The organism is Micromonospora sp. NPDC005174 (assembly GCF_040608495.1).
In the GTDB taxonomy this organism is placed as follows: domain Bacteria; phylum Actinomycetota; class Actinomycetes; order Mycobacteriales; family Micromonosporaceae; genus Micromonospora.
On sequence record NZ_JBEXIJ010000020.1, the window covers coordinates 64,827 to 117,302 of the forward strand.

The 52,476-nt window shown below is 72.5% G+C and carries 53 protein-coding genes and 1 riboswitch (1 of these 54 cut by a window edge); of the genes, 42 read left to right on the top strand and 11 right to left on the bottom strand.

Annotation, left to right across the window (positions count from 1 at the left end):
* Together ABZU91_RS21655 and ABZU91_RS21660 are read left to right on the top strand one after the other, a co-directional pair.
* Positions 1 to 938 carry the final stretch of a primosomal protein N' gene (locus tag ABZU91_RS21655; RefSeq protein ID WP_355243331.1) on the top strand. The gene continues 1,045 nt to the left of window position 1, outside the view, so only the last 938 of its 1,983 coding nucleotides appear in the window; the start codon falls outside the window, past its left edge; the stop codon is at positions 936 to 938.
* 182 nt (positions 939 to 1,120) lie between these two features.
* Entirely contained in the window at positions 1,121 to 2,104 is a 984-nt protein-coding gene (locus ABZU91_RS21660) for an AAA family ATPase (protein WP_355243181.1), read from the top strand.
* A gap of 175 nt (positions 2,105 to 2,279) precedes the next feature.
* On the opposite strand, the gene ABZU91_RS21665 is transcribed toward ABZU91_RS21660, so the two are convergent.
* Entirely contained in the window at positions 2,280 to 3,560 is a 1,281-nt protein-coding gene (locus ABZU91_RS21665; protein ID WP_355243184.1) for a hypothetical protein, read from the bottom strand.
* A 264-nt stretch (positions 3,561 to 3,824) separates the two neighbouring features.
* Here ABZU91_RS21665 and ABZU91_RS21670 point away from each other — a divergent pair, with 264 nt between their 5' ends.
* From ABZU91_RS21670 to ABZU91_RS21685, 4 genes are all read left to right on the top strand, one after another.
* On the top strand, positions 3,825 to 6,314 hold the full coding sequence (locus ABZU91_RS21670) for a tetratricopeptide repeat protein (protein WP_355243187.1): 2,490 nt from the start codon (positions 3,825 to 3,827) through the stop codon (positions 6,312 to 6,314).
* A 110-nt stretch (positions 6,315 to 6,424) separates the two neighbouring features.
* Positions 6,425 to 6,982: a peptide deformylase gene (def, locus tag ABZU91_RS21675; RefSeq protein ID WP_355243190.1), complete on the top strand. Its 558-nt coding sequence runs from the start codon at positions 6,425 to 6,427 to the stop codon at positions 6,980 to 6,982.
* Positions 6,983 to 6,987: 5 nt separating this feature from the next.
* Complete coding sequence (gene fmt / locus ABZU91_RS21680) at positions 6,988 to 7,914, top strand: methionyl-tRNA formyltransferase (protein WP_355243193.1); 927 nt, start codon at positions 6,988 to 6,990, stop codon at positions 7,912 to 7,914.
* Positions 7,911 to 9,347 carry a transcription antitermination factor NusB gene (locus tag ABZU91_RS21685; protein ID WP_355243196.1) on the top strand — a complete coding sequence of 479 codons (1,437 nt, stop codon included), beginning with the start codon at positions 7,911 to 7,913 and terminating at the stop codon, positions 9,345 to 9,347. The genes fmt and ABZU91_RS21685 overlap by 4 nt, the downstream gene beginning before the upstream one ends.
* A gap of 52 nt (positions 9,348 to 9,399) precedes the next feature.
* Here ABZU91_RS21685 and ABZU91_RS21690 read toward each other — a convergent pair whose 3' ends face one another.
* Together ABZU91_RS21690 and ABZU91_RS21695 are read right to left on the bottom strand one after the other, a co-directional pair.
* Positions 9,400 to 10,290 carry a septum formation family protein gene (locus ABZU91_RS21690; protein WP_355243199.1) on the bottom strand — a complete coding sequence of 297 codons (891 nt, stop codon included), beginning with the start codon at positions 10,288 to 10,290 and terminating at the stop codon, positions 9,400 to 9,402.
* An 84-nt stretch (positions 10,291 to 10,374) separates the two neighbouring features.
* Positions 10,375 to 11,265, bottom strand: a complete 891-nt coding sequence (locus ABZU91_RS21695; protein WP_355243202.1) for a septum formation family protein — start codon at positions 11,263 to 11,265, stop codon at positions 10,375 to 10,377.
* A 254-nt stretch (positions 11,266 to 11,519) separates the two neighbouring features.
* On the opposite strand from ABZU91_RS21695, the gene rpe reads away from it, so the two are divergent.
* The 7 genes from rpe to ribH all read left to right on the top strand — a co-directional run bounded on the left by rpe (position 11,520) and on the right by ribH (position 17,702).
* The gene (gene rpe / locus ABZU91_RS21700) at positions 11,520 to 12,200 is read left to right on the top strand and encodes a ribulose-phosphate 3-epimerase (protein WP_355243205.1); all 681 of its coding nucleotides are present in this window, start codon (positions 11,520 to 11,522) and stop codon (positions 12,198 to 12,200) included.
* 1 nt (position 12,201) lies between these two features.
* Positions 12,202 to 13,158: a response regulator gene (locus tag ABZU91_RS21705; protein WP_355243208.1), complete on the top strand. Its 957-nt coding sequence runs from the start codon at positions 12,202 to 12,204 to the stop codon at positions 13,156 to 13,158.
* 78 nt (positions 13,159 to 13,236) lie between these two features.
* Positions 13,237 to 13,408, top strand: a riboswitch (FMN riboswitch).
* A 159-nt stretch (positions 13,409 to 13,567) separates the two neighbouring features.
* On the top strand, positions 13,568 to 14,629 hold the full coding sequence (gene ribD, locus ABZU91_RS21710) for a bifunctional diaminohydroxyphosphoribosylaminopyrimidine deaminase/5-amino-6-(5-phosphoribosylamino)uracil reductase RibD (protein ID WP_355243211.1): 1,062 nt from the start codon (positions 13,568 to 13,570) through the stop codon (positions 14,627 to 14,629).
* Between the two features lies 1 nt (position 14,630).
* Positions 14,631 to 15,248 (top strand): riboflavin synthase, encoded by a 618-nt coding sequence (locus ABZU91_RS21715; RefSeq protein ID WP_355243214.1) that lies wholly within the window; start codon positions 14,631 to 14,633, stop codon positions 15,246 to 15,248.
* The gene (pnuC, locus tag ABZU91_RS21720; RefSeq protein WP_355243217.1) at positions 15,248 to 15,937 is read left to right on the top strand and encodes a nicotinamide riboside transporter PnuC; all 690 of its coding nucleotides are present in this window, start codon (positions 15,248 to 15,250) and stop codon (positions 15,935 to 15,937) included. Before ABZU91_RS21715 ends, pnuC begins: the two co-directional genes overlap by 1 nt.
* Positions 15,934 to 17,199, top strand: coding sequence for a bifunctional 3,4-dihydroxy-2-butanone-4-phosphate synthase/GTP cyclohydrolase II (locus tag ABZU91_RS21725; protein ID WP_355243220.1), 1,266 nt, complete (start codon positions 15,934 to 15,936; stop codon positions 17,197 to 17,199). The genes pnuC and ABZU91_RS21725 overlap by 4 nt, the downstream gene beginning before the upstream one ends.
* 2 nt (positions 17,200 to 17,201) lie before the next feature.
* Positions 17,202 to 17,702, top strand: a complete 501-nt coding sequence (gene ribH / locus ABZU91_RS21730) for a 6,7-dimethyl-8-ribityllumazine synthase (RefSeq protein ID WP_151487814.1) — start codon at positions 17,202 to 17,204, stop codon at positions 17,700 to 17,702.
* Between the two features lie 94 nt (positions 17,703 to 17,796).
* Here the strand turns inward: ribH and ABZU91_RS21735 are convergent, their stop codons facing one another.
* Genes ABZU91_RS21735 through ABZU91_RS21745 form a run of 3 tightly spaced genes read right to left on the bottom strand, consistent with a single transcriptional unit; the run spans position 17,797 to position 20,245 of the window.
* Positions 17,797 to 18,540 carry an amino acid ABC transporter ATP-binding protein gene (locus ABZU91_RS21735; RefSeq protein WP_355243223.1) on the bottom strand — a complete coding sequence of 248 codons (744 nt, stop codon included), beginning with the start codon at positions 18,538 to 18,540 and terminating at the stop codon, positions 17,797 to 17,799.
* A gap of 2 nt (positions 18,541 to 18,542) precedes the next feature.
* The gene (locus ABZU91_RS21740) at positions 18,543 to 19,388 is read right to left on the bottom strand and encodes an amino acid ABC transporter permease (protein ID WP_355243226.1); all 846 of its coding nucleotides are present in this window, start codon (positions 19,386 to 19,388) and stop codon (positions 18,543 to 18,545) included.
* The gene (locus ABZU91_RS21745) at positions 19,385 to 20,245 is read right to left on the bottom strand and encodes an ABC transporter substrate-binding protein (RefSeq protein WP_355243229.1); all 861 of its coding nucleotides are present in this window, start codon (positions 20,243 to 20,245) and stop codon (positions 19,385 to 19,387) included. The genes ABZU91_RS21740 and ABZU91_RS21745 overlap by 4 nt, the downstream gene beginning before the upstream one ends.
* A gap of 133 nt (positions 20,246 to 20,378) precedes the next feature.
* Here ABZU91_RS21745 and ABZU91_RS21750 point away from each other — a divergent pair, with 133 nt between their 5' ends.
* From ABZU91_RS21750 to ABZU91_RS21795, 10 genes are all read left to right on the top strand, one after another.
* Positions 20,379 to 20,642, top strand: coding sequence for a phosphoribosyl-ATP diphosphatase (locus ABZU91_RS21750; RefSeq protein WP_089016570.1), 264 nt, complete (start codon positions 20,379 to 20,381; stop codon positions 20,640 to 20,642).
* Positions 20,643 to 20,687: 45 nt separating this feature from the next.
* Entirely contained in the window at positions 20,688 to 21,533 is an 846-nt protein-coding gene (hisG, locus tag ABZU91_RS21755) for an ATP phosphoribosyltransferase (protein WP_355243233.1), read from the top strand.
* A gap of 65 nt (positions 21,534 to 21,598) precedes the next feature.
* Entirely contained in the window at positions 21,599 to 22,072 is a 474-nt protein-coding gene (locus tag ABZU91_RS21760) for a PH domain-containing protein (protein WP_355243236.1), read from the top strand.
* 514 nt (positions 22,073 to 22,586) lie between these two features.
* Positions 22,587 to 23,273 carry a translation initiation factor IF-3 gene (infC, locus tag ABZU91_RS21765; RefSeq protein WP_355243239.1) on the top strand — a complete coding sequence of 229 codons (687 nt, stop codon included), beginning with the start codon at positions 22,587 to 22,589 and terminating at the stop codon, positions 23,271 to 23,273.
* A 19-nt stretch (positions 23,274 to 23,292) separates the two neighbouring features.
* Positions 23,293 to 23,487: a 50S ribosomal protein L35 gene (gene rpmI, locus ABZU91_RS21770; RefSeq protein WP_110566082.1), complete on the top strand. Its 195-nt coding sequence runs from the start codon at positions 23,293 to 23,295 to the stop codon at positions 23,485 to 23,487.
* A 31-nt stretch (positions 23,488 to 23,518) separates the two neighbouring features.
* Complete coding sequence (gene rplT, locus ABZU91_RS21775) at positions 23,519 to 23,911, top strand: 50S ribosomal protein L20 (protein ID WP_355243243.1); 393 nt, start codon at positions 23,519 to 23,521, stop codon at positions 23,909 to 23,911.
* Positions 23,912 to 23,940: 29 nt separating this feature from the next.
* Positions 23,941 to 24,792, top strand: coding sequence for an RNA methyltransferase (locus ABZU91_RS21780; RefSeq protein ID WP_355243246.1), 852 nt, complete (start codon positions 23,941 to 23,943; stop codon positions 24,790 to 24,792).
* Positions 24,793 to 25,011: 219 nt separating this feature from the next.
* The gene (gene pheS, locus ABZU91_RS21785; protein ID WP_355243249.1) at positions 25,012 to 26,079 is read left to right on the top strand and encodes a phenylalanine--tRNA ligase subunit alpha; all 1,068 of its coding nucleotides are present in this window, start codon (positions 25,012 to 25,014) and stop codon (positions 26,077 to 26,079) included.
* Between the two features lie 40 nt (positions 26,080 to 26,119).
* On the top strand, positions 26,120 to 28,702 hold the full coding sequence (gene pheT, locus ABZU91_RS21790) for a phenylalanine--tRNA ligase subunit beta (protein WP_355243252.1): 2,583 nt from the start codon (positions 26,120 to 26,122) through the stop codon (positions 28,700 to 28,702).
* Between the two features lie 2 nt (positions 28,703 to 28,704).
* A complete protein-coding gene (locus tag ABZU91_RS21795; protein WP_355243254.1) occupies positions 28,705 to 29,178 on the top strand; it encodes a S26 family signal peptidase in 474 nt (157 codons plus the stop codon).
* A gap of 69 nt (positions 29,179 to 29,247) precedes the next feature.
* Here ABZU91_RS21795 and ABZU91_RS21800 read toward each other — a convergent pair whose 3' ends face one another.
* Positions 29,248 to 29,463 (bottom strand): hypothetical protein, encoded by a 216-nt coding sequence (locus tag ABZU91_RS21800; RefSeq protein WP_355243257.1) that lies wholly within the window; start codon positions 29,461 to 29,463, stop codon positions 29,248 to 29,250.
* A 157-nt stretch (positions 29,464 to 29,620) separates the two neighbouring features.
* Between ABZU91_RS21800 and ABZU91_RS21805 the strand changes: the two genes are divergently transcribed.
* The 3 genes from ABZU91_RS21805 to ABZU91_RS21815 are packed head-to-tail and all read left to right on the top strand — an operon-like array spanning position 29,621 to position 32,596.
* Positions 29,621 to 30,175: a MauE/DoxX family redox-associated membrane protein gene (locus ABZU91_RS21805; protein ID WP_355243260.1), complete on the top strand. Its 555-nt coding sequence runs from the start codon at positions 29,621 to 29,623 to the stop codon at positions 30,173 to 30,175.
* A 40-nt stretch (positions 30,176 to 30,215) separates the two neighbouring features.
* A complete protein-coding gene (locus ABZU91_RS21810) occupies positions 30,216 to 30,755 on the top strand; it encodes a hypothetical protein (protein ID WP_355243263.1) in 540 nt (179 codons plus the stop codon).
* The gene (locus ABZU91_RS21815) at positions 30,752 to 32,596 is read left to right on the top strand and encodes an ABC transporter ATP-binding protein (protein ID WP_355243266.1); all 1,845 of its coding nucleotides are present in this window, start codon (positions 30,752 to 30,754) and stop codon (positions 32,594 to 32,596) included. The genes ABZU91_RS21810 and ABZU91_RS21815 overlap by 4 nt, the downstream gene beginning before the upstream one ends.
* On the opposite strand, the gene ABZU91_RS21820 is transcribed toward ABZU91_RS21815, so the two are convergent.
* The gene (locus ABZU91_RS21820; RefSeq protein ID WP_355243269.1) at positions 32,566 to 34,440 is read right to left on the bottom strand and encodes a BTAD domain-containing putative transcriptional regulator; all 1,875 of its coding nucleotides are present in this window, start codon (positions 34,438 to 34,440) and stop codon (positions 32,566 to 32,568) included. The genes ABZU91_RS21815 and ABZU91_RS21820 overlap by 31 nt on opposite strands.
* A gap of 278 nt (positions 34,441 to 34,718) precedes the next feature.
* On the opposite strand from ABZU91_RS21820, the gene argC reads away from it, so the two are divergent.
* From argC to argH, 7 genes are all read left to right on the top strand, one after another.
* Positions 34,719 to 35,720 carry an N-acetyl-gamma-glutamyl-phosphate reductase gene (gene argC, locus ABZU91_RS21825; protein ID WP_355243272.1) on the top strand — a complete coding sequence of 334 codons (1,002 nt, stop codon included), beginning with the start codon at positions 34,719 to 34,721 and terminating at the stop codon, positions 35,718 to 35,720.
* Positions 35,721 to 35,775: 55 nt separating this feature from the next.
* On the top strand, positions 35,776 to 36,948 hold the full coding sequence (argJ, locus tag ABZU91_RS21830) for a bifunctional glutamate N-acetyltransferase/amino-acid acetyltransferase ArgJ (protein ID WP_355243275.1): 1,173 nt from the start codon (positions 35,776 to 35,778) through the stop codon (positions 36,946 to 36,948).
* A gap of 55 nt (positions 36,949 to 37,003) precedes the next feature.
* Positions 37,004 to 37,909: an acetylglutamate kinase gene (gene argB, locus ABZU91_RS21835; protein WP_355243278.1), complete on the top strand. Its 906-nt coding sequence runs from the start codon at positions 37,004 to 37,006 to the stop codon at positions 37,907 to 37,909.
* Positions 37,906 to 39,174, top strand: a complete 1,269-nt coding sequence (locus tag ABZU91_RS21840; RefSeq protein WP_355243281.1) for an acetylornithine transaminase — start codon at positions 37,906 to 37,908, stop codon at positions 39,172 to 39,174. Before argB ends, ABZU91_RS21840 begins: the two co-directional genes overlap by 4 nt.
* Positions 39,171 to 40,106, top strand: a complete 936-nt coding sequence (gene argF / locus ABZU91_RS21845; protein ID WP_355243284.1) for an ornithine carbamoyltransferase — start codon at positions 39,171 to 39,173, stop codon at positions 40,104 to 40,106. The genes ABZU91_RS21840 and argF overlap by 4 nt, the downstream gene beginning before the upstream one ends.
* Complete coding sequence (locus tag ABZU91_RS21850) at positions 40,103 to 40,618, top strand: arginine repressor (protein ID WP_355243287.1); 516 nt, start codon at positions 40,103 to 40,105, stop codon at positions 40,616 to 40,618. Before argF ends, ABZU91_RS21850 begins: the two co-directional genes overlap by 4 nt.
* A gap of 112 nt (positions 40,619 to 40,730) precedes the next feature.
* A complete protein-coding gene (gene argH, locus ABZU91_RS21855; protein WP_355243334.1) occupies positions 40,731 to 42,194 on the top strand; it encodes an argininosuccinate lyase in 1,464 nt (487 codons plus the stop codon).
* A gap of 43 nt (positions 42,195 to 42,237) precedes the next feature.
* Here the strand turns inward: argH and ABZU91_RS21860 are convergent, their stop codons facing one another.
* Positions 42,238 to 42,591, bottom strand: coding sequence for an MmcQ/YjbR family DNA-binding protein (locus ABZU91_RS21860; RefSeq protein WP_355243290.1), 354 nt, complete (start codon positions 42,589 to 42,591; stop codon positions 42,238 to 42,240).
* 174 nt (positions 42,592 to 42,765) lie between these two features.
* Positions 42,766 to 43,191, bottom strand: coding sequence for a DNA-binding protein (locus ABZU91_RS21865; protein WP_355243292.1), 426 nt, complete (start codon positions 43,189 to 43,191; stop codon positions 42,766 to 42,768).
* Between the two features lie 101 nt (positions 43,192 to 43,292).
* Here ABZU91_RS21865 and ABZU91_RS21870 point away from each other — a divergent pair, with 101 nt between their 5' ends.
* The 8 genes from ABZU91_RS21870 to ABZU91_RS21905 all read left to right on the top strand — a co-directional run bounded on the left by ABZU91_RS21870 (position 43,293) and on the right by ABZU91_RS21905 (position 50,087).
* Positions 43,293 to 43,934: a DNA-3-methyladenine glycosylase gene (locus ABZU91_RS21870; protein WP_355243295.1), complete on the top strand. Its 642-nt coding sequence runs from the start codon at positions 43,293 to 43,295 to the stop codon at positions 43,932 to 43,934.
* An 87-nt stretch (positions 43,935 to 44,021) separates the two neighbouring features.
* Positions 44,022 to 45,107: an exo-alpha-sialidase gene (locus ABZU91_RS21875; RefSeq protein WP_355243297.1), complete on the top strand. Its 1,086-nt coding sequence runs from the start codon at positions 44,022 to 44,024 to the stop codon at positions 45,105 to 45,107.
* 2 nt (positions 45,108 to 45,109) lie between these two features.
* Positions 45,110 to 45,385, top strand: a complete 276-nt coding sequence (locus ABZU91_RS21880) for a ubiquitin-like small modifier protein 1 (RefSeq protein WP_355053134.1) — start codon at positions 45,110 to 45,112, stop codon at positions 45,383 to 45,385.
* A 163-nt stretch (positions 45,386 to 45,548) separates the two neighbouring features.
* Positions 45,549 to 46,691 (top strand): LLM class flavin-dependent oxidoreductase, encoded by a 1,143-nt coding sequence (locus ABZU91_RS21885; protein WP_355243300.1) that lies wholly within the window; start codon positions 45,549 to 45,551, stop codon positions 46,689 to 46,691.
* Positions 46,688 to 47,323, top strand: a complete 636-nt coding sequence (locus ABZU91_RS21890; RefSeq protein ID WP_355243303.1) for an FMN reductase — start codon at positions 46,688 to 46,690, stop codon at positions 47,321 to 47,323. The genes ABZU91_RS21885 and ABZU91_RS21890 overlap by 4 nt, the downstream gene beginning before the upstream one ends.
* Positions 47,324 to 47,467: 144 nt before the next feature.
* Positions 47,468 to 47,968 carry a GNAT family N-acetyltransferase gene (locus ABZU91_RS21895; protein ID WP_355243305.1) on the top strand — a complete coding sequence of 167 codons (501 nt, stop codon included), beginning with the start codon at positions 47,468 to 47,470 and terminating at the stop codon, positions 47,966 to 47,968.
* A 9-nt stretch (positions 47,969 to 47,977) separates the two neighbouring features.
* Positions 47,978 to 48,619, top strand: coding sequence for a hypothetical protein (locus tag ABZU91_RS21900; RefSeq protein WP_355243308.1), 642 nt, complete (start codon positions 47,978 to 47,980; stop codon positions 48,617 to 48,619).
* 127 nt (positions 48,620 to 48,746) lie between these two features.
* Positions 48,747 to 50,087: a hemolysin family protein gene (locus ABZU91_RS21905; protein ID WP_355243311.1), complete on the top strand. Its 1,341-nt coding sequence runs from the start codon at positions 48,747 to 48,749 to the stop codon at positions 50,085 to 50,087.
* Positions 50,088 to 50,111: 24 nt separating this feature from the next.
* Here the strand turns inward: ABZU91_RS21905 and ABZU91_RS21910 are convergent, their stop codons facing one another.
* Entirely contained in the window at positions 50,112 to 50,495 is a 384-nt protein-coding gene (locus ABZU91_RS21910; protein WP_355243337.1) for a PaaI family thioesterase, read from the bottom strand.
* A gap of 106 nt (positions 50,496 to 50,601) precedes the next feature.
* Between ABZU91_RS21910 and tyrS the strand changes: the two genes are divergently transcribed.
* Complete coding sequence (gene tyrS / locus ABZU91_RS21915) at positions 50,602 to 51,894, top strand: tyrosine--tRNA ligase (protein ID WP_355243339.1); 1,293 nt, start codon at positions 50,602 to 50,604, stop codon at positions 51,892 to 51,894.
* The last annotated feature ends 582 nt before the right edge of the window (positions 51,895 to 52,476 follow it).

Consider the following 52,476-nt stretch of genomic DNA (forward strand, 5'->3'; position numbering starts at 1 on the left):
AGCTCGCCCGTGACCCCGGTGCGGCCACCGCCCGGCTGCCCAGCCTGGCCTGGACGGCCGCCCGCGACGCGCTCCGGGCGGACCTGCCGGTGCTCGTGCAGGTGCCCCGCCGTGGCTACCTGCCCTCGGTCTCCTGCGCCGACTGCCGTACCCCGGCACGCTGCGCGCACTGCGCCGGCCCGCTCGCGCTGCCGTCGGCGGGCGGTACCCCCGCGTGCCGCTGGTGCGCCCGGGTCGCCGCCGCGTACGCCTGCCCGCAGTGCGGCGGGCGGCGGTTGCGGGCGGCGGTGACCGGCGCCCGGCGTACCGCCGAGGAGCTGGGCCGGGCCTTCCCCGACGTGCCGGTGCGGACCTCGGGACGGGAGGAGGTCCTGACCGACGTGCCTGGCACGGCGGCCCTGGTCGTCGCCACCCCCGGGGCCGAGCCGGTCGCGGCGGGCGGCTACGGCGCGGTGCTGCTGCTCGACTCGTGGGCCCTGCTGACCCGGGCCGACCTGCGCGCCGGCGAGGAGGCGCTGCGCCGCTGGCTGGCCGCGGCGGCCCTGGCCCGCCCGGCGCCGGCCGGCCGCGTGGTGGTCGTCGCCGACGGCGCGCTCGCCCCGGTGCAGGCGCTGCTGCGCTGGGACGCCGCCTGGTTCGCCGGCCGGGAGCTGGCCGAGCGCCGCGAGCTGGGCTTCCCGCCGGCCGTACGCATGGCGAGCGTCACCGGCCCGGCCGAGGCGGTGGCCGACCTGCTCGACGCGGCGCGGCTGCCCGCCGACGCCGAGGTGCTCGGGCCGGTGCCGGCCGACGAGGGGCGCGAGCGGATGCTCCTGCGGGTGCCCCGGGCGCGGGCCGCCGCGCTCGCCGAGGCCCTGCACTCGGCCGCCGGGCTGCGCGCCGCCCGCAAGGCCGCCGACCCGGTTCGTCTCCAGGTCGATCCGCTGAGCCTGTTCTGACCGTTTCGCGGGGGCTGCCGACGGGCACGAACCCTGGTGCGGGGGGCCGGTCCCCGCACACCGCGTCCGGCAAAGCGCTGGCGACGAGGTGGTAGCATCGCCCGTCATGCTCGGGCGTACGACGGCCGGTCGGACGCGATGTCGATGATGTCAGGAAGCCGGTTATCAGGGGTGGACCAGTCGTGACCGTTCGACAATCGATCGTCTTCAACGGCGACCTCGGCAGCGGCAAGAGCACGGTGTCGGTGGAGATCGCCAAGCGGCTCGGTATGCGCCGGGTCAGCGTGGGTGATCTCTATCGGGAGATGGCGCAGCAGCGGCAGATGACCGCCCTGCAACTCAACCTGCACGCCGAGCTGGACCAGGCCGTCGACGGGTACGTCGACCAACTTCAGCGCGACATCGCCGCCTCCGGCGAACACCTGATCATGGATTCGCGGCTGGCCTGGCACTTCTTCACCGACGCGCTCAAGGTGCACATGATCACCGAGCCGGGTGAGGCGGCCCGCCGGGTGCTGGCCCGCCCGTCCGGCCCGGCGGAGAGCTACGCCTCGCACGAGGAGGCCAAGGCCAAGCTCCGCGAGCGCAGCGCGAGCGAGCGGAACCGGTTCATCCTCCGCTACGGGGTGGACAAGGCGCGGTTGCGCAACTACGACCTGATCTGTGACACCACCCGGGCCTCCGCCGCCGAGGTGGTCGAGCACATCGTCGCCGCGTACGAGGGCACGCTCGGCGCCGACGTGCTGCGCGACGGTCGGCCGCTGCTGCTGCTGGACCCGGCTCGGGTCTACCCGACCGAGGACATCGCCACCCTGCGTGGTCTCTGGGACAGCGAGTTCGTCGGCGACGTGGCCGAGGCCGGCGACGAGTCGTTGGAGCCGCTCAAGATCGGCTTCACGGGGGAGTACTTCTTCGTCGTCGACGGTCACCGGCGGCTCAGCGCCGCCCTGCAGAACGGCTTCTCCCTGGTGCCGGCCCAGCTGGTCGCCGAGGTCGACGAGCCGGTGGTCGGCGGGATGAGTGCCGTGGACTACTTCGCCGCCCAGGTGCGGCCGGGCCTGGTCTACGACTGGGAAGCGGCCCACAAGATCCACATGCCGCTGCCGGAGCCGGCGCTGCTCCGCGGCGACGCCGTGCTCGCCGCGGACACGGGCGTCGGCGCCTGAACGCCTGCCGGGGTGGACTTGATGAGGAGCGGTATACCTCAGAGGAATAATTGTTCCCCTGAGGTATACCGCTCCTCGCCACATCAGCAGGGCGGCCAGCCGTGCGTGCCGGGCCGACGCACGGGTTGCGCGCCGGCCCGACTGTCAGCCTGATTGCCCCTGCACTCGGAAGGCGTCAGCCCAGGACGACTCCGGAGGCACCGACGCCGGCCATGCCGGAGAAGATGTCCTCGTAGTAGAACCGCCAGGCGCACACCCGTCCGGCGTTGACGTATCCGGTGCACGCCGTCGTGGTGTTGGTGTCGTCGATGGCGGTGTTGGTGCCGGTCGCCCAGACCTGGAGGGTGTTCGCCGCGTTCACGATCTCCACCGGGCCGCCGCTGTCACCCTGGCCGACGCCGTTGGTGTGGGTGGTGTTCTCGGCCTGGACCTGACCGCAGACCGTGCCGAAGTCCCGCACGTTGATGCACAGGTTGCGGGCCTTGACCTGGATCGAACACCGGGTGCCGGAGTACGCGCCCGAGCTGCACACCCAGTTGCCGACCTGGCTGGCCTGCGCGCCGATCACCTGGTTGCTGAACTCGCTGACCACCGCGCCGGCCGCGTCCGTGCTGTTGTTGAAGACCCGGCCGCCGCCGCTGCCCGAGATGAGCAGGGTGTCGCTGCTGACGTTGCGGCTGATGACGGTGCCGATGGTCTGCCCGGTCGGGTCGGCCGCCACGACGTTCAGGTTGGCGCAGTGCGCGGCGGAGAGCACCCGCGACACCCCGCCCGCAAAGACGCCGAAGCCGGTCGAGCAGCCGCCACCGGTGGAGGTGTTGCGCCACGCGGCGCCACCCCACCAGGGCGGACTGTCGTCCCACCGGGTGGCGGGAGCGGCGGCGACGCCGGTCTGCACGGTCACCGGGACACCGGCGAGAGCCGTCGCCCCGAGCAGCCCGCTCTGCGTACCCACGAGCAGGCCCGCGCCGTCGGCGCGCGGCCCGACCGTGGTGATCTTGTCGCCGGCCGTGGCGCGTAGCTTGTCCGCCGCGGCCATCAGCTCCCGCTGCGAGTACGCGGCGGGCAGCACCGTCGTCGCGACGGTGGCCCGAGCATTGGCCACCAGTCGGGCCGGCGGCTCGCCCTTCCAGTAGACCTGGAGATGACGGGTGGCGGGATCGGCGACGATGCCGGCGAATCCGGAGTTCGCGCTGCGCTGCGCGGCGTTGGTGATCTGGGCGGCGGCGGTGTTCATCCGCTGCTGCAACTGGAGCAGCTCCGACCAGGAGGCGAAGCCGCCGGGCACCGCGGTGCTGTCGACGAACGATCCGGTGGTGGTGGCCTTGCCCTTCGGCGCGGCGGTGGCCGACGTGGCGGTCACGCCCGTGACGAGCAGCGTGAGGCCGCAGGCGGCCACGGCGATGCGACGCAGCATCGACGCGGACCGTCGGGCGTTCGGGTGTGGACGGATCATCTGTACCCCTTCCCCAGGGTTCGTGGCGCGGGCCGAGCCCGCACCAGGGACGGTGGCACGCGACGTCCGATCCGTACGGCGATCCTGGACGGGACTGGACACGGTCGGACACCGGTGGACGCCGATGGACTCGTTCGGCCGGGAAAGGTCTGATGTGGAACTGTCAGACATCGGCGATCTCCTATCTGAGCGCCGGTGGCCGCAACTAGCCTGCCCGTGTCGGCATCCGGGGCGGCCGGGTGACCGGGAGGGGGTGGGGGCCGCATGTCCGACCAATGGGTTGCTCCCGGCGTTCGTCCCAGGCCGCAGGAGTCGCCCGAGGCGTGCGAGGTGGCGCGCCGCGCCGTCGCGGCGCAGACCCTGCCGGATCTGGCCGCACTGCTGCGCCAACTGCGTCGCCGCGAAGCACGGCAGCAGGGCGAGACCCGGCTGACGTACCGGCAGTTGGCGGCCAAGACGGGCTGGTCACGCGGCATCATCGGGGAGTACTTCGCCGGCAACGTCCTGCCCCCGCCGGAGCGGTTCGACGCGCTCATCCGACTGCTCGGTGCGAGTCCCACCGAGCAGGGTGTGCTGGCCACCGCACGGGACCGGATCGAGGAGCACCGTCGACGCCCGACCCGGGACCAGGCGGCCAGCGCGCCGACGGGCGTCGGGGTCGTACGCGCCAGGGGCGGTGACGCACGGGTCGTCTCCACGCCGAACCGTCTCCCCGTACCCCGCCAACTGCCGCCGGCGCTGCCCGGATTCGTCGGACGTACCGCCCAACTCGCCCAGCTCGACGCCGCCTGCGCCGCCGCGGACGCCCCCGGTGACGGCGGCCTGGCGCCCGCCACGGTGGTGACGCTCTCCGGCACGGCCGGGGTCGGCAAGACCACCCTGGCGGTGCACTGGGCGCACCGGGTCGCCGATCGGTTCCCGGACGGGCAGCTCTACGTCGACCTGCGCGGATTCGACTCCACCGGGACGGTCGTGACGGCTGCCGAGGCGGTCCGGGGTTTTCTCGAAGCCCTCGAGGTGCCGCCCGAACGGATTCCCACCCACCTGAGCGCGCAGGTGGGTCTCTACCGCAGCCTGCTCGCCAGCCGCCGGATGCTGGTGCTGCTCGACAACGCCCGCGACGCCGAGCAGGTCCGGCCGCTCCTGGCCGGCAGTCCGACCTGTCTGGTCCTGGTCACCAGCCGCAACCGGCTGGCCGGCCTGGTCGCCGCCGAGGGCGCCCGGCCGGTCGGCGTGGAGCTGCTCAGCGCCGCCGAGGCGTGGCAGTTGCTGGCCCGCCGGCTCGGCGCGGACCGCCTGACCTCCGAGCCGCAGGCCGTGGACGAGATCATCGAGCGGTGCGCACGGTTGCCGCTGGCGCTGGCGGTGCTCGCCGCGCGGGGGGCGGCGAATCCCGGGTTCGCCCTGTCCAGCCTGGCCGCGGAGCTGCGGGGAGCGCTCCGTCCGCTGGACTCGTTCGACGCCGGTGACGCCAGCACCGACGTACAGGCCGTCTTCTCCTGGTCGTACCAGAGCCTCACGCCCGCGGCCGCGCGGCTGTTCCGGTTGTTCGGCTGCCACCCGGGCCCGGACATCGGTGTGGCGGCGGCGGCCAGCCTCGCCGGGCTGCCCCGGGAGCAGGCGCCCCGGCTGCTGGCGGAACTGGCCCACGCACACCTCGTCACCGAGCACGCGCCCGGGCGCTTCGGCGCGCACGACCTGCTCCGGGCGTACGCCGCACAGCAGGCCGAACGATTCGAACCGGCGCCGGCCCGGCGGGCCGCGATCCGGCGCGGACTGGACCACTACCTGCACACCGCCCACGCGGCCGCGCTGCTGTTGCAGCCGGGCCGGGACCCGGTCACCCTGGCCCCGGCCCCACCCGGTGTGGTGCCCGAGAAGATCACCGACCACGGTCGGGCGCTCGCCTGGTTCACCGTCGAGTACCCGGTGCTCCTGGCGGCGGTCGCGCACGCCAACCGCGTCGGGTTCGACGGCCACGCCTGGCAGCTGGCGTGGACGCTGGTGGACTTCCTGCAACGGCGTGGGCGGTGGCCGGACCTCGCCGCCGCCCAGCGGACCGCCCTGGCCGGTGCCCGGCGGGCGGGTGACCGACTCGGGCAGGCGAACGCCCACCGCGACCTCGCCCGGGTGCTGTCCCGGCTGGGCCGGGTGGACGAGGCGGCGAGCAACTACCGGCACGCCCTGGCGATCTTCGGGGCGTTGGGTGACCACACCGGGCAGGCGCGCACCCACCGGGCGTTCGGCGCGATGTTCGACGGTCTCGGCCGGCACGCCGAGGCGTTGGAGCACGGCCAGCGGGCGCTGGCGCTGTACCGCGACGCCGGCCACCTGGCCGGTGAGGCGAGCGCCCGCAACGCGGTCGGTTGGGCGCACGCCCAGCTCGGCCAGTACGCCCCGGCGCTCGCGCACTGCGGACAGGCGCTGGAGTTGCTGCGCCGCACCGGCGACCGGCACGGCGAGGCGAACACCTGGGACAGCCTCGGCTTCGTCCACGCGCGGCTGGGTGACCACCGGGAGGCGATCCGCTGTTACGGCCGGGCGCTGCGGCTGTACCGGCGGATCAGCGACCGCTACGACGAGGCGGACACCCTGTCCCGGCTCGGCGAGAGTCGGCAGGCGGCGGGGGACGCGGTCGGCGCGGCGCGGACCTGGCAGCGTTCCCTGCGCATCCTCGACGACCTCGGCCATCCCGACGGCGAGCGGGTCCGGGCCCTGCTGGCCCGGACCGCGGTTGCGGAGCCGGTTCGGTGACGCTGGGCACACCGCCGGTGGCCGATCGAGGTACGCCGGCCGGCGCGCTGCCGGGCACTCCGTAGACTGGTACGGCACCGCTCGCCCGTCCGACGAAGGAGCCATCCCGCGTGACCGTCCAGCCCATCCGTCTGTTTGGGGATCCGGTGCTGCGCACGCCGGCCGATCCGGTGGTCAACTTCGACGCCGAGCTACGTCGGCTCGTCGCCGACCTCACCGACACGATGCGTGAGCAGAACGGCGCCGGTCTGGCCGCGCCGCAGCTCGGCGTGAGTCTGCGGGTGTTCACCTTCGACGTCGACGACGTGCTCGGGCACCTGATCAACCCCGTGCTGGAGTTTCCCGACGAGGAGGAACAGGACGGCCCGGAGGGCTGCCTGTCGATCCCCGGGCTCTACTTCGACACCAAGCGTCGGCAGAACGTCGTCGCCAAGGGCTTCAGCTCGTTCGGCGACCCGATGCAGATCGTCGGCAGCGGTCTGATGGCGCGCTGTGTGCAGCACGAGACCGACCACCTCGACGGGGTGCTCTTCCTGGACCGACTGGACGCGCAGGGGCGCAAGGAGGCCATGAAGGCGATCCGCCAGGCCGAGTGGTACGACGGTTCGGCTCCGCCCACGGTCAAGCTGAGCCCGCACATCAGCGACCCCTTCGGTCTGGGGCGCTGACCCGGATGCGCGTGATCTTCGCCGGCACCCCGGCGGTGGCCGTACCGGCCCTGGCCGCCGTCGCGGCCTCCCAGCACGACCTGGTCGCCGTCGTCACCCGACCCGACGCGCCCGCCGGACGGGGGAGGGGCCTGTCCCGGTCCCCGGTCGGCACGTGGGCCGACGAACACGGCGTGGAGGTGCTGACGCCGGCCCGGCCCCGCGACCCGGAGTTCCTCGACCGGCTGCGCGAGCTCTCGCCGGACTGCGTGCCGGTGGTGGCCTACGGCGCGCTGGTGCCGCCGTCCGCGCTGGAGATCCCTCGCCACGGCTGGATCAACCTGCACTTCTCGCTGCTGCCGGCCTGGCGGGGCGCGGCGCCCGTGCAGCACGCCGTCCTGCACGGCGACGAGCTGACCGGAGCCAGCGTCTTCCAACTGGAGCAGGGCCTGGACACCGGGCCCGTCTACGGCATCCTGACCGACGAGATCCGCCCCGGCGACACGTCCGGCGACCTGCTGGAACGGCTCGCCGACTCCGGCGCGGGGCTGCTGGTGGCGGTGCTCGACGCCATCGCCGACGGCACCGCCCGCGCCGAGCCGCAGCCCGCCGACGGGGTGACTCTGGCGCCGAAGCTGACGGTGGAGGACGCCCGGGTCCGCTGGAGTGACCCGGCCTTCGCGGTGGACCGGCGGATCCGTGCCTGCACCCCGGCCCCCGGCGCGTGGACGACCTTCCGCGACGAGCGGGTGAAGCTCGGTCCGGTCGTCCCGGTGCCCGACGGCCCCGAGCTGAAGCCGGGGGAGTTGCTGGTGGAGAAGACGCGGGTGCTGGCCGGCACGGCGACCGTGCCGGTGCGACTCGGCGAGGTCCGCGCCGCGGGCAAGCGGGCCATGGGCGCGACCGACTGGGCGCGCGGCGTCCGGGTGGGCACTGGAGAGGAATTCGCGTGACGGCACCGGAGGGGACCCGCCCGACGCGCTCCGGCTCGTGGGCCGATCGGGGCGGGGATCGGCGACCGGTCCGCCCACCGATGGACCGACCGCGCCGCGCCGCGTACGAGGCGGTGGCGGCGGTGCACCGCGACGACGCGTTCGCCAACCTGGTGCTGCCCATCATCCTGCGCGACGAGGGGTTGTACGGCCGCGACGCCGCCTTCGCCACCGAGCTGACCTACGGCACGCTGCGCCACCTGGGCACCCTGGACGCGATCCTCAGCGACGCGTCCGGCCGGGACGTGGCCCGGATCGACCCGCCGGCGCGCGACGCGCTGCGGATCGGCGCGTACCAGTTGCTGCACACGCGGGTGCCCCCGCACGCCGCCGTGTCGTCGACCGTGGACCTGGTCCGCTCGGTCGCTCCGGGTGCCGCCGGGTTCGCCAACGCGGTGCTGCGTGAGGTGTCGACCCGCGACATCGACGCGTGGGTGGCCAAGCTCGCCCCGCCCATGGAGACCGACCCGGTCGGGCACCTCGCGCTGGCGTACAGCCACCCGCAGTGGATCGTGCGGGCGTTCTCCGAGGCGCTCGGCGGTGACCTCGGTGAGACGGCCCGACTCCTGATCGAGGACAACGAGCGCCCCCCGGTGCACCTGTGTGCCCGGCCCGGCCTGATCGACCCGGTCGAGTTGGCCGACGAGGTCGGCGGAGCGCCCGGTGCCTTCTCGCCGTACGCCGTCTATCTGCCCGGCGGGTCGCCGGGCGACATCCCGGCGGTGGTCGACGGCCGTGCCCACGTGCAGGACGAGGGCTCCCAGCTGGTGGCCACCGCGCTCGCCGACGCGCCGCTGGACGGCCCGGACGGACGCTGGCTGGACCTCTGCGCCGGCCCCGGCGGCAAGGCCGGGCTGCTCGGCGCGCTGGCCGCGCAGCGGGGCGCCCGCCTGACCGCCGTGGAGGTGGCCGAGCACCGGGCCCGGCTGGTCTCCCTGGCGACCCGGGACCTGCCGGTGACCGTGCTGACGATGGACGGCCGCGAGGTCGGCGGCGACCCGAAGCTGCCGGAGGGCCACTTCGACCGGGTGCTGGTGGACGCGCCGTGCACCGGGCTGGGCTCGCTGCGTCGCCGGCCCGAGTCGCGCTGGCGTCGCCAGCCGTCGGACCTGCCGCCGTTGACCCGGTTGCAGCGTGAGCTGCTGGGCGCGGCGCTGCGGGCGGTCCGGCCGGGCGGACTGGTCGCGTACGTCACCTGTTCGCCGCACACCGTGGAGACGCACGTGACGGTCACCGAGGCGGCCCGTCGCAGCGGCGCCACGGTGGACTTCGTCGACGCCCGGCCGCTGCTGCCCGCCGGTATGCCCGGACTGGGTGACGGCCCGACGGTGCAGCTGTGGCCGCACCGGCACGGCACCGACGCGATGTTCCTCGCCGTCCTGCGCAAGGGCTGACACGACGACGCCCCCGGCCCGAGACGGGGCCGGGGGCGGTACGACGAACGGGTCAGGTGACCGGGAGGCCCTTGTTGCCGGCGTTGCGCATGGAGCGGGTCAGGTTCCGGTCGCTGATCCACAGGAAGCACTGCACGCCGCGGTTGCCGTTCTTCCACTCCTGCTCGTACGGCTGGTAGTAGATCGTCCCGGCGCGAAAGTCGAGCTTGGAGTCGTCCGGCACCTTGGCGTACTTGGCGGTGACCGACTGGCACGCTTGGTGGGTGCGCTTGGTGGTGCGGTTGAATTCCGCGTAGCTGATGTCGGGGGCCTGCCAGATCCCGACGAACTCGGCGTGGTGCTTCGCGGTGCAGGACACCGCGACCATCTCCTCGATCTTGTCCTTGACCAGCTTCGGGTTGAAGCAGCGGTACGCCAGCGGTGCCGCGCCGCTCAGCGCGCCCCGCAGGCTGCCGGTGCGTAGGTCGACGGCGGTGTCGTCGATGCTGGCGATCTCGGTGACGTCACAGCGGTACCAGCGGGCGCCGCCGGCCCAGGCGGGCGCGGACGGCAGCACGACGGTCAGTCCGAGGCGTCCGGAGCGCCAGTCGCCGCCGACCGCCTTGGTGACCTCCTTGTCGCAGCCGGACTGGGCGGCCCGCATGCCCTCCGAGCCCGGCGGCGGGGTCGTGCCGCGCTCCGCCCCGGGGCCGGTGAGCGTGCCGACGTGGACGGTCTCCACCCGGTGCGCCTCACTGCACTCCATCGGGTTGTAGCCGCTGAGGAAGCCGACCTGCTGGGAGGAGTGGTGGCAGACACCCGCGGCGGGGACGAACTGCTGCGCCGCCACCGGCGCCGGCCAGTCGTCGACCAGGTTCCGGTCGACTCCGGCGGGCGCGCCACAGCCGCTGAGCGCCAGCGCCACCGCCGCGCTCCCGGCAACCGCCGTCAACCACCGTCGCATCGTTCGACCTCCCGCCGCTGGTGACCTCCGGCCGGCCCCAGCCGGCCGGTAGCGCCACGGCGCAGCAGCATACGGCACCATGGCTCAGATGGCGGGCAGTCCCTCGGGGCCGGCGCCGCGCATCGAACGGGTGAGTTTGCGATCGTCGCTCCACAGGAAACAGCGCACCCCGCGGTCGCCCTCCTCCCACTCCCGCTGCGACGGTGGGTAGTAGATGGACCCGGCCCGGTACGGCAGCTCGCTGTTGTTGGGCACTGCCACGTACGTGGCGATCAACGCCATACAGCGCCGGTGTGCCTGCTCGCCCGCGCGGGAGAAGGCCGCCCAGTTCAGGTCCTTCTCCTCGTAGACGCCGACGAACTCGGCGCGGTGCGGCTCGGTGCAGAGGACCGGGGCCATGTAGTTGAGGTTGTCGCCGATGAGCTTGGGATCGAAGCAGCGGTGTGTCAGCGGGCTGTCGCCGATCAACGCGCCGCGCAGGCTGCCGACCCGGTTCACCGGCCGGGTGTTGTCGATGCTGTCGGTCTCGCTGAGGTCGCAACGGAACCACCGTGCGCCTCCGGTCCAGGCCGGTGCCGTGGGCAGCGAGAGGGTCAGGGTGAGCCGCGCCGCGTGCCAGTCGCCGCCGAGCACCTCCCGGGCCCGCTGGTCGCACTCGGAGCGGGCCGCGCGCAACGCGGTCGTGCCGGGGCCCGGCCGAGCCCCGGCACGCGCCGCGGGGCCGGTGAACGTGCCGACGTGGATCGCCTCGGCGAGGTGGCTGTGGGCGCAGTCCACGGTCTCGTACGTGCTGGCCTGCACGACCGAGGTGATCCGGGGCAGGCAGGTGTCGGTGGCCGGGGTGAAGGGTCGTGGAACCCGCAGCTCCGGCCAGTCGTCGGTGAGATCACCGTCCGCGCCCCGCGCCGGCGCGCAGCCGGACAGCAGCATCGTCGTGACGCCGACCAGCGCCAGCGCTGCAAGCCACCGTCGCATCGTCCGCCCTCCCGGGAGCTGGCGACCGGTCACCGCGCCCCGCGGCGCGACCCCGGCGGGCGTGGAGCCTACGGCACCGTCCCGCTTGGAGTGTCGTCGCGTTTGGGTCGATCGGCCAGCCACTGATGTCTGTTCGTCCGGAATCGATGGCCCGGACCGGCTTATTCTGCACTACTGGTCACTGCTGGATCACACCGTGTCGGAGTTGGTGCCGTGCTGCGGGCGGCGGGTGGCCGCGTTCGTACACTGGCCCCGTGACCGTACCGCCGCCGATCGTCGCGCCGAGCATCCTGGCCGCCGATTTCGCTCACCTCGCCGAAGAGGTCCGTGCCGTCGAGGACGCCGCGGACTGGTTGCACGTGGACGTGATGGACAACCATTTCGTGCCCAACCTGACCATCGGACTGCCCGTGGTGCAGAGCCTGCGGGCCGCCACCACGATGCCGTTCGACGTGCACCTGATGATCTCCGATCCGCGCCGCTGGGCGCCCGGGTACGCCGACGCCGGGGCGTACAACGTCACCTTCCACGCGGAGGCGGCCGACGACCCGGTGGCCCTGGCCAAGGACCTGCGCTCGGCCGGCGCGAAGGCCGGACTGGCCATCGACCGGGACACCCCGATCGAGCCGTACCTGGACCTGCTGCCCAGCTTCGACACCCTGCTGATCATGACGATCAAGGCGGGCTTCGGCGGTCAGCGGTTCATCCCGCAACTGCTGGACAAGGTCCGCGCCGCCCGCCGGCACGTGAACGCCGGGCACCTGGAGCTGCGCATCGAGGTGGACGGGGGGATCGCCGCCGACACCATCGAGCAGGCGGCCGCCGCCGGTGCCGACGCGTTCGTGGCGGGGACCGCCGTCTACGGCGCCGCCGACCCGGCGGAGGCGGTCCGGCACCTGCGGGCACTGGCGGAACGCGCGGCGCCCGAGGCCTGAGGTGGAGCCTGAGGTCGATCGCAAGGACGTGATCCTCGTCGTGGACGACGACGAGGACATCGCCCGGTTCGTCGAGTTCAACCTGCGGTTGCACGGCTTCGAGGTGATCCACGCCAGCGACGGTCAGGAGGCCCTGGAGATCATCGAGCGGCAACGGCCGGACCTCGCGGTGGTCGACCTCATGATGCCCCGTGTCGACGGTCTGGAACTGACCCGGCGGCTGCGTGCCGACCCGATGACCTCCGCCCTGCCGGTGATCATGTTGACCGCCAAGGGAATGACCGTGGACAAGGTCCACGGGCTCAGCGCGGGCGCGGACGACTACCTGGTCAAGCCGTTCGACACCGCCGAGTTGGTGGCCCGGGTCTCCTCGACGCTGCGGCGCAACAAGGAGTTCCGGGAGGTCTCCCCGCTCACCGGACTGCCCGGCAACAGCCGCATCCGTCGGGAGATCAGCGACCGGGTCCGCCAGGGGGTCGACTACGCGGTCGGCTACATCGACATCGACCGGTTCAAGAGCGTCAATGACCGGTACGGCTTCGTCCGGGGCGACGACTTCATCTCCGCGCTGGCCCGCAGCCTGCACCGTGCGGTGGTGGCGGTGGGTCTGCCGCCGGCCTTCCTCGGCCACGTCGGCGGCGACGACTTCGTGATCGTCTGCGCGCCCGACCAGGTCCGCCCGCTCACCTCCCGGGCGGTGGTCGACTTCGAGAAGTCCGCCGACACGCTCTACGACCCGACCGACCGCGAGCGCGGCTTCGTCGAGTTGAAGGACCGACGCGGCAACATCCGACGGGCGGCCCTGGTCACGCTCTCGATCGGCGTCTCCCTGTCCGACGCCGGCAAGCGCTTCACCGACCCGCTCGAGGCGATCGCGGTGGCCTCGGAGATGAAGACGGTCGCCAAGAGCCAGCCGGGGTCGTACGTCGCCGTGGACCGGCGGCGCGGTGTCCCCTGAGGCGTGATCCCGCTGTGAAGTAGCTCGCCTCGATAACGACACACCGGGTTCGGCGTGTAAGACTGCGAAGTACCCACCACGCGCTGGCGGGACTCGGTGAAATTCCGAACCGGCGGTGATCCACGGTCAGACCGTGGTCAGCCCGCGACCCGGACGGCTTCGGCCGCACGGTGGACCTGGTGAAAATCCGGGGCCGACGGTTGGGAGCGGTTCGTCCGCGCCCAGACAGTCCGGATGGGAGACAGCGCGCGGGACGGACGGGTCCGAGCCGGCCGCTGGCTTCAGCGTGCCTGCCGCCCTTCCCGGGGCGGCTGTGCCGTACCCGGAATCCGCCGCCGCCTGCCCGCGGTCCATGCCGCCTCCCTGACCCGCCCGCGCGCACCGGCGAGTGAGAGGGCAGGGCAGGGCGATGGCCAGCGTCTCCGTCGACGAGGCGATGCGGCGTGCGATCGAGCTGGCGGCACGCGGGCTGGGTACCACCAGCCCGAACCCGGTTGTCGGGTGCGTGCTGCTCGACGAGGACGGCCAGGTCGTGGGCGAGGGCTTCCACGCCTACGCCGGCGGGCCGCACGCCGAGATCGTCGCCCTGGCGCAGGCCGGGCGGCGCGCGAAGGGCGGCACCGCGGTCGTCACTCTGGAACCCTGCGACCACACCGGCCGCACCGGCCCCTGTAGCACCGCGCTGGTCCAGGCCGGGGTGGCCCGCGTGGTCATCGCCGTGCCGGATCCGAACCCGGTGGCCTCCGGCGGCGCCGCCACGTTGCGCTCCGCCGGGCTCCAGGTGGACCTGGGGGTACGCGGTGACGAGGCCGAGGCCGGAAACGTGGCCTGGTTGACCTCGATGCGCCGGGGCTGGCCGTACGTCATCTGGAAGTACGCCGCCACCCTGGACGGCCGGTCCGCCGCCGCGGACGGCACCAGCATGTGGATCACCTCGGAGGCGGCCCGGATCGACGTGCACGCCCTGCGCGGCACTGTCGACGCGGTCATCGCCGGGGTGGGCACCGTGCTCGCCGACGACCCCCGCCTGACCGCCCGGAATCTGCGCGACGGCAGCCTCGCCATCCGGCAGCCGCTGCGGGTGGTGGTGGACAGCTCGGGACGTACCCCGGTCGACGCCCGGGTCCGCGACGGCGCCGCGCGGACGTGGATCGCGACCGCCGCCGAGGTCGGCGCGGGTCCGGACGGCCGGGTCGACCTGCCGGCGCTGCTCGCGGCGCTGCACCAGCGCGGCGTCCGCGCGGTGCTGCTGGAGGGTGGGCCCCGGCTGGCCGGGGCGTTCCTCGCCGCCGGGCTGGTGGACAAGATTGTCGGGTACGTCGCGCCGCGGCTGCTCGGCGCCGGCCCCACCGCCCTGGTCGACGCGGGAGTGACGACCATCGCTGAGGCCATCGATCTGGAGTTCGTCGACGTTACGCAGGTCGGTCCGGATCTCCGGATCACCGCTTTGCCCCGCAAGAGGGAGGCCTGACATGTTCACTGGCATTGTCGAGGAATTGGGCGAGATCGTGCGCGTCACGGCCACGGCGGGCGATTCGGCGCTTCTCGCCGTGCGCGGGCCGTTGGTCACGTCCGACGCCCGCCACGGTGATTCCATCGCCGTCAACGGTGTCTGCCTGACCGTCGTGGACGCGACGGACGGCGTCTTCACCGCCGACGTCATGGGCGAGACCCTGCGCCGCTCCGCGCTGGGCGCGCTGCGCCCCGGCGACCCGGTCAACCTGGAGCGGGCCGCGGCGCTGGGCAGCCGTCTCGGCGGGCACCTCGTGCAGGGCCACGTTGACGGCGTCGGCGAACTGATCTCCCGGGAGCCGGCCGAGCAGTGGGAGACCGTGCGGTTCCGGCTCCCCGCAGGGCTGTCCCGCTACGTCGTGGAGAAGGGGTCGATCACCATCGACGGCGTCTCGTTGACCGTCGCCGAGGTGGGCACGGACGAGTTCGCCGTCGGGTTGATCCCCACCACCCTGAAGCTGACCACCCTCGGTGCGAAGCACGTCGGCGACCCGGTCAACCTCGAGGTCGACGTGGTGGCCAAGTACGTCGAGCGGCTGCTGGGCAGCCGGCTCGCCGACACCGGTGAGGTGGCCTGATGAGCGCCCTCGGTTGGCTGCTCGACGCCCAGGTGCAGGTGGCCGGCTCGCCGGTGCTGGTCCGGGAGATCGTCGGCAACGCGTTCGGCCTGATCTCCGCGCTGCTCGGGCTGCGTCGGCTGGTCTGGGCGTGGCCGGTCGGCATGATCGGCAACGCGCTGCTGTTCACCGTCTTCCTCGGCGGGGTGTTCGCCACCCCGCAGGCCCACGACCTGTACGGGCAGGCCGGCCGGCAGGTCTTCTTCTTCCTCGTCAGCGTCTACGGCTGGTGGCGGTGGCGACGCAACAGCCGCGCCGACGCCCAGCACGCCGCGGTGCTGCCGCGCTGGGCCACCGGTCGGGAGCGGCTCGCGATGCTGCTGGTCGCCGTCGTCGGCACCGCGGCGGCGTACCCGCTGCTCAAGGCGCTGGGCTCCTGGGGTCCGCTGCCGGACGCCTGGATCCTCACCGGCAGCCTGCTCGCCACCTACGGCATGGCCCGCGGCTGGGTCGAGTTCTGGCTGGTGTGGATCGCGGTGGACGTCGTCGGCGTGCCGCTGCTGCTGCGCGGCGGGTTCTACCCGTCGGCGGCCATGTACCTGGTCTACGGCGCGTTCTGCGCCTGGGGCTTCGCCGCCTGGTGGCGCACGTCGCGCGCCACCCGGCCGGCCACCGCACTCCCGCCCACCTACACGGAGGCCGTCGCATGAGCAGCTTCGCCGACATCGAGCAGGCGGTCGCCCAGATCGCGGCCGGACGGCCCGTCGTCGTGGTCGACGACGCGGACCGGGAGAACGAGGGCGACCTGATCTTCGCGGCCGAGTTGGCCACGCCGGAACTGATGGCGTTCATGGTGCGCTACACCTCGGGGTACGTATGCGTGCCGTTGACCGAGAGCGAGGCCGACCGGCTCGACCTGCCGCCGATGCACCACACCAACCAGGACCGGCGCGGCACCGCGTACACGGTGACCGTGGACGCCCGGGAGGGGATCAGCACCGGCATCTCGGCGGCCGACCGGGCACACACGATCCGGCTGCTCGCCGCCGCCGCCACCGACCCGACCGACCTGGCGCGTCCCGGTCACGTCGTGCCGCTGCGCGCCCGCGAGGGTGGGGTGCTGCGCCGGCCAGGGCACACCGAGGCGGCGATCGACCTGACCCGGCTCGCCGGCCTGCGCCCGGCAGGCGTGCTCTGCGAGCTGGTCAACGACGACGGCACCATGATGCGGTTGCCGGATCTGGAGAAGTTCTCCGCCGAACACGGCCTCGTGCTGATCACCATCGCCGACCTGATCGCCTACCGGCGGCGTACCGAGAAGCAGGTCGAGCTGGTGGCCGAGGCGCGGATGCCGACCCGGCACGGGGTGTTCCGGGCGCTCGGCTACCGCGCCGAGCACGACCCGGCCGAGCACGTCGCCATGGTCATCGGTGACCTCGGCGACGGCCAGGACGTGCTGGTCCGGGTGCACTCCGAGTGCCTGACCGGGGACGTGTTCGGCTCGCTGCGCTGCGACTGCGGACCACAGTTGGACGCCGCGCTGGCCCGGGTCGCCCGCGAGGGCCGGGGCGTGGTCCTGTACGTGCGCGGCCACGAGGGGCGCGGCATCGGGCTGCTGCACAAGCTCCAGGCGTACCAGTTGCAGGACCAGGGCCGCGACACCGTGGACGCCAACCTGGACCTGGGTCTGCCGGCCGACGCGCGCGACTACGGCACCGGTGCGCAGATCCTCTACGACCTGGGCGTGCGCTCGATGCGGCTGCTGACCAACAACCCGGCCAAGCGGGCCGGGCTGGAGGGCTACGGGCTGACCATCACCGGCCGTGAGGGTCTGCCGGCCGGCGCGCACCCGGAGAACCTGCGCTACCTGCGCACCAAGCGGGACCGGATGGGTCACCTGCTGGACGAGTTGGACGAGATGTCCGAGGCGCCGCTGGGGCGTCCGGTCGCCAACGACGAGATCGGAGCATGACGATGGCGGGTTTCGGTGAGCCGGGAGTCGACGCGGTGGACGCCGCGGGGCTGACCGTCGGCGTGGTGGCCGCGCGCTGGCACGGCGACCTGACCGACCACATGCTGGAGCGCGCGGTCGCGGCCGCCGAGGCGTGCGGCGCGCGATCCGTGGTCGCCCGCGTCGCCGGCTCGGTCGAGTTGCCCGTCGTCGCCCAGGCCCTCGCGCGCCGCTGCGACGTGGTGGTCGCGCTCGGCGTGGTCGTGCGCGGCGCGACCGCCCACTTCGACTACGTGTGCCGTTCGGTCACCGACGGGCTGACCCGGGTGGCGTTGGACGAGGGCAAGCCGGTCGCGCACGGTGTGCTCACCGTGGAGACCATCGAGCAGGCCCGGGACCGGGCGGGGCTGCCCGGCTCGGCGGAGGACAAGGGCTGGGCGGCGACCGTCGCGGCGCTCGACGCCGCGCTGGCCGTGCGTACGGTCGCCGCCGGCAACGCCCAGCGGGTCGGCTTCGGCGGCTGACCGCCCCTCGGTCGGCCGTCCGCTCTCCGGCGGTGGCCCGGCCTTGGCGGTGGCCGGGCCTCGGGCGGTGGCCGGGCCTTTGGTGGCCGGCTCGTCAGAGCCGGCCGGCCTCGATGATCCGGCGCAGGAACTGGCGGGTCCGGGGCTGCGTCGGCTCGCCGAGCACCTGCTCCGGCGGGCCGCTCTCGACGACGCGCCCGGCGTCGAGGAAACACACCTCGTCGGCGACCTCGCGGGCGAAGCCCATCTCGTGGGTGGCCAGCACCATGGTCATGCCGTCGGCCTTCAGAGCCCGGATCATCGTCAGCACCTCGCCGACGAGTTCCGGGTCCAACGCCGAGGTGACCTCGTCGAGCAGCATCAGCCGGGGCGAGTTGGCCAGCGCCCGGACGATCGCCACCCGCTGCTGCTGCCCACCGGAGAGCCCGTCCGGATAGGCGTGCGCCTTCGCGCCCAGACCCACCCGGTCGAGCAGGTCGCGGGCCTGGGCCTCGGCCTCGGCACGGGAACGTCGGTGCACGCGCCGGGGCGCGAGGGTGATGTTGTCCAGCACGCTCAGGTGCGGAAACAGGTTGTACGCCTGGAACACCATGCCGATCCGTCGACGTACCCGGTCGGCGTCGACACGCGGGTCGGAGATGTCCTCCCCGTCCAGCTCGATGGTGCCGTCGTCCACCTCGTCGAGGAGGTTCACGCACCGCAGGAGAGTCGACTTGCCCGACCCGGACGCCCCGATCAGGGCCACCACCCGGTGCTCGGCGACCGTCAGGTCGAGCCCGTCCAGCACGACGTGGCCCCCGTACTCCTTGCGCAAGCCACGACAGCGCAGCAGCGTCACGGTCAGCCTCCCGACTGCCGACGGGCCGAGCGCAGCGTCACCCAGTCGGTGACCGCGATCAGCGGGATCGCGAGCAACACGAACAGCACGCCCGCCACGACGTACGGGGTGTAGTTGAACGACTGGGCGGTCGCGATCTGGGCGGCGCGTACCGCGTCGATCGGACCGGCGAGCGAGACCAGCCCGACGTCCTTCTGCAGGGCCACCACGTCGTTGAGCAGCGGTGGCGCCACCCGGCGGACGGCCTGCGGCAGCACCACGTGCCGCATCGTCTGCCGGTAGGTCAGACCCAGCGAACGAGCCGCGGCGAGTTGGCTGGGGTGCACCGACTCGATGCCGGCCCGGAACACCTCGGCCAGGTAGCCGCCGTAGGTGAGCACCAGCGCGATTCCGCCCAGCACCAGCACCGACGGCATGCCCCGCAGCCGCAACCCGGGCACGCCGAGGGTGAGCAGGTAGAGCACGATGATCAACGGCAGGCCGCGGAACGTGTACGTGTAGCCGGCGGCCAGCGCCCGTACCGGAAAGAAGATCGGGCCGCGCAGCGTCCGCAGCACGGCGATCACCAGCCCGAGCAGCAGCGCGCCGGCCGCGCAGCAGACCAGCAGCCGTACGTTGAGCCAGAGCCCGTCCAGTACGGCCGGCAACGCGTCGGCGGCGATCCTCGGGTCCAGGAACGATCGCCGTACCCGGTCCCAGCCCGGCGCGCCGGTCACCGCGACCACCAGCAACGTGCCGAGCGCCGCCGTGGAGGAGGCCGCGATCAGCACGCTGTAGACGGTCTGTCGACGCCGGTACGCCGACCGCCGGACCTGCGCCGCGGAGGGGGTGTGGTCCCGCGGCGTCACTTCAGCTCGGCCGCCCCTGCCACCTGCGCGAGCCACTTCTGTTCCAACTCCCTCAGCGTGCCGGCCTCGCTGAGCTGACCGACCGCGCCGCTCACACAGCGGGTCAGCGGTGAGTTCTTGTCCAGCAGCAGCCCGAACACCTCCGGCACGCCCACCTGCGGCACCTGCCCGACGATCACCGCGTCGGTGATCTCCGCGCCGGTGATGTAGAAGGCCGTCGGCAGGTCCACCACGAGACCGTCGATCTGCCCGTTCTGCAGGGCCTTCTTGGCGTCGTCGTTGCTGTTGTAGACCTGCGGCTTAGCCGTCGGCTTGATCACCTCGGTGATCGCCTGGTAGCTGGTCGTGCCCACCTGGGCGCCGAGCTTGGCGCCGCGCAGGTCGGCCAGGGCGGTCTTGCCGGCGATCTTCGACGACTTGAGCGCGATGACGGTCTGCCGCACCAGGTAGTACGGCGCGGAGAAGTCCACCGCCTGCTTGCGCTCCTCGGTGATGGAGAACTGGTTGATGTCGAAGTCGAAGCTCTTGGGGCCGGGCGCGATCGCCGTGTCGAACTTGACCCGCGTCCACGTGACGTCGCCCCGGGCGTAGCCCAGCTTCTCGGCCACCGCGTACGCGACGGCGGCCTCGAAGCCCTCCCCGTTGTCCGGCTTGTCCTGCCGGAACCACGGCTCGTAGGCCGGCTGGTCGGTGGCGATGGTGAGCTTGCCCGGCGTACGGGTGGGCAGGCTGTCCTTGGCGCAGGACGGAGCGGCGGTGACGGTGGGGGTCGGTTCGTCCTGCGGCGCGCATCCGGCGATGGCGGCGACGACGGTGCCGGCGAGGGTGAGCGCGATGAGACGCGAGCGGCTGGCCATGGCGGACAGCGTAAAGCTCAACGAGCATCGATCGAAGATCTTCCCACCGCGATGGTAGGGAATTGTCCGCCTGCTGGGTTGGGTCGGACCCGGACTCGGGGCCCCGGCCCGGCGGCTGGAAGAATCGTTCCCCGTGAAGACGTTCGAGGAGTTGTTCGCCGAGCTGCAGGCCAAGGCCGCCGCCGGCACCCCGGGCTCGGGCACCGTCGCCGCGCTGGACAAGGGCGTGCACTTCATCGGCAAGAAGGTCGTCGAAGAGGCGGCCGAGTCGTGGATGGCCGCCGAGCACGAGGGGCCCCAGCGCACCGCCGAGGAGATCTCCCAACTGCTCTACCAGGTCCAGGTGCTGATGCTCGCCAGCGGTCTCGAACTGAAGGACGTCTACCGACATCTGTGAGTGCGCCCCGTCGTTGATCAGAATCGATCGAAGGAGCACTCCGTCATGTTGCGTGTCGCCATCCCCAACAAGGGCACCCTCGCCGAGCCGGCCGCCCAGATGCTGCGCGAGGCGGGCTACCGCCAGCGCACCGACCCCAAGGACCTCGTCTGCCGCGACGAGGGCAACGACGTCGAATTCTTCTACCTGCGTCCCAAGGACATCGCCACCTACGTCGGCTCCGGTGACCTCGACCTCGGCATCACCGGCCGCGATCTGCTGATCGACTCGGCCGCACCCGCCGAGGAGGTTGTCGACCTCGCCTTCGGCCGGGCCACCTTCCGCTTCGCCGCCCGCCCCGACGACATCGCCTCCGTGCAGGAGCTCGGCGGGCACCGGATCGCCACCGCCTACCCGGGGCTCGTCGAGCGGCACCTCGACGAGGCGGGCGTCAAGGCCGAGGTCATCCGCCTCGACGGCGCCGTGGAGAACGCCGTACGCCTCGGTGTCGCCGACGTGATCGCGGACGTGGTGGAGACCGGCGCGACGTTGCGTCAGGCGGGCCTCGTGGTGTTCGGCGAGCCGCTGCTGCTCTCGTCGGCGGTGCTGGTCCGCCGTGCCGGCGCGCCCGCCCACGCCCAGGCCGAGCAGCTGATGCGCCGCCTGCACGGCGTGCTGGTGGCCCGCCGCTACGTGATGCTCGCCTACGACGTGCCGGCCGGTCTGCTGGACCGGGCCAGTGGGCTGACCCCCGGCATCGAGTCACCCACCGTCTCGCCGTTGCACCGCGAGGGCTGGGTGGCCGTGCAGGCCATGGTGCTCAGCGACGACGTGCACCGGATCATGGATGAGCTGTACGACCTCGGGGCCCGCGCCATCCTGGTGACCAACATCCACGCCTGCCGCCTCTGACGGGTATCACCGCGGCCTCGGCGGGTGTGCGTCGGTGGAGCGGACGTGAGTGGCAGACTGATGGGGTGAGTGACACCCAACTGGTCCGCCTCAAGCCTCGCCGCATCCGGGTGGTGTGCTGGTCGGCGGCGATCGTGCTGGTGGTGGTGTTCGCCCTGGTGGCCACCTCGCTGACCGGGTCGACCGGCGACGGGTACGGCAGCTTCCAGCGCGGTGACCAGATCGCCATGATCGGCCTCGGCATCTTCGGCGCGCTGGGTTTCCTGTTGTTCACCCGCCCCCGCGTGGAAGCGGACGGGCGGGGCATCCGGGTGCGTAACGTCATCAGCTCCTACGAGCTGCCCTGGGAGGTCGTCCGGGGCGTTCGCTTCGATCGTGGCGCGCCGTGGGCCAGTCTCGAGCTGTACGACGACGACCTGCTGCCGTTGGTCGCGCTCCAGGCGGCCGACAAGGAGTTGGCCGTCGACGGGGTCCGCGCCCTGCGCCGGCTGCACGAGGCCCACCTGGCCCGCCGCGCCGAACGCGCCGTCGGCACCTGAGCCGCCCCTCGCGCCGCGCCACGCCGCGCCGATTTCTCGCTCGGAGGCAGCAACTTCCCGGAAGTTGCTGCCTCCGGCCGTCGAGAAGCAGCAACTTCCGGGAAACTGTGCAGATCTTGGGGCGCCAGCGCAGGATCACGAGCCCAGCGCCGGCCCAGCGCGGCCCGAGCATCGTCGGCTGGGCGATGCCGGGTGGGTGTCCGGTTTGGGAGTGGGCGGGGCGACGGTGTAGTGTTGTCGAGTCGACCAGGCTGTCTCCGCGTGCGAGCAGACAGCCTCGAAAGCGGAGCGCCTGCTCCCACCCGAGTCGCCGCTACGGTGGCCGGGTCCGGTCACCGGTTCCGGGCATGTCCCGGTCCCGGATGCGCGATCCTGTGATCGTGCCGACCGGTCGAGCGGGCCCTGGCATATGCCGGGGCCTTCTGTTTTCCGGGTCGGTTCCCATCCGGGAGCCGCAGGGGTCGGCACCTGAGCAGAAACGACTCGAGGAGGCCCCATCAGCGTCGAACCACGCGTGAACGAGCAGATCCGGGCACGTGAGGTCCGACTGGTCGGTCCCGAGGGTGAGCAGGTGGGCATCGTCCCGCTGGAGCGCGCCCTTCAGCTGGCCGCGGACGTCGATCTGGACCTGGTCGAGGTTGCGCCGATGGCGCGCCCGCCGGTGTGCAAGCTCATGGACTTCGGCAAGTTCAAGTACGAGAGCGCACTCAAGGCGCGCGAAGCGCGGCGTAACCAGCAGCAGACCGTCATCAAGGAAATGAAGCTTCGGCCGAAGATCGACCCGCACGACTACGAGACCAAAAAGGGTCACGTGGTGCGGTTCCTCAAGGCGGGCGACAAGGTCAAGGTGACGATCATGTTCCGCGGTCGCGAGCAGAGTCGCCCGGAGCTGGGTTACCGGCTCCTGCGTCGGCTCGAATCCGAGATCACGGACCTGGGATACGTCGAGGCCGCTCCGAAGCAGGACGGCCGAAACATGATCATGGTTCTCGCTCCGCTTCGGGCCGTCAAGGCCTCCGCGGTCGCCGCCACGGCGTCCCGCGGTGCACCTCGGGACCGGGCAGTGGACGAGTCGGCCGTTTCGGCAGCCGATGAGACCGCGGCGGTCGATGAGACCGCAACGGCCGATGAGACCGCAACGGCCGGCGAGACCGCAACGGCCGGTGACACCGGCACCGCCGCCGAAACCAGCGGCAAGTAACAGGGAGAAGACGTTCCACATGCCGAAGATGAAGAGCCACACGGGTATGGGCAAGCGGGTCAAGGTGACCGGCCGTGGCAAGATCGTGGCCGAGCAGGCTGGCAAGCGCCACCTGCTGGAGGGTAAGTCCTCCACCCGTACGCGCCGGTTGACCGGCACGGTCGAGGTGGCCAAGGCTGACGTCAAGCGCATCAAGAAGCTGCTCGGCCGCTGACGCGCGCCACCTTACCTAACTAGGAGTTGAGATGGCACGCGTCAAGCGGGCTGTAAACGCCCAGAAGAAGCGTCGTACCCTGCTGGAGACCGCGAGTGGTTACCGCGGTCAGCGCTCCCGGCTGTATCGCAAGGCCAAGGAGCAGGTGCTGCACTCGATGCAGTACGCCTACCGGGACCGTCGCGACCGCAAGGGCGACTTCCGGCAGCTGTGGATCCAGCGGATCAACGCGGGCGCCCGGGCCAACGGGATGACCTACAACCGTCTGGTCCAGGGCCTGCGTCTGGCCGGCATCGAGGTCGACCGCAAGATCCTGGCCGACATGGCCGTCAACGACGCCGCCTCGTTCGCGGCGATCGTCGAGCTGGCCCGGGCCGCGGTCACGGCCGAGGGCACCGGTGGCGCGGCGGCTCAGGCCGCCTGATCCCCACGCACCAGAGCGAGGCGTCTCCCGTGTCGGCACCGCCGTCCGGGGGGCGCCTCGATCGTGCCGAAGGAGCGCACATCATGGCCTTCACCCCGCGTACCCCCAGGGTTGTCGCCGCCCGCCGTCTGCAACGCCGCCGGGACCGCGATGCCACCGGCCGTTTCCTGGCCGAGGGTCCGCAGGCGGTCCGCGAGGCCCTGGCGCGGCCGGGTGTGGTCACCGAACTCTTCGGTACGCCCGCAGCGCTGGACCGGCATCCGGAGTTGGCCGCCACGGCGGCCCGGGCCGACGTGCCGGTCTCCGAGGTGACCGATGACGCGGTCGCCGCGTTGGCCGAGACCGTCGCCCCGCAGGGGCTGGTCGCTGTCTGCCGGCACCTCGACGTGTCGTTGGAGCAGGCCCTCTCGGGTGCTCCCCGGCTGGTGGCGGTGCTCGCCGAGATCCGCGACCCGGGTAACGCCGGCACCGTGCTGCGCACCGCCGACGCCGCCGGCGCGGGTGCGGTGGTCTTCGCCGGGGACGCCGTCGACCCGTACAACGGCAAGTGTGTCCGCGCCTCGGCCGGCAGCCTGTTCCACGTCGACGTGGTCCGCGCGCCCGACCCGCTCGCGGTGGTCGACGCGCTCCGGGCCGCCGGCCTGTCGATCTTCGCCACCACCGGGTACGGCGACAGCGACCTGGACGACCTGACCGATTACGGTCGGCTCGTCGGGCCCACCGCCTGGCTGTTCGGCTCCGAGGCGCACGGGCTGCCCGAGGCGTTGACCGCCGCCGCCGACGCCCGGGTGCGGGTGCCGCTGTACGGCCGCGCGGAGAGCCTCAACCTGGCTGCCGCAGCGGCCGTCTGCCTGTACGCTTCAGCGAGAGCACAGCGCTGAGGGTGTCCACACCCGGCGCGACTGACAGCAGGGGAGATTGTCCGTCCATGAACGCGCCACGGCGTTCGTTTAGCCAGCCCGCCGGTGTCGGCGGGCGGCGGGCCTGACCTGCTTCCTGCGCAACTCCTACCGGCGGGCTGCGGCACAGCCGCGCGTCCGTAGACTCGCTTCGCCGCCCCGCTGAGGGCTGGCGCCGCCGTGAGGGAGTGCCCGTACGCCATGAGCTACCGCAACGATCCGTACGACCCGAAGCAGGTCGCCCTGCTCGACCCCGCCGCCCTGGCCGAGGCCGTCGCGGACGCCACGAAGGCGTTCGAGTCCGCTGCCGATCCGGACGCGTTGACCGCGCTGCGATCCGTGCACCTCGGTGACCGGTCCCCGGTCTCCCTCGCACGCCGGGAGATCGGCGCGTTGCCGCCGGCCGCGAAGTCCGACGCCGGCAAGCGGGTCAACGAGGCCCGCCGGGCGATCGAGTCCGCGTACGCCGAGCGCGCCGAGGTGGTGGAGCGCGAGCAGGCCGAGCGGGTGCTCGTCGAGGAGCGGGTGGACGTCACCCTGCCGTACGACAGGCGTCCCCGGGGTGCCCGGCATCCGCTGAGCACCCTGATGGAGTCGATAAGCGACCTGTTCGTCGGGATGGGCTACGAGGTGGCCGAGGGGCCCGAGGTCGACCTGGAGTGGGTCAACTTCGACGCGTTGAACATTCCCGCCGACCACCCGGCACGCGGGCTGATGGACACGTTCCACATCGCACCGGAGGGCTCCGGCCTGGTGCTACGAACGCACACGTCGACGGTGCAGACCCGCACGATGCTCAGCCGCAAGCCGCCGATCTACGTGATCGTCCCCGGCCGGGTCTACCGCACCGACGAGATCGACGCCACGCACAGCCCGGTGTTCCACCAGGCCGAGGGGCTCGTCGTCGACAAGGGCATCACGATGGCGCACCTGCGGGGCACCCTCGACCACTTCGCGCGGGCGATGTTCGGCCCGGAGGCGAAGACCCGGTGGCGTCCGCACTACTTCCCGTTCACCGAGCCGTCGGCGGAGTTCGACGTGTGGTTCCCGGAGCACCGCGACGGCCCGCAGTGGGTCGAGTGGGGTGGCTGCGGGATGGTCAACCCGCGGGTGCTGCGCGCCTGCGGCGTCGATCCGGAGGTCTACTCCGGCTTCGCCTTCGGTATGGGTATCGACCGGACCCTGATGGTCCGGCACGGGGTCAGCGACATCCGCCATCTCTTCGAGGGCGACGTGCGGTTCAGCCGCGCGCTCGGGACCGGGGCGTAGGCGATGCGGGTACGAGACACGGGAACGGTGGTCTGACGTCATGCGAGTTTCTGTCAGTTGGCTGCGGGAGTACGTCGATCTCCCCGCCGACCTGCCCACCGGTGACCTGGAGCAGGCACTCGTCGACCTCGGCATCGAGGTCGAGTCCGTGGTGGACCTGCGCGAGAGCGTCACCGGTCAGCTCGTCGTCGGCGAGGTACGCGAGATCGAGGAGCTGACCGGCTTCAAGAAGCCGATCCGGTTCTGCCGGGTGGACGTGGGTTCCGCCAACGGCACCGGCGAGCCACAGGAGATCGTCTGCGGGGCGCGTAACTTCGCCCCGGGCGACCGGGTGGTGGTGATCCTGCCCGGTGGTGTGCTGCCCGGTGGCTTCGCGATCGGCGCCCGCAAGACGTACGGGCACAACTCGGCCGGCATGATCTGCTCGGCGAAGGAGCTGGGCCTGGGCGACGACCACTCGGGCATCATCGTGCTGCCGCCGGACGGGGCCGCCAAGCCGGGTGACGACGCGCGGCCCGTCGTGGGCCTCGACGACGTCGTGTTCGAGCTGGAGATCACCCCCGACCGGGGGTACGCGCTGAGCCTGCGCGGCCTGGCCCGGGAGTTGTCGCACGCGTTCGACGTGCCGCTGCGTGACCCCGCCCTGGTGCCTGCTCCGAGTGGCACCGAGGCGCCGGCGTACCCGGTCCAGGTCCGCGACACGGTCGGCTGCGACCGGTTCACCGCCCGCCTGGTCCGCGGCGTCGACCCGGCCGCGCCCACGCCGTCGTGGATGGCCCAGCGGCTCGTCACCGCCGGCATCCGTAGCATCTCGCTGCCGGTCGACATCACCAACTACGTGATGCTGGAACTGGGCCAGCCGATGCACGCCTTCGACGCCGACCGGATCGTCGGGCCGTTGGTGGTCCGGCGTGCCGAGGCGGGGGAGAAGCTGACCACCCTGGACGGGGTCAACCGCGTCCTCACCGCCGACGACATGGTCATCTGCGACGCTGGGTTGGACAACCCCCTCGCGGGCGAGGGCGCCGGCGTCCCCATCTCGCTCGCGGCGGTGATGGGCGGCGAGACCAGCGAGGTCGTCACCGGCGTCACCACCACCGTGCTCTTCGAGGCGGCCCACTGGGACCCGGCGATGGTCGGGCGCACCGCCCGCCGGCACAAGCTGTTCAGCGAGGCCGCGAAGCGCTGGGAGCGGGGTGTGGACCCGGCCGTGGCGTTGGTCGCGCTGGAGCGTGCCGTTCGGTTGCTCACCGAGCACGGTGGCGGAACCCCGAGCGCGGAGATCCTGGACATCGACCACGTCCGGCCGCGTACCCCCATCACCCTGCCGGCGGACCTGCCGACCCGGCGGGTCGGCGTCGAGTACCCGCCGGCACGGGTCGTCGCCCTGCTGGAGCAGGTGGGCTGCACGGTCGCGCAGGGCGCGGACCGGTTGTCCGAGGACCCGGGCGCGGTCGGCACGGCCAGCGGCGCCGGCACGGTGCTCAGCGTCACCCCGCCGAGCTGGCGGCCCGACCTGACCGACCCGGCCGACCTGGTCGAGGAGGTCGTCCGCCTCGACGGGTACGACAAGGTGCCGTCGGTGCTGCCGAGCGCGCCGCCCGGGAGTGGCCTGACCCCGCGCCAGCGTCGCCGACGGGCCGTGGCGGTATCGCTGGCCGAGCGCGGATACGTGGAGGTGCTCGCGCACCCGTTCGTGTCGCCGGAGCTGGCCGACCAGCTCGGCCTGCCCGCCGACGACACGCGCCGGACCGCGGTGCGCCTCGCCAACCCACTGTCCGAGGAGGAGCCGCTGCTGCGCACCTCGCTGCTCGGCCCGCTGCTGGGCATCCTCAAGCGCAACCTCGGGCGGGGTCACCGTGACCTGGCCCTCTACGAGATCGGCGCGGTCTTCCACCCGCGCCCCGACGCCGGCAGCCCGCCGGCGATGGGCGTGGACCGGCGACCCACCGACGAGGAGTTCGCCGCCGCCGACGCGGTGGTGCCGGCGCAGCCGGTGCACGTCGCGGCGGTGCTGGCCGGTGACCTCGACCCCGCCGGCTGGTGGGGCGCGGGCCGGCCGGCCGGCTGGGCGGACGCCATCGAGGCGGCCCGCGACGTGCTGGCCGCCGCCGGTGTCCCCGACGAGCGGGTCGAGGTCCGCGCCGCCGAGTACGCGCCGTGGCACCCGGGCCGCTGCGCCGAGCTGCGGGTCGACGACACAGTGGTCGGCTACGCCGGTGAGCTGCACCCGGCGGCGGTGGCGGCGTTGGAGTTGCCCCGCCGCACCTGCGCCATGGAGCTGAACCTCGACGTGTTGCCGCCGGTGCCGGTGACGCCCGCGCCGACGGTGTCCGGGTTCCCGCCGGCGCTGATCGACGTGGCGTTGGTGGTGGACGACGCGGTCCCGGCCGAGCAGGTGCGCCGGGCGCTGGAGACGGGTGCTGGGGAGCTGCTGGAGGACGTGCGGCTGTTCGACGTGTACTCCGGCGCGCAGCTCGGCGAGGGGCGTCGGTCGCTGGCGTACAAGCTGACGTTCCGCGCGCCGGACCGGACGCTCACGGTCGAGGAGGCGCTCGCCGCCCGGGACGCGGCGGTCGCGGTCGCGGCGGAGCGCTTCGGCGCGACCCTGCGCGGCGCCTGACCATGCCGGTGCTGGGATGGCTCGCGGTGGTCGCCGTGCTCGCGGTGGCCACCGCCGGCCTGCTCTGGGCCCGCCGGCACTTACTGCTGGTCGCGGTCGTGGGCCGGAGCATGGAGCCGACCCTGCGCTCCGGCGACCGGGTGCTGGCCCGGCGGGTGCCGCTGGCCCGGGTCCGTCCCGGCGACGTGGTCGTGGTGGTGGCGCCGGCGCAGATGACCGCCGGGCGACCCGTGGACGCCGACGCGGCGGGCACGCCCGGGCTGCTGATCAAGCGGGCGTACGCGGTGCCGGGCGATCCGGTGCCGGTGGACCGCGTGCCACTGCTGCGCCAGGGCGGTGAGCGGAACGTGCCGGCCGGCCGGCTGGTGCTGCTCGGCGACAACCCGTCGCAGAGCTACGACTCCCGCGAGTGTGGCTACTTCGCCGAGCCGGACGTGCTCGGCGTGCTGGTCCGGCCGCGACCGCGTCCGAGCTGACCGGCACATCGGCACCACGCAGAACGGCGTGCCGCCCGGCCGGAAGCCGGACGGCACGCCGTCACCGCCTCAGCAGAGGGCGGACATCGTGCTCACGCCCGCGCTGCAGTAGTAACCGCAGGTGCCGCAGGTCGTCTTGCAGGCGCCGTTCGTGCTGCACCGCTTGAAGTAGCAGGTGCCACAGAGCGCGCAGTACGGGTCCGGCGGACAGCCGGCGGCTGCCGTCACCTTCGGGACGAACACACCCAGCATCCGCTCGCCCAGGGTCTCCAGTCGACGGAACATTCGTTCACCTCCTCCCGAGATCGATCTGTGTGTCGGGACGCTACGGCGGGCCGGTACACCGCCGGTACAGCCGCGCATGACGTCGACGGTGCTCGATGTATTCGCGATGTATCCACCGCTCCTAGCGTGGGCCTCCCGGCAAGGAGGTGGTGCACGGATGCGAGCCCTGGAAGTGACCGCACGGCTGCTGTTGGCCCTCGTGTTCCTCGCCGCGGTCGTCGGCAAGCTGCGGACCCGGGAGGGATTCGCCGAGTTCGTCGGCTCGGTCGGCCAGTTCGGCGTACCGAGGCGCTGGGCCGGGCCGGTCGCCCGCCTCGCGGTCGCCACCGAGGCCGCCGTGGTGCTGCTGGTCGCCGTCGGGCGGACCGCGCCGATCGGGCTGCTGCTCGCCGCCGGGCTGCTCGGTGTGCTGACCGCCGCGATCGTCAGGGCGCTGCGCCGGGGCGCCCGTCCGGCCTGCCGCTGCTTCGGTGCCGCCGACGCGCCGGTCGGCGCCCGGCACGTGGCGCGCAACGTCCTCCTCGCCGTGGTCGCGCTCCTCGGTCTGCTCGGCTGGGCCACCGCCACCGGGCCACCACCGTCCGCGCCGACCCTGCTGCTCGCCGCGGGCGTCGCGGTTCCGCTCGCCGCCGTGGTGGTCCGCCTCGACGACCTGGTCGCCCTCTTCGCTCCCACGCCCTCGCGGCCGTCCCGGCCCGCTGGACGGCACTGACCCCCGTTCGCATCGCATCCCCGTACCCGAAGGAGTCCTCATGGCGCTGTTGACCGTCGCCGTCGTCCTCGTCGCCGCCCTCGGCCTGCTCAACCTGGTCCTGATGCTCGGTGTCATCCGGCGGCTGCGCGAGCACTCCGACCTGCTCAGCGACCAGCAGGGCCAACCGCCGGCGGTGATGCTGGAGGTGGGGTCGATTCCCGGTGACTTCGTCTCGACCACCGTGGACGGTCGGGTGTTCTCCCGTACCGACCTGCCCCCGATGACCCTGGTGGCGTTCCTGTCACCGAGTTGCGAGCACTGCGAGGAGCAGCTTCCGGTGCTCGTCGACCGGGCGCGGTCGATGCCCGGCGGCGCCGAGCACGTGTGGGTCGTCGTCGTCGGCAAGGGCCCGGAGACCCAGCCGTACGCCGAGCAGTTCGCCGGCCTGGCGACCGTCTTCGTCGAACCCGGCACCGGCGCGCTCCCGCTCGCGTTCGGCGTCAAGGGCTTCCCGGCGTTCGGCCTGCTCGACGAGCGCGGAATCGTCGCGTCGACGGCGTTCGGCATCGCCCGGTTGGACCTGCCGGTGGCGCGGTGAGCGGGCCCCGGCTGGTGCCGCGACGGGCCGCCCGGCACGCCCGGGCGGCCCTCGGCCTGACCTGGCGGGCCGCCCCGGCGGGAACCGCCGCGGACCTGGTGTTCGCGGTCCTGGCCGGGTTGACCCCGGTGGCCGTCGCCGCGCTGACCAAGCTGCTGTTGGACCGACTCACCGGCAGCGAGGCGGGCGGCGTGCCGCTGACCGTCCTGGGTGCCGGCCTGGCGGTGGCCGCCGCGCTCGGCACGGTCCTGCCGCACCTGCGCACCTACGTGGCGGCCGAGCGGACCCGAGCGGTGTCCCGGCTGGTGCGTCGCCGGCTGTACGCCGCGGTGCAGCGCCTGGTTGGCCTGGTCCGGCTGGAGGATCCGGAGTTCCAGGACCGGTTGCAGGCGGCCCAGCAGACCGGCCACATCGGTCCCACACAGCTGACCGGCAACGCGTTCGGCGCGGTGCAGAGCGTGCTGGCGGTGGCGGGTTTCCTCGGCGTCCTGCTGGTGCTCAACCCCCTGATCGGGGTGCTGGTGCTCCTGGCCGCGCTGCCCACCCTGTGGATGCAGCTACGGCTCAACCGGGCCCGCGCGGCAATGATCCTGCGGCTGGAGCACTTCCAGCGGCGGGATCTGTTCTTCGCCCAGTTGCTGGTGGGCGTACCGGCCGCGAAGGAGGTGCGGCTGTTCGGCCTGGGCCGGTTCTTCGGCGACCGGATGCTCGACGAGCTGCACGGCATGCACCGGGTGGAGCAGCGACTCGACCGTCGGGAGGTACGCGCCCAGGCGGTGCTCGGCCTGCTCGGCGCCACGGTGGCCGGCGTCGGCGTGATCTACACGATCTCGATGGCCCGTGCGGGTGCGCTGACCCCCGGCGACGTCGTGATCTACCTGGCCGCCGTGCCCGGGGTACAGGGCGCGCTGGGTGGCCTGGTCGGTCAGCTCGGCGCGATCCACCAGGCGCTGCTGCTCTTCGACCACTACGACGACGTGGCCCACGTCCAGCCGGACCTGCCGGTGCCGGCCAGCCCGCGACCGGTGCCACCACTGACCGAGGGCATCGAGCTGCGCGACGTGTGGTTCCGCTACTCGCCGGAGCACCCGTGGGTGCTGCGCGGCGTGAACCTGCACCTGCCGGCCGGCGGCACGACCGCGCTGGTCGGCCTCAACGGCGCCGGTAAGAGCACGCTGGTAAAACTCCTCTGCCGCTTCTACGACCCGGAGCGCGGCAGCATCCGGTGGGACGGGGTCGACCTGCGCGACCTCGACCCGGCGGCGCTGCGTGAGCGGTTGGGCGCGGTGTTCCAGGACTTCATGCCGTACGACCTGAGCGCCGCGGAGAACATCGCGTTGGGCGACCTGAGCGCGCGCGACGACCCGGAGCGGCTGCGTACCGCTGCCCGGCACGCCGGCATCGACGACGCGCTGGCCGCGCTGCCCCGTGGCTACGACACCCTGCTGACCCGGATCTTCTTCGACGGCCCGGACCGGGACGACCCGCAGGCGGGGGTGGTGCTCTCCGGCGGTCAGTGGCAGCGGGTCGCGCTGGCCCGGGGTTTCCTGCGCGCCGACCGGGACCTGCTGATGCTCGACGAGCCCAGCTCGGGCCTGGACGCGGAGGCCGAACACGACCTCAACCAGCGGCTGCGCGAGTTGCGACGGGGTCGGACCAGCCTGCTCATCTCGCACCGGCTCAACGCGGTGCGGGACGCCGACACCATCGTGGTGCTCGCCGACGGGCAGGTCGTCGAGTGCGGGGACCATGACCGGCTGATGGCCGCCGACGGCGATTACGCCCGACTGTTCACCCTCCAGGCCCGGGGCTACCGCCAGGACGCGCCGGCCCCGGCCTGACCGTTGCGGTCCCCACCCGCCTCGTCGGCGGCGAGTTCGGCGGCGTAGAGCCGGACGAGGTCACCGATGTGGAAGCGTCCCGGGCCGGCCGGTTCGGCGAGCTGGGCGGCGACCAGACAGTCCAGCGCCCGCGCCGCGTCCTCGGGCGGCGCTCCGCTGAGCGCGGCGGTCAGCTCCGCGGTGACCGGTCCCGGGTGGGCCCGGCCGAGCCGCCGGAAGATCGGAGCCGCCGCGCCGAGCCGCCGGTAGCTCGCGCCGAGCCGTGGGCCCAGCCCGGTCTCGGCGAGCCGGTACCGCTCGTCGCGCAGCACCCGTGCCAACCGGCTCAACGACCAGTGCGGCCCCTCGGTGAGCCGACCGGACGCGGTACGCAGCGCGAGCGGCAGCCGCTCGCAGAGGCTGACCACCGCCGAGGCCGCCTCCGGCTCGTCGTCCACCGGGCGGTCGCCGGCGGTGGCGCGCAACAGCGCCAACGCGTCGGCGGCCGGCAGCGGCTCCAGCCGCAGCGTCGGCGCGTCGCTCGTGATCGGCGTGCGGCTGGTCACGAGCAGGGCGCATCCCCCGCGCACCGGGAGTAGGCCGTCGACCTGGGCGGCGTCGGTGGCGTTGTCGAGCACGAGCAGCACCCGGCGGTCGAACAGCAGGGACCGGACGCGGGCCCGGGCCTCCGCGATGCCCGACGGCGCCGGCTCGTCGGTGCCCGGGTGCAGGGCCCGCAGGACGCGTGCGGCGACCTGTAACGGCGGCGGCGGGGTGCCCGCGACCGACCCACCGAGGTCGAGGTGGAGCTGTCCGTCGGGGAAAGCGTCCAGCGCCTCGGCGGCGGCGCGCAGGGCCAGGGCAGACTTGCCGGTGCCGGCCATGCCGAAGACCGCGACGGTGACCGGCTGCCGCCGGCCATCGACCAGGGCGTCGCGTAGACGGGCCAGCTCGGCGCGACGGCCGACGAACGGGGCCGTGGGACAGGGCAGCTCGTGCGGTACGCGTGGCCCGTGCGGCTCGACCGCACGGTCACGGCTGTCCGCACGGTCACGGCTGTCTGCACGGTCACGGGTGTGCGAGGCGGCGCGGCGCCGGGCCGGGACCGCTGGCCGAGGCGCGTGCCGGCGGACCTCGCGGTACAGCTCGGTCAGTTCCGGCCCGGGCGCGACGCCCAGCTCCCCGTCCAGAGCCCGGCACGCCGCCTGGTAGGTCCGCACCGCGCCGGTCTGATCGCCGGCGCGGTGCAGGGCGGTCATCAGCAGCGCCCACGCCGGCTCACGCAGCGGGTGCTCGGTGACGTGGTCGTGCAGCAGGGCCAGCAACGCCGGCGTCCCCGGGTCACCCAGGTCCAGCCGGCAGGCCGCGTACGTCTCCCGGGCGGCGGCCCGCCGCTCGCGCAGCCGGTCGAAGGCGTCCGCGGTGGCCGGCCCGTACGCCGGGGACGGGTCGGTCGACGACCACAGCCCCAGCGCACGGCCCAGCAGGGTCGCGGCCAGCTCGGACTCGCCGCCGATCCGGGCGGCGTGTCCCTCGGTAGTGAGCCGTTCGAACTCGGCGGCGTCCAGCTCACCCGGCTCGACGCGCAGCAGGTAACCGCCGTGCTCGGCGTGCAGCCGGGCGGGACGACCGGGGGAGTCGAGCAGGTGGCGTAGCTGGCTGGCGTGGCTGCGCAGGTTCGCCACCGCCGAGGCCGGCGGACACCTGCCCCACAACTCTTCGCGAAGTCGTTCGACGGGCACGGGCGCGCCGGCGTGCAGCAGCAGGGTGACCAGCAGAGCGGCAGGTCGACCGGCCGGCACCCGTTGGGGCTGGCCGTCGCGTTGGACGCGGACCGGACCGAGGATCTCGAACGACAGCCTCACCGCGCCTCCGTCAGGTGCCCCCACGCGGACCGGACAGCCGGCCCACCACCGTCGGATAACGATGCTAGTCGATTGAGTGGCCACTCAGTCGATTCGTTTTCGACAACCCGTCGAACGCATCGTCACGGGGCACGGCAGAGACTGCGTACGCTGAGTGCCGAAGCGTGCTGGCGCAACGGGCGCGATCTCAGCCTTCATTGTCATGCAGACGCCTGTATTAACTTGCAGGAAACAATCACGCTTGCTAGTCTCCTCTGCATAGTCATGCGGAGGTAGGTATGGGGATTCGAGTCGCGGTCGCCGGGGCGAGTGGGTACGCCGGTGGTGAGCTGCTGCGCCTGGTCGCCGGGCACCCGGAGTTCGACCTGGTCGCCGCCACCGCGCACCGCCAGGCCGGCCACCGCGTCGACGTGGTGCATCCGCAGCTCACCGGGCTCGACCTGGTGCTCGGCGAGACCGACCCGTCCACGCTCGCCGACGCCGACCTGGTCTTCCTGGCGCTGCCGCACGGTGAGTCGGCGACCCTCGCGGCCCAGCTCCCGTCCGAGGTGCGTGTCGTCGACCTGGGTGCCGACCACCGGCTCGCCGACCCCTACGCCTGGGCGCAGTACTACGGCGGCACGCACGCCGGTCAGTGGACGTACGGCCTGCCCGAGCTGCCCGGCCAGCGGGAGTTGATCGCCGGCTCCACCCGGGTCGCCAACACCGGCTGCTACGCCGCCGCGATCACCCTCGCGCTCGCGCCGCTGATCGCCGACGGCGCGGCCAGCCCCGCCGACGTGGTGGTGGTCGCCGCCTCCGGCACCTCCGGCGCGGGCCGGGGGGCGAAGTCGCACCTTCTGGCCAGCGAGGTGATGGGCGACCTGTCGCCGTACCGGGTCGGCGCCCACCAGCACGTACCCGAGATCAAGCAGGCCTCCGGAGCGACCGGCCTGTCGTTCACCCCGGTCCTCGCGCCGATGCCGCGCGGCATCCTCGCCACGGTCACGGCCGTGCCCGCCCGTGGCGTCGACCCGCAGCAGGTGCTGGCGCAGGCCTACGCCGACGCGCCGTTCGTGCACGTGCTGCCGGAGGGGCGCTGGCCCCACACGGCCGCCACCCTGGGCTCCAACTCCTGTCACCTCCAGGCGACCGTCGACGTCGACTCGGGTCGACTGATCGTGCTCAGCGCGCTGGACAACCTCGGCAAGGGCGCCGCCGGCCAGGCCGTACAGAACGCCAACCTGATGCTCGGCCTGCCGGAGACGACGGGCCTGTCGATCTGGGGAGTCAGCCCGTGAGCGCGAGGAGTGCAGCCCAGCGGAGCCCCGCAGTCGCGAACGAAAGGCCAGTCGCATGAGTGTCACCACCCCTCGGGGTTTCCGAGCGGCCGGAGTGGCCGCCGGTCTGAAGACAAGCGGTGGCGCGGACGTCGCGCTGGTGGTCAACGACGGCCCGGACGCCGGCGTCGCCGGTGTCTTCACCACCAACCGGGTCAAGGCCGCGCCGGTGCTCTGGAGCCAGCAGGTCGTGCAGGGCGGTGTGGTGCGCGCCGTGGTGCTCAACTCCGGTGGCGCCAACGCCTGCACCGGCCAGGCCGGCTTCCAGGACACGCACGCCACGGCCGAGCACACCGCGTCGGCGCTGAGCGCGGTCAGCCCACGGCTGCTCCTCGGGGCTGGCGAGGTGGCGGTCTGCTCCACCGGGCTGATCGGTGAGCGGTTGCCGATGGACAAGCTGCTCCCAGGCGTCCGTACCGCCATCCGGCAGCTCTCACGCGACGGCGGCCCGGCCGCCGCCGAGGCCATCATGACGACCGACACCCGGCCGAAGACCACGGTGGCTCGGGGCAGCGGTTGGACGGTCGGTGGGATGGCCAAGGGCTCCGGCATGCTCGCGCCCGGGATGGCGACCATGCTCTGCGTGCTCACCACCGACGCGGTGGCGGGGCCGGCGGCGCTGGACGAGGCGCTGCGCGCGGCCACCCGCGTGACCTTCGACCGGGTCGACTCCGACGGCTGCATGTCCACCAACGACACGGTGCTGCTGCTGTCCAGCGGCGCGAGTGGCATCGAGCCGACCCCTGCCGAGCTGGCCGCCGCGGTCACGACGGCCTGTCACGACCTGGCGCAGCAGCTCATCGCCGACGCGGAGGGCGCCACCAAGCAGGTCGCCATCGACGTGGTGGGGGCCGCGACCGAGGACGACGCGGTCGAGGTGGGCCGCTCGGTCGCCCGCAGCAACCTGGTCAAGACCGCCTTGTTCGGCAACGACCCGAACTGGGGTCGGATTCTCGCCTCGGTCGGCACCACCACGGCCGCCTTCGAGCCGGACGAGGTGGACGTCGCCGTCAACGGGGTGTGGGTGTGCCGGGGCGGCGCCGGAGCCGAGGACCGTTCGAAGGCCGACCTCAGCGGACGGGACGTCACCATCCGGATCGACCTGCACGCGGGCGTTTCGGCCGCGACGATCTGGACCAACGACCTGTCGCACGCGTACGTGCACGAGAATTCGGCCTACTCCTCGTGAGCGCGAGGAACGCAGCGAAGCGGAGTCCCGCAGTCGCGAACGGAAGGCTGGCGCGGTGAGCCTGAGTGGTGATCTGACCCGTGCCCAGGTCAAGGCGGAGACGCTGATCGAGGCGCTGCCCTGGCTGGCGCGTTTCTCCGGCTCGACGGTGGTGGTCAAGTACGGCGGTAACGCCATGACCGAGCCGGAGCTGCAACGGGCGTTCGCCGCCGACATGGTCTTCCTGCGGTACGCAGGTCTGAAGCCTGTCGTGGTGCACGGCGGCGGTCCGCAGATCTCGGCCATGCTGGGCCGGCTCGGTATCGCCAGCGAGTTCCGGGGCGGCCTGCGGGTGACGACCGCAGAGGCGATGGACGTGGTCCGCATGGTGCTCGTCGGGCAGGTGGGCCGGGAGCTGGTCGGGTTGATCAACTCGCACGGCCCGTTCGCCGTCGGCCTCTCCGGTGAGGACGCGCGACTGTTCACGGCGGTGCGCCGCCCGGCGTACGTCGACGGACAGCCGGTCGACGTCGGTCAGGTCGGTGACGTCGAGTCGGTGGACACCTCGGCGGTGACCGACCTCATCGACGCCGGTCGGATTCCGGTGATCTCGACGGTCGCGCCGGACGTGGACGGTGTCCTGCACAACCTCAACGCGGACACGGCCGCCGCCGCGCTCGCCGTCGCGTTGCAGGCCCGCAAGCTGGTCGTCCTCACCGACGTCGCCGGCCTGTACGCCGACTGGCCGGACACCAGCAGCCTGGTCTCCGAGATCACCGCGGACGACCTGGCCAAGCTGTTGCCCGGGTTGGAGTCGGGGATGGTGCCGAAGATGGAGGCGTGCCTGCGGGCCGTGCGGGGTGGGGTGCCCGCCGCGCACGTCGTCGACGGCCGGGTGGCGCACTCCACGTTGCTCGAGGTGTTCACGTCGGAAGGGTTCGGAACGATGGTGGTGCCGCAGGACGGGACGGTCGGGGCATGAGCAGCCTGGTACAGCGGTGGACGCAGTCCATGATGGACAACTACGGCACGCCGCCGCTGGCGCTGGTCTCCGGCGCGGGCGCCGTGGTGGTCGACGAGGCCGGCCGGGAGTACGTGGACCTGGTCGGCGGGATCGCGGTGAACGCCCTCGGTCACGCCCACCCGGCGGTGGTGGCCGCAGTGTCGAAGCAGGTGGCAACGCTCGGGCACGTCTCCAACCTCTTCGTCGCCGAACCGCCGGTGGCTCTCGCGGAGCTGCTGCTGGCGCTCGCCGGCAGCCGACCCGGCCGGGTCTTCTTCGCCAACTCCGGCGCGGAGGCGAACGAGGCCGCGTTCAAGCTGTCCCGGCGCACCGGGCGCAGCCACGTGGTGGCCACCAACGGCGGCTTCCACGGTCGCACCATGGGCGCCCTCGCGCTGACCGGGCAGCCCGCCAAGGCTGATCCGTTCCGCCCGCTGCCGGGCGAGGTGACCCACGTCGACTACGGCGACGTGAGCGCCCTCGAGGCGGCGGTCACCGACGCCACCGCCATGGTGATCCTGGAGCCCATCCAGGGTGAGAACGGCGTCGTCGTGCCGCCGCCCGGCTACCTCACGGCGGCTCGGCGGATCACCGCCCGGCACGGGGCGCTGCTGGTGCTCGACGAGGTGCAGACCGGCATCGGCCGTACCGGGCACTGGTTCGCCCACCAGGCCGAGAGCGTGGAGCCCGACGTGGTGACCCTGGCCAAGGGGTTGGGTGGCGGGCTGCCGCTGGGTGCGACGCTCGCCTTCGGCCGGGCCGCCGACCTGCTCACCCCCGGCTCGCACGGTACGACCTTCGGCGGCAACCCGGTGAGCTGCGCCGCCGCGCTCGCCGTGGTGGCCACCATCGCCAACGAGGGGCTGCTCGACCACGTCAAGCGCGTCGGCGAGCGGCTGCGTCGGGGCATCGAGGCGCTGGGCCACCCGCTCGTCACCGACGTACGCGGGGCCGGGCTGCTGCTCGGCGTTGCGCTCGCCGCCCCGGTGGCGCCGGTCCTCGCCGAGGCACTGCGGGAGGCTGGCTTCCTGACCAACCCGGTGCAGCCGGGCGTACTCCGGCTCGCTCCTCCGTTGATCCTCACCACCGCGCAGGCCGACGCCTTCCTCGCCGCGCTCCCGGCGGCCCTCGACGCGACGGTCCCGGCCGCCGCGGGCACGAGCGCGCCGGCGGCTGCCGGCACGAGCGCTCCCGCGACCATCGAGCCCTCCACCCAGCCCACCACGACGGGGACGATCGCATGATCCGGCACTTCCTGCGCGACGACGACCTCTCGCCCGCCGAACAGTCCAGCGTGCTCGACCTGGCGGCCCGGATGAAGGCCGACCGGTTCGGCCACCAGCCGCTGGTTGGTCCCCGCTCGGTGGCGGTGCTCTTCGACAAGCAGAGCCTGCGCACCCGGATCTCGTTCGACGCGGGCATCGCCGAGCTGGGCGGCCATCCGCTCGTCGTGGACACCCAGGTCACCCACTTCGGCCGGGGCGAGTCGCTCGCCGACGCGGGACGGGTGCTGTCCCGCTACGTCGCGGCCATCGTCCTGCGTACCCACGGCGACGACCGGATCGCCGAGGTCGCCGGCGGCGCGACCGTCCCGGTGGTAAACGCGCTCACCGACGGGTTCCACCCCTGCCAACTGCTGGCCGACCTGCTGACCATCCGGGAGCGGTGCGGCGGCACGACCGGCCGGACCCTGACGTACGTGGGCGACGGCGCCAACAACATGGCCCAGTCGTACCTGCTGGCGGGGGCTACGGCCGGGATGCACGTGCGGATCGCCGGTCCGACCGGGTTCGCGCCGGACCCCGTCGTGGTCGCACGGGCCACCGAGATCGCCGCCGGCACCGGCGGGTCGGTACGGGTGCTGACCGACCCGGCGCAGGCGGTCCGCGACGCCGACGTGCTGGCCACCGACACCTGGACCTCGATGGGCCAGGAGGCCGACGGGCTGGACCGGGTCACCCCGTTCCTGCCGTACCAGGTCAACAAGGAGCTGCTGGGTCACGCCGCGCCGGACGCGATCGTGCTGCACTGCCTGCCCGCCCACCGGGGCGAGGAGATCACCGACGAGGTTCTCGACGGTCCGCAGAGCGCGGTGTTCGACCAGGCGGAGAACCGGCTGCACGCCCAGAAGGCGCTGCTGACGTTCCTGCTGACAACGACCGGGGAGCGACGATGACCGCACCGCTGACCCGCACGGCCCGGCATGCCCGGATCGTCGAGCTGATCCGGGAGCGGCCCGTCCGCTCGCAGACCGAGCTGGCCGACCTGCTCGCCGCCGACGGCGTCGGCGTCACCCAGGCGACCCTCTCGCGTGACCTGGAGGAGCTGGGCGCGGTCAAGGTGCGCGGCGGCGACGGCCCGGCCGTCTACCTGATCCCCGAGGACGGCAAGCGGCCGCTGCGCGACGCCGAGGCGGCGCCGGCCCGGCTGGTACGGCTGTTGCGGGAACTGCTCAACGGCGTCGACGCCAGCGGCAACATCGCCGTGCTGCGCACCCCGCCGGGCGCGGCCCAGTACCTGGCCAGCGCGTTGGACCGGGCGGGCCTGCCCGAAATCGTCGGCACCATCGCCGGCGACGACACCATCCTCGTCGTGGCCCGCGAGGCCGTCGGCGGAGCCGCGCTCGGTGACAAGCTCGCCGGCTGGGCCCGCCGGGAAGACAGCGTCGAAGGGAACACCGCACCATGACCGCACGGGTCACGACATCCCACCTGGCAACGCCGACCGTCCGCCCGTGGGCGCGGGCCTGCGGCGCGACCAGCGACGCCCGGATGGGTGGCTGACGAGCATGGGGACCACAATGGGCGACGTGGACGACAAGAGCCTCACCGAGAACAGCGCCGGCACCAACCGGACGAGCCTGTGGGGTGGCCGGTTCGCCGGCGGCCCCGCCGAGGCGCTCGCCCGCCTGTCGGTGAGCGTGCAGTTCGACTGGCGCCTGGCCCCGTACGACATCGCGGGTTCCCGGGCGCACGCCCGGGTCCTGGCCGGCGCGGGCCTGCTCGACCCGGAGGAGCTGGGCCGCATCCTGGCGGCCCTGGACGACCTGGAGGCGGCCTGCGCGTCGGGGGCGTTCCGGCCCACCGTCGACGACGAGGACGTGCACACGGCGTTGGAGCGAGGGTTGCTGGAGCGCCTGGGCAGCCTCGGTGGCAAGTTGCGCGCCGGCCGATCCCGCAACGACCAGGTCGCCACCGACCTGCGGCTCTACCTGCGCGATCACGCGCGCGGTGTGGCCAGCCGCGTCGTGGAGCTGGCCGAGGCGCTCGTCGAGCAGGCCGAACGGCACATCGACACCGCCGCGCCGGGCATGACCCACCTTCAGCACGCCCAGCCGGTCACCTTCGGGCACTGGTTGCTGGCGCACGTGCAGCCGCTGCTGCGCGACCTGGAGCGGCTGCGCGACTGGGATCACCGGACGGCGATCAGTCCGCTCGGCGCGGGCGCGCTCGCCGGTTCGGGGCTTCCGCTGGACCCGGTGGCCGTCGCCAAGGAGCTGGGTTTCCGGACGTCGTTCGCCAACTCGATGGACGCCGTCGCCGACCGGGACTTCGTGGCCGAGTTCCTCTTCACCACCGCGCTGATCGGGGTGCACCTGTCCCGCCTCGGCGAGGAGGTGGTGCTGTGGACGTCGCACGAGTTCGGCTGGGTGGAGCTGGACGACGCGTTCGCCACCGGTTCGTCGATCATGCCGCAGAAGAAGAACGCGGACATCGCCGAGCTGGCCCGGGGCAAGTCCGGCCGGCTGGTCGGCGGCCTGATGACGGTGCTGACCATGCTCAAGGGTCTGCCGATGACGTACGACCGGGACATGCAGGAGGACAAGGAGCCCGCGTTCGACGCGGTCGACACCCTGGAACTGCTGCTTCCGGCCCTGGCCGGGATGATCTCCACGATGACCGTCCGGGTGGACCGGCTCGTCGCCGCCGCCCCGGTCGGCTTCTCCCTCGCCACCGAGGTCGCCGACTGGCTGGTCCGGCGCAACGTGCCGTTCCGTGACGCGCACGAGATCACCGGCCGGCTGGTGGCGCTCTGCGCGGTGCGCGAGTGCGAGCTGGAGGACGTCTCGGACGCCGACCTGGCCGCGGTCAGCGAGCACCTCGACCCGTCCGTGCGCGACGTGCTCTCGGTGCGCTCGGCACTCGCGGCCCGGACCACGCCCGGCTCGACCGGCCCCGGCCCGGTCGCCGACCAGCTCGCCGCCGCGGCGGACCGGCTGGCCGGCTGGCGGGAGTGGGCCACCGAGCGGGTCGTACCCCGCTGACGTCAGGCGTGGCGTCGGCGCGAGCCGCCGGCGCCACGGTGGTTCAGGCCGTCGGGCGCTCCCGCTTCGGGAGCTTGGCGACCACCATGTCGTACGACGAGTCGACCGCCTCGGTCAGCTCGTCGGTGTCGATCCCGCCGTCGAGGCGCAGCGTGTTCCACCCGGACCGGCCGATGTACGGCATCGGGCGCGCGTCGGCGGGGTGGCGGTGCAGCCACTCGTCGGCGATTTCGCGGGTCGCGCCGCACTTCACGCCGACCGTGGGCTCCCGGTCTCCGCTGCCCAGAAACGCGAAGATCCGGCTGCCCACCTTCACCACCTCGTCGTCCTCCCACGGCCGGTCCAACCACGCCCCCGGCTTGCCCAGGCAGTACGACAACATCTCCCCACGTTCCACAAGCACCTCCTCGTCAAAACCCCGAACCCCGAACCCCGAACCCCGAACCCCGAACCCCGAACCCCGAACCCCGAACCCCGCACTCCATTCCGCGTCGATCTTGCAGTTTCTGTTGTCGATGTGCGCGGCAAGGTCCGTTATGTCGCCACAGTAAGTGCAAGATCGGCGCGGGGATCAGGTGGTCTGCTCCGTGGAGCGGGCGGCAACCCGTTCGTAGCGTTGGCGGGCTGCCTGTGCGCTGCCCAGGCCCAGGCCGTGGGCGATGGACTGCCAGGTGAGGCCCCGGTCGCGAGCCAGCGTGAGTAGCCCCGCCTCCAGGGCGTCCAGTTCGGCGCGTACGTGCGGCAACAGGGTCAGCGCGGCGGTGAGGTCGGCCGCGTCGACCGGCTCCTCGGCGGGCTCCCGCTCGGCGCCACCGGCGGCGAGGGCGGTGACCAGCGCGACCGCCTCCCACGGGTCCAGTACGTACGGGTGGGCCCAGCGCCCTCGCCGCGCATCGGAGCCGGCGTGCCGCTCGCTGATCCGCTGCAACGCCTCGTGGGTGCGGTGGGCGCGGGCGCGACCCGGGTCGGGTGTGGTGAAGAGATCCTGGCTGGTCATGCCTCCGAGCACACCGCATCAACAAGACGTTGTCAACAGAACGTTCAAATGACGGGCGATCGCCGGGATGACCGGGCACCCCGCTGGGTACCGTTCGGTCCATGGATCTCGTGCCGGACGACCGCCCCGCCGATGCCGCTTCGGCGGAGCTGGCGGACCTGCTCGCCGGTCCGCTGCTGCCGGCCGCTCGGGGCCTGCTGGGCTGCCGCCTGAGCGCCGGCGGTGTCACCGTCCGGATCACCGAGGTCGAGGCGTACGCCGGTATGGCCGGTGACCCCGCCTCGCACGCCCACCGGGGCCGCACTCCCCGCAACGCGGTGATGTTCGGCCCCGCCGGGTACGCCTACGTCTACTTCACCTACGGGATGCACTGGTGCATGAACGTGGTCACCGGTCACGAGGAGGAGGCCGCCGCCGTACTGCTGCGCGCCGGCGCGGTCGTCGACGGCCTGACCACGGCACGGGAGCGCCGCCCCGCCGTGCGGCGCGACGTGGATCTCGCCCGTGGGCCGGCCCGGCTCTGCGCCACCCTCGGCATCGACCGCTCGGCGTACGGCGCGTACCTGCTCGGTGACGGCCCGGTCCGGTTGCGACCGCCGGTCGAGCCGGTGCCGCAGGAGGCGGTGGTGGCGGGGCCACGCGTCGGCGTGACGGGCGCGCACGATCTGCCGTGGCGGTTCTGGCTCGACGGCGATCCCACAGTCAGCACGTACCGCAGGCACGTGCCCCGCGTCCGGCGCTGAGGGCACCGTCCGGCGTGGGCGCCGGAGTCTGTCGGGGGGTGTGGCCATAATCACCGGACCTGCTCACCGACGGTATCGGAGGACGTCATGGCAACGTTGCTCGCGATCGGCACCGCCAAGGGTTTGTTTCTGGCCACCAGCGCCGACGACCGGCGCAGTTGGGGGATCACCGGTCCGCACTTTCCGATGACCGGTGTCTATTCGGTGGCGGTGGACACCCGCCGTCCGACCCCGCGGCTGCTCGCCGGCATGACCAGCTCGCACTTCGGCCCCAGTGTCGCCACCAGCGACGACCTCGGCGCGACCTGGGACGAGCCCGACCAGGCGCCGGTCGCGTTCCCGGCCGACACGGGCGTCTCCCTCGGGCGGGTCTGGCAGCTGACGCCGGCCGGCCCGGACGAGCCGGACGTCGTCTGGGCCGGCACCGAGCCCTCGGCGTTGTTCAAGTCCACCGACGGCGGCCGCAGCTTCGAGCTGGTCCGTTCCCTGTGGGACCACCCGCACCGCCCCCAGTGGGAGGCCGGGTTCGGCGGTCAGGCCGTGCACACCGTGCTGCCCCACCCGCGTGACCCGGCTCGACTGCTGGTCGCCATGTCCACCGGCGGGGTCTACCGCTCGGAGGACGCCGGGGCGAGCTGGTCGCCGGGCAACACGGGCATCCGCGCCTACTTCATGCCTGACGAGTGGCCGGAGTTCGGCCAGTGCGTGCACAAGGTCGCCCGGGACGCCGCCAACCCCGAGCGGCTGTACGCGCAGAACCACCACGGCGTCTACCGTTCCGATGACGACGGCCGCACCTGGTCCTCGATCGCCGACGGGCTGCCCAGCGACTTCGGCTTCCCGATGGTGGCCCACCCCGGTCGCGGCGGCACGGTGTGGATCTTCCCGCTGGTGGCCGACAGCGAGCGGTTTCCGGCCGATCACCGCTGCCGGGTGTTCCGTTCCGTCGACGCCGGCGACAAGTGGGAGGCGCAGTCGGTGGGGCTGCCCGAGGGGCCGTTCTATCCGGCGGTGCTGCGCGACGCGATGTGCGCCGACGACGCGACCCCGGGTGGGGTCTACTTCGGCACCCGCTCCGGCTCGGTCTTCGCCAGCCGCGACGAGGGCGACTCCTGGTCGTCGGTCGCCGCACACCTGCCCGACGTGCTCTGCGTCCGCGCCGCGGAGGTCTGAGCGTGGTCACCGTGCTGCTGCCCGGCCCGTTGCGCGGCGAGGCCGGGGGTGCGAGTCGACTGAACGTCACCGCCGCCGGGACGCTGCGGGCGGTCCTCGACGAGGTGGCCGTCGCGCATCCCCGCCTGGCCCGGCGCATCCGCGACGAGCGCGGCGAGCTGCGCCGCTACGTGAACGTCTTCGTCGACGGGGAGGACTGCCGGCATTCCGGAGGTCTGGCCACGACGGTCGTGGACGGCGCGGAGGTGCAGGTGTTGCCCTCGGTGGCGGGCGGCTGAGCGAGCCGCCACGAAGGGCGTCCTCGACCCGATTGTCGGGTTCCCGAGGGTGACCGGTGCCACTGCCGGGCACGCTGCCGACGGAATAGTTGACTCGTCAAATAAGTTGTGAGCTGCGTCCGGGTACCACGACGGCATCCGGTTGACACGCGAGGAGCTGGTCATGCAGTTCGGAGTCTTCACCGTCGGTGACGTCACGGTCGATCCGACCACCGGTCGGGAGCCGACCGAGCATGAGCGGATCAAGGCGATGGTCGCCATCGCACTGAAGGCCGAAGAGGTCGGGCTCGACGTCTTCGCCGCCGGTGAGCACCACAACCCGCCGTTCGTTCCCTCGTCCCCGACCACCATGCTCGGTCACATCGCGGCCCGCACCGAGCGGCTGCTGCTGTCCACCGCGACCACGCTGATCACCACCAACGACCCGGTGAAGATCGCCGAGGACTACGCGATGCTCCAGCACCTGTCCGACGGCCGGGTGGACCTCATGATGGGCCGGGGCAACACCGGCCCGGTCTACCCGTGGTTCGGCAGGGACATCCGCGCCGGCATCCCCCTCGCCATCGAGAACTACGACCTGCTGCACCGGCTGTGGCGCGAGGACGTGGTCGACTGGAAGGGCAAGTACCGCACGCCGTTGCAGTCGTTCACCTCGACGCCGCGTCCGCTCGACGGGGTGCCGCCGTTCGTCTGGCACGGCTCGATCCGCAGCCCGGAGATCGCCGAGCAGGCCGCGTACTACGGCGACGGCTTCTTCGCCAACCACATCTTCTGGCCCAAGGAGCACACCCAGCGGATGGTCGGCCTCTACCGCCAGCGCTACGCCCACTACGGCCACGGCTCCGCCGACCAGGCCATCGTCGGCCTCGGCGGCCAGGTCTTCATGCGCCGCAACTCGCAGGACGCCGTCCGGGAGTTCCGGCCGTACTTCGACAACGCCCCGGTATACGGGCACGGGCCGTCGCTGGAGGAGTTCACCCGGGAGACCCCGCTGACCGTGGGCAGCCCGCAGCAGGTCATCGACCGCACGCTCGGCTTCCGCGAGTACGTCGGCGACTACCAGCGGCAGCTCTTCCTGATGGACCACGCCGGTCTGCCGCTCAAGACGGTGCTGGAGCAGCTCGACCTGCTCGGCGAGGAGGTCGTGCCGGTGTTGCGCAAGGAGTTCGACTCGCTGCGCCCGGCGCACGTGCCGGCGGCGCCCACGCACGCCTCCCTGGTCGCCGCGGCCGGCGGCGCGAAGGACAGCACCGTGCACGCCGTCGACGACGTGACGGGCAAGGCGCCGGAGGGGGCGACCCGATGACCCGCCGTACGCTGGCCGTCGTGTCGGCGGGGCTCAGCCAGCCCTCGTCCACCCGGCTGCTCGCGGATCAGCTCGCCGGGGCGACCCGCGACGAGCTGGTCCGGCGCGGCCACGACGCGGAGCTGCGCGTGGTCGACCTGCGCGAGTACGCCCACGACGTGGTCAACAACATGCTCACCGGATTCCCGCCGGCCGCGCTGCGCGAGGCCATCGACACGGTGACGGGGGCGGACGGCATCATCGCCGTCACCCCGATCTTCAGCGCCTCGTACAACGGGCTGTTCAAGTCGTTCTTCGACGTCCTGGACGCGGGGTCCCTGGTCGACCGGCCGGTGCTGATCGGGGCCACCGGCGGCACCGCCCGGCACTCGCTCGCCCTGGAGCACGCCGTACGCCCGATGTTCAGCTATCTGCGGGCGGTGGTGGTCCCCACGGCGGTCTTCGCCGCGCCGGAGGACTGGTCCGACGGCACCGCCGACGGCGCTCTGCGAGGCCGGATCCGGCGTGCCGCCGGGGAGTTGGCCGACCAGGTCGAGCGCCGTCCGCCCACCAGCGGCCCGGCGGACCCGTTCGCCCTAACCACCGACTTCCTGCAGATGCTCGGCCGAGAGGGCGACACTCCGGTCAGGTGACCAGCAGCGACCGGGACCACCCCACTCCGACGCCGATCTTGCAGATTCTGTTGCGGAAATGTCCCTTTGATGGGCTGATGCCGCAGCAGGAAGTGCAAGATCGGCGGGGGAGGGGACGTCGGGGGTGGGGCGTACCCTCCCCGGATGACCTCTGATGTGCGGCTGCGGCCGGTGCGCGAGGACGACCTCGTGGAGTTTTTTCTGCACCAGCAGGACCCCGAAGCCAACCGCATGGCCGCGTTCGGTCCGGTCGATCCGTCGGACCACCGTGAGTTCGCCCGCCACTGGGCACGGGTGCTCACCAACCCGGCGAACCGGGTCCGCACCGTCGAGGCCGACGGCGAGGTGGTCGGCTACGTGAGCGCCTTCCCGGTCGACGAGCAGACCGAGGTCAGCTACTGGATCGACCCGACCCGGTGGGGCCGCGGCCACGCGACCGCGGCCCTGGCCGCCCTGCTGCGCGAGCTGCCCCGGCCGGTGCACGCCCGGGCCGCGAAGGACAACGCCGCCTCTCTCGCGGTGCTGCGCAAGTGCGGGTTCGTCGTGGTCGGTGAGGACTCGGGGTACGCCAACGGGCGGGGCGCGGAGGTCGAAGAGTGGCTGCTGGAGCTGCCCGCCGACGCCCCTGACCTGGGCGGGCACTAGTCTCGCGGGGTGAATTGGTTGGATCTGGTCGGCTGGGCCGGCTCTGCGGTGCTGGTGTGGTCGCTGCTGCAGTCGCGCATCCTGCGGCTGCGCGCCCTCAACCTCGTCGGCTGTTTCATGCTGATCGGCTACAACGCCGCCATCGAGGTCTGGCCCATGGTCGGGCTCAACGTCGTCCTCGCGGTGATCAACATCTGGTATCTGCGGGGGATGCTCGCCACCCGCCACGACGAGCAGACGTACCAGGTGGTCCAGGTCGGTGTCGACGACCAGTTCCTGGCCCACACGCTGCGGGTGCACGGGCCGGACATCGCCCGCTTCAACCCCCACTTCCACTGGGACCCGGCCACCGCCGACCGCTCGGCCTTCCTGGTGGTCACCGCCGACGAGGTGGTCGGGGTGGTGCTGTCGCACGCCGAGGCACGCGGGGTCGCCCAGATCGACCTGGACTACGTGACCCCGAAATTCCGTGACTTCACCCCCGGCGAGTTCGTCTACCGCCGCAGCCGCCTCTTCACCGAGCGCGGCTTCCACCGGGTCGTCAGCCCACCCGGCATGATCGCCCCCTACTACCACCGGCTCGGTTTCCGCCCGGAGGGCGACTCGTACGTCCTCGACCTGCCCGCGTCACCCGCAACCGAATCGGCGTAGCGTCACCCCGGCAGGATTCGGCCGAGGCCGCACGGGGCACAGAAGCGCGTACGCCGGGCGGGCTCGTCGACCGGCGGGCGCCGTGCGTACCGGCCGGCGTCACCATCGCAGAGGGAGCGAACCGGGCGTGCAGAGCTACGGGAGCCAACTGGCCCTGGTCGGGATCCTGATCGTGATCAACGCGCTCTTCGCCGGCAGCGAGATGGCGCTCGTGTCACTGCGGGACAGCCAGATCCAGCGGTTGGAGCGCACCAGCCGGGCCGGAGGCGTGCTCGCCCGGCTCGCCAAGGACCCGAACCGCTTCCTCGCCACCATCCAGATCGGCATCACCCTCGCCGGCTTCCTGGCCTCCGCCGCGGCGGCGGTCTCCCTCGCCAAGCCCCTCGTGCCGCTGCTCGGGATGTTCGGCGACGCCGCCGAGACGGTGTCGATCGTGGTGGTGACCCTCGCGCTGACCTTCGTCACCCTGGTCTTCGGCGAGCTGGCCCCCAAGCGGATCGCCATGCAGTCCGCCGAGCGGTGGGCCCTGTTGGTGGCCCGCCCGCTCGACGTGCTCGCCAGCCTGACCCGGCCGGCCGTCTGGGCGCTCGGCGCGACCAGCGACCTGGTCGTCCGCCTGTTCGGGCTCAACCCGAAGCACGAGCCCGAGGAGATCGGCCCGGACGAGCTGCGCGACATCGTCGCCGGCAACCACGGCTTCACCAAGGAACAGCGCACCATCATCGCCGGGGCGGTGGAGATCGCCGACCGGCGGTTGCGGGCTGTCCTCGTACCCCGGTTGCAGGTCTTCACGCTCGACAGCGGGACCACCGCGGAGGCCGCGCGGCTCGTGCTGGCCGCCACCGGGCACTCCCGCGCGCCGGTGGTGCGCCACGGCGGGCTGGACGACACCGCCGGTGTGATCCACCTGCGCGACCTGGTCGGCGTGCCCGACGACAGGCCGATCGACGAGATCGCCCGCCCGCCGATGCTGCTGCCCGACTCGCTGCCGGTGGTGGACGCGCTGCGTCAGTTCAAGGCCGAGCGCCAACACATCGCGCTCGTCGTGGACGAGCGTGGCGCCGTCGACGGCATCGTGACCCTGGAGGACATCCTGGAGGAGATCGTCGGAGAGATCTACGACGAGACCGACCGGGACGGCTACTCGGTCCGGCGCGAACCGGACGGCGCGATGGTGCTGCCCGGCACCTTCCCGGTGCACGACCTCCCGGACATCGGCGTCGAGCTGCCCTCGCGGCCGGCCGGCGACTACACCACCGTCGCCGGGCTGGTGCTGGCCCGACTCGGGCACATCCCGACCGTCGCCGGGGAGGACGTCACCCTGGACGGCTGGGTACTGACGGTGGCCGACATCGACCACCGGGCCATCACCGAGGTACGTCTGAGCCAGGTCCCCACCGACGACGGTGACGACAGTGACGACGCCGACGAGGCCGTCGAGCCGGTGCTGGACGAGGCCCGTAGCTGACCGGCCCCGGCGTCGCCCGGCCGGTCAGTCCCGGGAGAGGTTCTGCAACCGGACCTGACCGCGGGCGACCAGGCGCTCCTTGGCGTCGGTGATTTCCACCTGCCAGAGCTGCTGGCTGCGCCCCCGGTGCACGGGGGTGCCGACAGCCCGCAGCTCGCCATCGGGCACGGCCCGCAGGAAGTCGGTCTGGTTCGACACCCCGACCACCGTTCCCCGGTCGGCCAGCCAGAGCGAACCCCCGACGCTGCCCGCCGTCTCCACGACCGAGCAGTACACCCCGCCGTGCTGGATGCCGAACGGCTGGTGCAGCTCCGGGCGGACCTGCCAGCTGATGACGACGCGGTCGGGGGTCGCCTCCTCGAATGTCAGGCCGAGCAGGTTGACGAAACCACCCGTCAGATCCGGCATCTCCACGGCAGAACCCTCCTGAGAACAGTGGGGCGCAAGCGTAACCGGGCGCGTTGCCCCAAACCCGGTACGGGTCGATGCCGCCGATGGGGGAGAATCGGTGACCGTGACCGACAGCAACCTCCCGCCGTCCGGGCCGGACTCCCTGACCGACGACCTGCTCTGGCGTGGCCTCATCCAGGACTCGACAGGCCTCGACGAGCTGCGCGAGCTGCTCGACGGTGGGAGCGCCGCCACCTACTACGTGGGCTTCGATCCCACCGCGCCCAGCCTGCACGTCGGCAACCTCATGCAGGTGCTCATGGCGCGTCGGCTGCAACTCGCCGGCCACCGCCCGTTGCTGCTGGTCGGCGGGGCGACCGGGCAGATCGGTGACCCGAAGGAGAGCGCCGAGCGGGCGCTGAACCCGACCGAGGTGATCGCCGGGTGGGTCGAGAGGATCCGCGAGCAGCTCGCGCCCTTCGTGTCGTACACCGGGGACAACGCGGCGCAGCTGGTCAACAACCTGGACTGGACCGGTGAGATGTCGGTGGTCGACTTCCTCCGGGACGTCGGCAAGCACTTCCCGGTCAACAAGATGCTGGCGCGGGAGGTGGTGCGGGCCCGGTTGGAGACGGGCATCAGCTTCACCGAGTTCAGCTACCAGCTGCTGCAGGCGAACGACTTCTTCGAACTGCACCGCCGGCACGGTTGCCAGCTTCAGTTCGGCGGCTCCGACCAGTGGGGCAACATCACCGCCGGCGTCGACTACGTGCGCCGGCGGGGCATGGGGCCGGTGCAGGCGTTCACCACGCCGCTGGTCACCAAGGCCGACGGCACCAAGTTCGGCAAGAGCGAGGGCGGCTCCGTCTGGCTCGACCCGACCATGACCAGCCCGTACGCGTTCTACCAGTTCTGGGTCAACGTCGACGACCGCGAGGTCGACCGCTACCTGCGGTACTTCAGCTTCCGTACCCGTGACGAGTTGGAGGAGCTGGCGAAGGCGACGGCCGAACGACCCGCGGCCCGGCTGGCCCAGCGGGCGTTGGCCGAGGAGCTGACCACGCTGGTGCACGGCCCCGAGGAGACCCGGCAGGCGATTGCCGCCAGTCAGGCGCTGTTCGGGCGGGGCTCGCTCGACGATCTGGCCCCGGAGACTCTGCGCGCGGCGCTCACCGAGGCCGGACTGGTGCGCCTCACCGGCGAGCTGCCGGACGTGGCGGGTCTGCTGCGGGATTCCGGGCTCGTGAGCGGCCTCAAGGAGGCCCGTCGCGTCATCACCGAGGGCGGGGCGTACGTGAACAACACCAGGGTGACCGAGGTGGACGCCACGGTGTCGACAGGCGACCTGCTGCATGGTCGTTACCTGGTGCTGCGTCGGGGGAAGCGGTCGTTCGCCGGCGTTGAGCTGGGCGAATAGTCGACCGTCGACGATGTGACGGGGGACGCGTCCGGCGGATTTGACGATCATCGGGCCGGACGCGTAACTTTCTCTCTGCCAGCGCGGAACGGACGAAACAGGCGAAAGCCTGAAAGCGGCCGGAGCGCGGTGACGGCCTCGGGGGTCGGGCGGTTCTGCCGCCAGATCGCCGACCGGGTGGTGCCGACAGAACGCCGCGAGGCGGATTTGGTGCGGCGGAACCGACCGGGTAAGGTAGTCAGTCGGCAGGGAAACGGACGAGCAAGCGGGAGACCGCTGCGGCCGGCCTGCCGCCCCATGAAGCGCACGGCGCAAGCCGGTCGAGTCATGGTGCCCGCAACACGGTGAAAGTACGACGAACCGCGAAACACCGGTTTGACACGGCGGAAATCGGCGGGTAACGTAGTAAAAGTGCCTGGCGCTGAAAGCGCCCGACACGCGGAACGAAAAGCCCCAAGTTGGGGTCCCAGAGATGGGGCTTCGGGTTGGTGTGTGGTTGTTCTTTGAGAACTCAACAGGGTGCTTGTAAAGCCAGTGCCAATTATGATTTATACCCCGGACTGGCAGCCTGCTTTTGGTGGG

Excerpts from the sequence above, each read along its gene's own strand:
- ABZU91_RS21690 (WP_355243199.1), bottom strand. The coding sequence starts at position 10,290 with ATGCGACGGTGGTTGACGGCGGTTGCCGGGAGCGCGGCGGTGGCGCTG.
- pheS (WP_355243249.1), top strand. The coding sequence starts at position 25,012 with ATGAGCTACCGCAACGATCCGTACGACCCGAAGCAGGTCGCCCTGCTC.
- ABZU91_RS21745 (WP_355243229.1), bottom strand. The coding sequence starts at position 20,245 with ATGGCCAGCCGCTCGCGTCTCATCGCGCTCACCCTCGCCGGCACCGTC.
- ABZU91_RS21665 (WP_355243184.1), bottom strand. The coding sequence starts at position 3,560 with ATGATCCGTCCACACCCGAACGCCCGACGGTCCGCGTCGATGCTGCGT.
- ABZU91_RS21695 (WP_355243202.1), bottom strand. The coding sequence starts at position 11,265 with ATGCGACGGTGGCTTGCAGCGCTGGCGCTGGTCGGCGTCACGACGATG.
- ABZU91_RS21875 (WP_355243297.1), top strand. The coding sequence starts at position 44,022 with ATGGCAACGTTGCTCGCGATCGGCACCGCCAAGGGTTTGTTTCTGGCC.
- ABZU91_RS21885 (WP_355243300.1), top strand. The coding sequence starts at position 45,549 with ATGCAGTTCGGAGTCTTCACCGTCGGTGACGTCACGGTCGATCCGACC.
- ABZU91_RS21795 (WP_355243254.1), top strand. The coding sequence starts at position 28,705 with ATGCCGGTGCTGGGATGGCTCGCGGTGGTCGCCGTGCTCGCGGTGGCC.
- ABZU91_RS21865 (WP_355243292.1), bottom strand. The coding sequence starts at position 43,191 with ATGACCAGCCAGGATCTCTTCACCACACCCGACCCGGGTCGCGCCCGC.
- ABZU91_RS21805 (WP_355243260.1), top strand. The coding sequence starts at position 29,621 with ATGCGAGCCCTGGAAGTGACCGCACGGCTGCTGTTGGCCCTCGTGTTC.
- ABZU91_RS21850 (WP_355243287.1), top strand. The coding sequence starts at position 40,103 with ATGACCGCACCGCTGACCCGCACGGCCCGGCATGCCCGGATCGTCGAG.
- argH (WP_355243334.1), top strand. The coding sequence starts at position 40,731 with ATGGGCGACGTGGACGACAAGAGCCTCACCGAGAACAGCGCCGGCACC.
- ribD (WP_355243211.1), top strand. The coding sequence starts at position 13,568 with ATGGCCAGCGTCTCCGTCGACGAGGCGATGCGGCGTGCGATCGAGCTG.
- ABZU91_RS21910 (WP_355243337.1), bottom strand. The coding sequence starts at position 50,495 with ATGCCGGATCTGACGGGTGGTTTCGTCAACCTGCTCGGCCTGACATTC.
- ABZU91_RS21725 (WP_355243220.1), top strand. The coding sequence starts at position 15,934 with ATGAGCAGCTTCGCCGACATCGAGCAGGCGGTCGCCCAGATCGCGGCC.
- ABZU91_RS21670 (WP_355243187.1), top strand. The coding sequence starts at position 3,825 with ATGTCCGACCAATGGGTTGCTCCCGGCGTTCGTCCCAGGCCGCAGGAG.
- ABZU91_RS21800 (WP_355243257.1), bottom strand. The coding sequence starts at position 29,463 with ATGTTCCGTCGACTGGAGACCCTGGGCGAGCGGATGCTGGGTGTGTTC.
- fmt (WP_355243193.1), top strand. The coding sequence starts at position 6,988 with ATGCGCGTGATCTTCGCCGGCACCCCGGCGGTGGCCGTACCGGCCCTG.
- rpmI (WP_110566082.1), top strand. The coding sequence starts at position 23,293 with ATGCCGAAGATGAAGAGCCACACGGGTATGGGCAAGCGGGTCAAGGTG.
- ABZU91_RS21895 (WP_355243305.1), top strand. The coding sequence starts at position 47,468 with ATGACCTCTGATGTGCGGCTGCGGCCGGTGCGCGAGGACGACCTCGTG.
- pnuC (WP_355243217.1), top strand. The coding sequence starts at position 15,248 with ATGAGCGCCCTCGGTTGGCTGCTCGACGCCCAGGTGCAGGTGGCCGGC.
- ABZU91_RS21890 (WP_355243303.1), top strand. The coding sequence starts at position 46,688 with ATGACCCGCCGTACGCTGGCCGTCGTGTCGGCGGGGCTCAGCCAGCCC.
- argC (WP_355243272.1), top strand. The coding sequence starts at position 34,719 with ATGGGGATTCGAGTCGCGGTCGCCGGGGCGAGTGGGTACGCCGGTGGT.
- argJ (WP_355243275.1), top strand. The coding sequence starts at position 35,776 with ATGAGTGTCACCACCCCTCGGGGTTTCCGAGCGGCCGGAGTGGCCGCC.
- ABZU91_RS21715 (WP_355243214.1), top strand. The coding sequence starts at position 14,631 with ATGTTCACTGGCATTGTCGAGGAATTGGGCGAGATCGTGCGCGTCACG.
- pheT (WP_355243252.1), top strand. The coding sequence starts at position 26,120 with ATGCGAGTTTCTGTCAGTTGGCTGCGGGAGTACGTCGATCTCCCCGCC.
- ABZU91_RS21840 (WP_355243281.1), top strand. The coding sequence starts at position 37,906 with ATGAGCAGCCTGGTACAGCGGTGGACGCAGTCCATGATGGACAACTAC.
- ABZU91_RS21810 (WP_355243263.1), top strand. The coding sequence starts at position 30,216 with ATGGCGCTGTTGACCGTCGCCGTCGTCCTCGTCGCCGCCCTCGGCCTG.
- ribH (WP_151487814.1), top strand. The coding sequence starts at position 17,202 with ATGGCGGGTTTCGGTGAGCCGGGAGTCGACGCGGTGGACGCCGCGGGG.
- hisG (WP_355243233.1), top strand. The coding sequence starts at position 20,688 with ATGTTGCGTGTCGCCATCCCCAACAAGGGCACCCTCGCCGAGCCGGCC.
- rplT (WP_355243243.1), top strand. The coding sequence starts at position 23,519 with ATGGCACGCGTCAAGCGGGCTGTAAACGCCCAGAAGAAGCGTCGTACC.
- ABZU91_RS21870 (WP_355243295.1), top strand. The coding sequence starts at position 43,293 with ATGGATCTCGTGCCGGACGACCGCCCCGCCGATGCCGCTTCGGCGGAG.
- argF (WP_355243284.1), top strand. The coding sequence starts at position 39,171 with ATGATCCGGCACTTCCTGCGCGACGACGACCTCTCGCCCGCCGAACAG.